The organism is Pseudarthrobacter raffinosi, assembly GCF_023913835.1.
In the GTDB taxonomy this organism is placed as follows: Bacteria; Actinomycetota; Actinomycetes; order Actinomycetales; family Micrococcaceae; genus Arthrobacter; species Arthrobacter raffinosi.
The window spans coordinates 1-47863 of record NZ_JAMXBG010000028.1; the positions used below are offsets into that span (position 1 = coordinate 1).

General features: G+C 60.1%; 45 protein-coding genes and 2 pseudogenes. 28 read left to right on the plus strand and 19 right to left on the minus strand.

Going from position 1 to position 47863, the window contains the following annotated elements; genetic code table 11:
• The 10 genes and pseudogenes from NG697_RS19435 to NG697_RS19480 form a co-directional block, all read left to right on the plus strand.
• On the plus strand, window positions 1-237 hold a 237-nt coding region (locus NG697_RS19435), incomplete at its 5' end, for a transposase (protein WP_252614979.1).
• Between the two features lie 53 nt (window positions 238-290).
• Complete coding sequence (locus NG697_RS19440; protein ID WP_256473096.1) at window positions 291-710, plus strand: IS3 family transposase; 420 nt, start codon at window positions 291-293, stop codon at window positions 708-710.
• A gap of 49 nt (window positions 711-759) precedes the next feature.
• Window positions 760-1677 (plus strand): site-specific integrase, encoded by a 918-nt coding sequence (locus NG697_RS19445; protein ID WP_252614981.1) that lies wholly within the window; start codon window positions 760-762, stop codon window positions 1675-1677.
• A complete protein-coding gene (locus tag NG697_RS19450) occupies window positions 1674-2282 on the plus strand; it encodes a tyrosine-type recombinase/integrase (RefSeq protein WP_252614982.1) in 609 nt (202 codons plus the stop codon). Before NG697_RS19445 ends, NG697_RS19450 begins: the two co-directional genes overlap by 4 nt.
• Window positions 2283-2357: 75 nt before the next feature.
• Window positions 2358-2624, plus strand: coding sequence for a site-specific integrase (locus tag NG697_RS19455; RefSeq protein ID WP_252614983.1), 267 nt, complete (start codon window positions 2358-2360; stop codon window positions 2622-2624).
• The gene (locus NG697_RS19460) at window positions 2621-3622 is read left to right on the plus strand and encodes a site-specific integrase (protein ID WP_252603952.1); all 1002 of its coding nucleotides are present in this window, start codon (window positions 2621-2623) and stop codon (window positions 3620-3622) included. Before NG697_RS19455 ends, NG697_RS19460 begins: the two co-directional genes overlap by 4 nt.
• A 110-nt stretch (window positions 3623-3732) precedes the next feature.
• Window positions 3733-4218 (plus strand): annotated as a pseudogene (locus NG697_RS19465) (IS3 family transposase); the annotation flags it as partial.
• 834 nt (window positions 4219-5052) lie between these two features.
• Window positions 5053-5658, plus strand: coding sequence for a hypothetical protein (locus tag NG697_RS19470; RefSeq protein ID WP_252609211.1), 606 nt, complete (start codon window positions 5053-5055; stop codon window positions 5656-5658).
• A gap of 53 nt (window positions 5659-5711) precedes the next feature.
• The gene (locus tag NG697_RS19475; protein WP_252609212.1) at window positions 5712-6314 is read left to right on the plus strand and encodes a DUF6919 domain-containing protein; all 603 of its coding nucleotides are present in this window, start codon (window positions 5712-5714) and stop codon (window positions 6312-6314) included.
• Between the two features lie 88 nt (window positions 6315-6402).
• Entirely contained in the window at window positions 6403-7323 is a 921-nt protein-coding gene (locus NG697_RS19480) for an AEC family transporter (RefSeq protein ID WP_252609214.1), read from the plus strand.
• 729 nt (window positions 7324-8052) lie between these two features.
• Here NG697_RS19480 and NG697_RS19485 read toward each other — a convergent pair.
• Window positions 8053-8679 carry an MFS transporter gene (locus tag NG697_RS19485; RefSeq protein WP_252609216.1) on the minus strand — a complete coding sequence of 209 codons (627 nt, stop codon included), beginning with the start codon at window positions 8677-8679 and terminating at the stop codon, window positions 8053-8055.
• A gap of 418 nt (window positions 8680-9097) precedes the next feature.
• Here NG697_RS19485 and NG697_RS19490 point away from each other — a divergent pair, with 418 nt between their 5' ends.
• Window positions 9098-9514: a hypothetical protein gene (locus NG697_RS19490; protein WP_252609218.1), complete on the plus strand. Its 417-nt coding sequence runs from the start codon at window positions 9098-9100 to the stop codon at window positions 9512-9514.
• 140 nt (window positions 9515-9654) lie between these two features.
• Here NG697_RS19490 and NG697_RS19495 read toward each other — a convergent pair whose 3' ends face one another.
• Together NG697_RS19495 and NG697_RS19500 are read right to left on the minus strand one after the other, a co-directional pair.
• Window positions 9655-12069 (minus strand): hypothetical protein, encoded by a 2415-nt coding sequence (locus NG697_RS19495; protein WP_252614984.1) that lies wholly within the window; start codon window positions 12067-12069, stop codon window positions 9655-9657.
• 638 nt (window positions 12070-12707) lie between these two features.
• Window positions 12708-13094, minus strand: coding sequence for a hypothetical protein (locus NG697_RS19500; RefSeq protein ID WP_252609222.1), 387 nt, complete (start codon window positions 13092-13094; stop codon window positions 12708-12710).
• A 563-nt stretch (window positions 13095-13657) separates the two neighbouring features.
• Between NG697_RS19500 and NG697_RS19505 the strand changes: the two genes are divergently transcribed.
• From NG697_RS19505 to NG697_RS19520, 4 genes are read left to right on the plus strand one after another with little or no spacing between them, the layout of a single operon-like run.
• Window positions 13658-14386: an enoyl-CoA hydratase/isomerase family protein gene (locus NG697_RS19505; protein ID WP_308293025.1), complete on the plus strand. Its 729-nt coding sequence runs from the start codon at window positions 13658-13660 to the stop codon at window positions 14384-14386.
• Between the two features lie 5 nt (window positions 14387-14391).
• Window positions 14392-15150 carry a 3-oxoacyl-ACP reductase FabG gene (gene fabG / locus NG697_RS19510; protein WP_252609226.1) on the plus strand — a complete coding sequence of 253 codons (759 nt, stop codon included), beginning with the start codon at window positions 14392-14394 and terminating at the stop codon, window positions 15148-15150.
• Window positions 15151-15152: 2 nt separating this feature from the next.
• A complete protein-coding gene (locus tag NG697_RS19515; RefSeq protein WP_252609228.1) occupies window positions 15153-15647 on the plus strand; it encodes an acyl-CoA thioesterase in 495 nt (164 codons plus the stop codon).
• Window positions 15640-16821 carry an acyl-CoA dehydrogenase family protein gene (locus NG697_RS19520; protein ID WP_252609230.1) on the plus strand — a complete coding sequence of 394 codons (1182 nt, stop codon included), beginning with the start codon at window positions 15640-15642 and terminating at the stop codon, window positions 16819-16821. The genes NG697_RS19515 and NG697_RS19520 overlap by 8 nt, the downstream gene beginning before the upstream one ends.
• Window positions 16822-16894: 73 nt before the next feature.
• Here NG697_RS19520 and NG697_RS19525 read toward each other — a convergent pair whose 3' ends face one another.
• The 6 genes from NG697_RS19525 to NG697_RS19550 are packed head-to-tail and all read right to left on the minus strand — an operon-like array spanning window position 16895 to window position 22337.
• Window positions 16895-17776: a 3-hydroxyacyl-CoA dehydrogenase family protein gene (locus tag NG697_RS19525; RefSeq protein ID WP_252614985.1), complete on the minus strand. Its 882-nt coding sequence runs from the start codon at window positions 17774-17776 to the stop codon at window positions 16895-16897.
• Window positions 17769-18548: an enoyl-CoA hydratase/isomerase family protein gene (locus NG697_RS19530; RefSeq protein WP_252609233.1), complete on the minus strand. Its 780-nt coding sequence runs from the start codon at window positions 18546-18548 to the stop codon at window positions 17769-17771. Before NG697_RS19530 ends, NG697_RS19525 begins: the two co-directional genes overlap by 8 nt.
• Window positions 18548-19756 (minus strand): thiolase family protein, encoded by a 1209-nt coding sequence (locus NG697_RS19535; RefSeq protein WP_252609234.1) that lies wholly within the window; start codon window positions 19754-19756, stop codon window positions 18548-18550. Before NG697_RS19535 ends, NG697_RS19530 begins: the two co-directional genes overlap by 1 nt.
• A gap of 59 nt (window positions 19757-19815) precedes the next feature.
• Window positions 19816-20589, minus strand: a complete 774-nt coding sequence (locus NG697_RS19540; protein ID WP_252609235.1) for an SDR family oxidoreductase — start codon at window positions 20587-20589, stop codon at window positions 19816-19818.
• Between the two features lie 30 nt (window positions 20590-20619).
• Window positions 20620-21420: a CoA-transferase subunit beta gene (locus tag NG697_RS19545; RefSeq protein ID WP_252609236.1), complete on the minus strand. Its 801-nt coding sequence runs from the start codon at window positions 21418-21420 to the stop codon at window positions 20620-20622.
• Window positions 21417-22337: a CoA transferase subunit A gene (locus NG697_RS19550; protein WP_252609237.1), complete on the minus strand. Its 921-nt coding sequence runs from the start codon at window positions 22335-22337 to the stop codon at window positions 21417-21419. Before NG697_RS19550 ends, NG697_RS19545 begins: the two co-directional genes overlap by 4 nt.
• Before the next feature lie 38 nt (window positions 22338-22375).
• On the opposite strand from NG697_RS19550, the gene NG697_RS19555 reads away from it, so the two are divergent.
• The 5 genes from NG697_RS19555 to NG697_RS19575 all read left to right on the plus strand — a co-directional run bounded on the left by NG697_RS19555 (window position 22376) and on the right by NG697_RS19575 (window position 28554).
• On the plus strand, window positions 22376-23377 hold the full coding sequence (locus NG697_RS19555; protein ID WP_252609238.1) for a LysR family transcriptional regulator: 1002 nt from the start codon (window positions 22376-22378) through the stop codon (window positions 23375-23377).
• 294 nt (window positions 23378-23671) lie between these two features.
• Window positions 23672-24964 carry a hypothetical protein gene (locus NG697_RS19560; protein WP_252609239.1) on the plus strand — a complete coding sequence of 431 codons (1293 nt, stop codon included), beginning with the start codon at window positions 23672-23674 and terminating at the stop codon, window positions 24962-24964.
• 363 nt (window positions 24965-25327) lie between these two features.
• Window positions 25328-25873 carry a tripartite tricarboxylate transporter TctB family protein gene (locus tag NG697_RS19565; protein WP_252609241.1) on the plus strand — a complete coding sequence of 182 codons (546 nt, stop codon included), beginning with the start codon at window positions 25328-25330 and terminating at the stop codon, window positions 25871-25873.
• Between the two features lie 9 nt (window positions 25874-25882).
• Window positions 25883-27436 carry a tripartite tricarboxylate transporter permease gene (locus NG697_RS19570; RefSeq protein ID WP_252609243.1) on the plus strand — a complete coding sequence of 518 codons (1554 nt, stop codon included), beginning with the start codon at window positions 25883-25885 and terminating at the stop codon, window positions 27434-27436.
• Between the two features lie 104 nt (window positions 27437-27540).
• Entirely contained in the window at window positions 27541-28554 is a 1014-nt protein-coding gene (locus tag NG697_RS19575) for a Bug family tripartite tricarboxylate transporter substrate binding protein (RefSeq protein ID WP_252609245.1), read from the plus strand.
• A gap of 188 nt (window positions 28555-28742) precedes the next feature.
• Here the strand turns inward: NG697_RS19575 and NG697_RS19580 are convergent, their stop codons facing one another.
• Complete coding sequence (locus tag NG697_RS19580; RefSeq protein ID WP_252609247.1) at window positions 28743-29201, minus strand: transposase; 459 nt, start codon at window positions 29199-29201, stop codon at window positions 28743-28745.
• A 159-nt stretch (window positions 29202-29360) separates the two neighbouring features.
• On the opposite strand from NG697_RS19580, the gene NG697_RS19585 reads away from it, so the two are divergent.
• The 5 genes from NG697_RS19585 to NG697_RS19605 all read left to right on the plus strand — a co-directional run bounded on the left by NG697_RS19585 (window position 29361) and on the right by NG697_RS19605 (window position 34700).
• On the plus strand, window positions 29361-30449 hold the full coding sequence (locus tag NG697_RS19585; protein WP_252609249.1) for a tartrate dehydrogenase: 1089 nt from the start codon (window positions 29361-29363) through the stop codon (window positions 30447-30449).
• 265 nt (window positions 30450-30714) lie between these two features.
• Window positions 30715-31692: an NAD(P)H-quinone oxidoreductase gene (locus NG697_RS19590; RefSeq protein WP_252609251.1), complete on the plus strand. Its 978-nt coding sequence runs from the start codon at window positions 30715-30717 to the stop codon at window positions 31690-31692.
• A 188-nt stretch (window positions 31693-31880) separates the two neighbouring features.
• The gene (locus tag NG697_RS19595; protein ID WP_252609253.1) at window positions 31881-32183 is read left to right on the plus strand and encodes a 3-hydroxyacyl-CoA dehydrogenase NAD-binding domain-containing protein; all 303 of its coding nucleotides are present in this window, start codon (window positions 31881-31883) and stop codon (window positions 32181-32183) included.
• A gap of 86 nt (window positions 32184-32269) precedes the next feature.
• The gene (locus NG697_RS19600; RefSeq protein ID WP_252609255.1) at window positions 32270-33325 is read left to right on the plus strand and encodes a hypothetical protein; all 1056 of its coding nucleotides are present in this window, start codon (window positions 32270-32272) and stop codon (window positions 33323-33325) included.
• Window positions 33326-33644: 319 nt separating this feature from the next.
• Window positions 33645-34700, plus strand: a complete 1056-nt coding sequence (locus tag NG697_RS19605) for a PDDEXK nuclease domain-containing protein (protein ID WP_252609257.1) — start codon at window positions 33645-33647, stop codon at window positions 34698-34700.
• Here NG697_RS19605 and NG697_RS21440 read toward each other — a convergent pair.
• The 8 genes from NG697_RS21440 to NG697_RS19640 all read right to left on the minus strand — a co-directional run bounded on the left by NG697_RS21440 (window position 34626) and on the right by NG697_RS19640 (window position 42820).
• Complete coding sequence (locus NG697_RS21440) at window positions 34626-34838, minus strand: transposase (protein WP_374209954.1); 213 nt, start codon at window positions 34836-34838, stop codon at window positions 34626-34628. The genes NG697_RS19605 and NG697_RS21440 overlap by 75 nt on opposite strands.
• Before the next feature lie 30 nt (window positions 34839-34868).
• The gene (locus tag NG697_RS19610; RefSeq protein ID WP_252609259.1) at window positions 34869-35423 is read right to left on the minus strand and encodes a hypothetical protein; all 555 of its coding nucleotides are present in this window, start codon (window positions 35421-35423) and stop codon (window positions 34869-34871) included.
• Window positions 35380-36510, minus strand: coding sequence for a glycoside hydrolase 5 family protein (locus NG697_RS19615; protein ID WP_252564143.1), 1131 nt, complete (start codon window positions 36508-36510; stop codon window positions 35380-35382). The genes NG697_RS19610 and NG697_RS19615 overlap by 44 nt, the downstream gene beginning before the upstream one ends.
• Before the next feature lie 33 nt (window positions 36511-36543).
• Entirely contained in the window at window positions 36544-37512 is a 969-nt protein-coding gene (locus NG697_RS19620) for an ABC transporter permease (protein ID WP_252609261.1), read from the minus strand.
• Complete coding sequence (locus NG697_RS19625) at window positions 37493-39061, minus strand: sugar ABC transporter ATP-binding protein (RefSeq protein WP_252609263.1); 1569 nt, start codon at window positions 39059-39061, stop codon at window positions 37493-37495. The genes NG697_RS19620 and NG697_RS19625 overlap by 20 nt, the downstream gene beginning before the upstream one ends.
• Before the next feature lie 49 nt (window positions 39062-39110).
• Entirely contained in the window at window positions 39111-40277 is a 1167-nt protein-coding gene (locus NG697_RS19630) for a substrate-binding domain-containing protein (protein ID WP_252609265.1), read from the minus strand.
• A 446-nt stretch (window positions 40278-40723) separates the two neighbouring features.
• Window positions 40724-41608, minus strand: a complete 885-nt coding sequence (locus NG697_RS19635; protein WP_252564135.1) for an alpha/beta fold hydrolase — start codon at window positions 41606-41608, stop codon at window positions 40724-40726.
• 48 nt (window positions 41609-41656) lie between these two features.
• Window positions 41657-42820 carry a substrate-binding domain-containing protein gene (locus NG697_RS19640; protein ID WP_252564133.1) on the minus strand — a complete coding sequence of 388 codons (1164 nt, stop codon included), beginning with the start codon at window positions 42818-42820 and terminating at the stop codon, window positions 41657-41659.
• 272 nt (window positions 42821-43092) lie between these two features.
• Here NG697_RS19640 and NG697_RS19645 point away from each other — a divergent pair, with 272 nt between their 5' ends.
• On the plus strand, window positions 43093-44295 hold the full coding sequence (locus tag NG697_RS19645) for an ROK family protein (protein ID WP_252609267.1): 1203 nt from the start codon (window positions 43093-43095) through the stop codon (window positions 44293-44295).
• Window positions 44296-45139: 844 nt separating this feature from the next.
• Window positions 45140-45297: pseudogene (locus NG697_RS19650) on the plus strand (IS110 family transposase); the annotation flags it as partial.
• A 607-nt stretch (window positions 45298-45904) separates the two neighbouring features.
• Here NG697_RS19650 and NG697_RS19655 read toward each other — a convergent pair.
• Entirely contained in the window at window positions 45905-47008 is a 1104-nt protein-coding gene (locus NG697_RS19655; RefSeq protein WP_252564130.1) for an oxidoreductase, read from the minus strand.
• A gap of 225 nt (window positions 47009-47233) precedes the next feature.
• On the opposite strand from NG697_RS19655, the gene NG697_RS19660 reads away from it, so the two are divergent.
• Window positions 47234-47659 carry an ArsR/SmtB family transcription factor gene (locus NG697_RS19660; protein WP_256470924.1) on the plus strand — a complete coding sequence of 142 codons (426 nt, stop codon included), beginning with the start codon at window positions 47234-47236 and terminating at the stop codon, window positions 47657-47659.
• Window positions 47660-47863: the final 204 nt, after the last annotated feature.

Here is a 47863-nt window from a genome sequence, read left to right on the forward strand (position 1 = left end):
GTGATTTCCTCGGGACGTTCGCCGGCTTCGGTTGCGCCGGAGCTGGGGATTTCTGTAACCGCCCTGAAGCGGTGGGTGCGGCTGCATAATGAGGGCCAATCGGGGGGCGGGGGCAAACCGGATGATCCGGTGGATCCGGCGAGATACAGGGCATTGGAAGCCCGGCTGCGTGAAGTCGAGAGTGAAAATGACTTCCTAAAAAAAGTTTCAGCGTTCTTCGCCAGAGAACAACGGTAGAGGATCTCTACCGCCTTGTTCAGGAGAAGAACGCGCAGTTCCCCGTCCAGTGGATGTGCGGGCGGCTGGGTATTTCCAGGGCCTCGTATTACCGGTGGCTGGCCGCGGAAGAGTCCCCGACGGCGGCCCGGCATCGGGAGCTGACAGAACACGTAAAGGTCATGTTCGATTCCTCCGACGGGTGTTTCGGGCACCGTATGGTCCATACGAAACTTGCCGCTGCCGGCATCGGGGTATCGGTGGGAACTGTGGCGGTCATCATGGCGGAGAACGGCTGGGCCGCGAAGCGGATGCGGGCGTTCAAGCGCACGACGATTCCCTCTGATCCGGACAAGATCTTCGCGGACCTCATCGGGCGGGATTTCACCTNTTCGGCTCAGTCGACGATTATGTGCAGTCCGGTTGCGAGGGTGGGGCGGCGGCCTTTTCCGGCCTCGTCACAGCGCTATGAGGCTCTGGTTTACTGCACATAATCGCGACACTTCTTGTATCCAATCAGCTTGGAAAACAAGGAGCGGTCCGATGAAAATTGCTGATGAAATGACGGTGGGCGCACTGCTGTCGGCCTACGATGAGCATCTGCGCCGGGTCCGCGGCGTGTGTCCGGGAACGCGGCGCAACTACGCCAGGCATGTCGGGGAATTCCTGGTCACCGTGTTCACCGATGGTGTGGCGGATCCCAGGCAGATCCACTCCTCGGACGTGGTTTCGTTCGTGGGTGGGGCCCCGGCCCGCTACCGGCCCAGGACGGTGGAGTCGGCGGCGACGTCATTGCGTTCCTTCTTCAGGTTCCTGCGCTCGGAGGGACTCTGTGAGGATCACTTGGAGGATGCTGTTCCGATGGTGCCGCGGCGCGAAACATTCCTGGTCCGGCACTTGGATTCCGCGAAGTTCGAACAGTTGATCGCTTCTCTGGACTCCACTTCGCCGCGTGGGCTGCGGGACCGGGCCATCATCTTGTGCGTGGCCCGGCTGGGGCTGCGGGGCGGTGAGGTCGCGCAACTGCTGCTGGAGGATCTCGATTGGCCCAACGCCACCGTGCGGGTCCGGGCCCGCAAGACCGGTCATGGCGCGTTGCTGCCGCTGACCAACGAGGTCGGCGCTGCACTCGCTCGATACCTGCAGCACGGTCGCCCGGCGACCAGCGTCCGTGAGGTGTTCGTGCTGCAGAAACTGCGCGTCGGTGCCCCGATTAGCAGCAGCATCGTGAGGCGTGCGGTCGAGCATGCCTTGGAGCATGCGGGCATGGACGCACCGACGCGTGGGGCCAATCTGCTGCGTCACTCGCTGGCCACCGGGCTGCTTGAGCACGGGGCTGGGCTGCCACAGATCGCCGACTTGATGGGTCATTCCTCGCTGGCGACCACCAGGATCTATGCAGCAGTCGACGTCGCGGCGTTACGCGAGGTCGGCCTGCCGTGGCCGGAGGCGACGTCATGAGCGGGGATGCGGCCTCAAGCGTGGCCGAATTCGTTGCGCTACGCCGTGGTCTTGGCTACCGCTCGCCCAGCCAGGAGCGCGCATTGCGCTCGTTCGCACGATACCTGGACGCTGCCGGGCATCACGGGCCGATCCCACTGGAGTCGAGCCTGAACTGGGCGACGTCGACTGCCTCGACCGATCCACGCAACCCGGCACGCAGGTTGACGACGGTCCGAGGATTCCTGCGTTACCTGGCCGGCTCCGACGGCACGACCGAGGTCCCCATCCCTGGACTGCTGGGCCCCAACGGCCACCGCAAACCACCACACATCTACTCCGACCGGGAGATCGGCGACCTACTCCAAGCCACCACGGGCCTGGCCCCGACCGACGGATTGAGGCCGCACTGCTATGCCACCTTGTTCGGGCTGATCGCCTGCACCGGTCTACGGATCAGCGAAGCGTTGGCACTGACCTGTCATGACGTGGACCTTGCGGAAGGCATACTCACCGTACGGGCCGGGAAACGCGGCCGGAGCCGACTCGTGCCCCTGCATCCCAGCGCGCTGACGCCACTGGGCAAATATGCCAACGAGCGGGAACAACGCTACGGCCGACCATGAGGGGACCAGGCGTTCTTCCGCACCGACCGCAGTGACCGGGTCAGTTACAACGCCGCCGAACACACATTCGGTGTTTTGCGGCGGCAGCTGGGCTGGACCGTTCTCGGGCGCACCCGGACACCGCGCATCCACGACCTGCGACACCGGATGGTGGTGCGGCGCATCGAGGCCTGGCATGCCCAAGACGTCAACGTCGATGCCAAGATCGCGGTGTTGGCGACCTATATGGGGCACGCGGAAGTGCGGAGCCTCTATTGGTATTTCTCGGCGGCCCCGGAACTGATGGGCATCGTCTCTGAGCGTTTCGAAGCTTTCGCCGGCCCCGCGGCAGGTGTGTCATGAGGGCCCCACAGATCGGATTCCCACAACTCGTGCAGGACTTCTTCCTCCAACGCCTGATCTCCCAGCGCGGCGCCAGTGCCCGCACGGTGGAAAGCTACCGCGACGCGTTCGAACTGCTGTTCGGCTATATCGAGAAGCACACCGGCACCTCACCCTCGGCACTGCAGATGGCGGATCTGGACGCACCCCTGGTGCTGGACTTCCTCGACCATCTTGAGAACGGGCGCCACAATAGTGCCCGGACCCGCAACGCGCGCCTGGCCGCGATCCACTCCTTCATGCGTTACGCAGCAGTGCGCGACCCGGTATCGCTACCGGTCACCAGCCGGGTGCTGGCCATCCCCGCCAAGCGCTTCGACCGGCCTGTGCTCGGATACCTGACACGTGAGCAGATTGCAGCCATCCTGGCTGCACCGGACCGCACCACCTGGAACGGGCACCGAGACGCAGTCATGCTCGCCACCACCTACAACACCGGCGCCCGTGTCTCGGAGATCACAGCATTGCGCGTGCGCGATGTCCTGTTGGAGCGTCAAACCGCGGTGCATCTGCATGGCAAGGGCCGCAAGGAACGCGTCATCCCGCTCTGGAAGAACACCGCGACCGAACTTCGGGCCTGGTTGACCAGAATCGACGGCACTGCCGAGGCGCCGGCGTTTCCCAACCGGGCCGGCGAGCCGATGTCCCGTTCCGGAGTCCGGGACCGACTCGACCGGGCCGTTGCCGTGGCCGAACAACACTGCCCGTCCCTGCAGGGCCGAAACATTTCCCCGCACACGCTGCGGCACTCGACCGCTATGCACCTGCTGCAATCCGGAACGGACCTGGCCACCATTGCCTTGTGGCTCGGGCATTCCAGCCCGGAGACCACACACCAGTACCTCGAAGCCGATCTTGCCGCCAAGGAAGCAGTCCTGGAACACCTGGCCGATCCCGGCCCCGTCCCCACGCGTTTCCGGCCCGACGACCGACTCCTCGGCTTCCTCCAAGGTCTCTGATTATGCGCAGCCACACCATCAGGAATCACCATTGCAGGCGCGAACCTCCGACCGGACTGCACATAATCGTCGACTGAGCCGAATAAGTGTTATGCGCAGCAGCACATAACACCTACCTGCGCACCGGTGAGGGCTGGCTCTACTTGGCCACCGTCATCGATCTGTGCACGCGCATGGTCGTCGGCTGGGCGATGGCTGACCACATGCGCGCCTCCCTGACTACCGGTGCGCTGAAGATGGCCAGGGACCGCGGTTATCTGCAGCCCGGAGCCATTTTCCACAGCGACCGCGGAACGCAATACACGTCCCGGGAAATGAGTGTCTGGTGCACCGGTAACGGCATCCGACAGTCCATGGGAGCCACCGGGGTGTGCTGGGACAATGCAGTGGCCGAATCGGCGTTCTCATCCCTGAAAAACGAGTTCTATCACCACCACAGCTTTACGACCCGCCAGGAGGCCCGGCGCGGAGTGATGAACTACATCGAAGTGTTCTACAACCGATGGCGACCCCATAGCAACAATGACGGCCTGCCGCCGGCCACCGCAATGGCGGCCTTCATGCCCACCGCGCAACCGCTTCCCGCGGCTGCCTGACCAAAAAGAAACTACGCGACTGTCTCACATCCTTGACACACCTCAGTCTGACCTTCCATAGGGTAAGAACCGAACCGACCAGGGCGAGGACAGCTGCCACTATCACAATCATCCTCTCTTCTGCTGTCTGCTCGCCCCATAACAGCAGAGATACCATCGCGATCAGCGCAACGACGCTGAGCACGAAGAGCGTTGAGAAATACCACCTTGCGCGGCGCTCCCTCGGGTCAATCCACGGTTTCATACCTTGCTCGCCTCTTTCTTAGATTGGCTTACGCCCTTGCTGCCGCATTCAATGGCAAACCAGAACGAGATTGGGTCGCCATCAAAGTCGTAACCCCCCTCTCAAGTTAGGACTATATAGTTCTTCGCGGGCATTTAATCTTCGTTCATGGAAACTTTTGCGTTTTCCGTGTTTTGATAGAAAAGGCCAACCATCAACTCGGAAGTCCGCTTCGTGCAGCGAAATATGTGTTGTCCACGGCCGGTATGCGAGGGTTACCACGCTGGACCAGAATGAACAGCGCAAGCTCGGCGGCCAAGCCTTGGATTAGATTTTCAGCGACAAGGCTTCCGGCATCTGTACCCTCAGGCCTCAATTGGCCGAACTGCTGCGCTCCGCTCGTGACGCAGACATCGTCGCGTTGGGCAAACTTCGTGTTTGGCAGGCGGAACCAGGAGCCAAGTCAAATGCCTGGGGGCCTCCCTGATCAGCCTCAGGATCGTGCCATATCCACATAGCCTGCCCGCCCATTGACCCCGGCGCCCACAGGGGATGCAATGGAAGGAGCAACCCGGAATCCTGGGCCGGGCCTTACGCGGGGAGGTGCCGCAGTGCCGGCATTCGCAGAATCCGTCCTGTTTGGAGCATTGCAGCTGAGTTTCTGGGGTGCAGTGCTGGTGTGCGCGGTGGCGGCCACCGTCCTGGCTGTCCGCCGGCATTCGACGCCGGACCTTGCCGTCCGCGCCCCGGACCCCGTGTTTTGGGACGTGTTTATGGGCTCTGCCGTGGCACTTCCGGCGATCCTTATTCCCACACTCGCGTCACCCTGGTTTGGTGTGGTCCTCGCCACGCTGGGCGCAGGGGCGGGCGTGGCCGCCTACCGTGGCAGCCCCCAGATCCTGGCGTGGCAGGAACGCCGCCGGCAGCTGCGGCTGGACCGGCCCGTTCGCACTGCGGCGCAGGCTGAACATGACGCACTCCTGGCCCGGTGGAGCCGCTACGAACTGGACCCTGCAAGCTGCATCGACTACCCCGCCATGACGGACGTCCGGCTGCCCGAAACGTCTGCGCTGATCCGCGCCATGAGGGAGGCAGAGCAGCTGCGGGCGGTGCCGCACCAAGGGTACGCTCCCGCCGTCGTCCGCTTTGGCGTTGCCCTCGCCGCGGCGGAACGGGCAGCCGGGATCCCTGCAGGAATCACCGCCGGCGGACATTAACTGCTGTGTCGCCGCCACTGGAGTCCTGCGGCGGGGCGCCGTAGCATCCGAGGATGGAACCCACAGAAGCGGAAGTCCGTGACCAGTTCGGCAGGCGCCTGGAGGATAAGGGGGCCTGGCGGCAGGCCATCACTCTTGCAGCGGCCGGGGAACTGACGGCGCGCTGGCTGGAGGGCCGTAGCGAATACCAGGCCGCCACCTTTACGGTCCGCTACGACGACGAAACAGAACCGATCGCCACCGAGCTTGCCGCCCTCAACAGGAACGGGCTGTTTACCAAGGAATCCCAGCCTGGTCTGCGGACCGGCAACTCCGCCCAGCGGCAGTACGTGACCGGCTTCTGCAGTGCAGAGGCGGCAGTGGAACTCCTGGCCCTTTCCACCCGAACTGACCTGGTGACGGTGGCCCATGCCCCGGGCGAGGCCAGCAGCGCCGCCATCCCCGTAACGCTCGACGGCGGCGAGGTAGTTACCGTCCTCGGCTCCAGCGAGACTCCGGTGCAGGAAGAACAGATCCAGGACTGGGCGGAGGAAACCAACGAAACGCTGGCGCTCCTGCTCGCCGACTCCTGGTACGTGGAAATCCTCGACCCAGTCTGGGGCCGCAATGACGTGCTGCTGCCCGCCGTCCTCGCCGCGCTGACAGCCGCGCCGTAGCCTACGGTATTTAGAAGTCGGAGTTTCCGGCGTTGAGCGCAGGGGTCGGCCGTGCGGAACTTCCAACACGTAAATAGAAGGGCGCACTGTGGGCGGCGTTGTCTCCGGAATCCTGATCGTCTCCGTCGTCATTGCTGTGGGCTATTTCGCCGCCCGTCTGCGGATCCTGGGGCCGGAAGTCCAGGGTGCGCTGACCCGCACTGCCTACTACGTCACCAACCCGGCACTGCTGTTCACGGTGGTGGCGGGCAGTGACATCCGTGCCGCCCTGGGAACCGATGCCCCGCTCGCGCTGCTTTCGGCAGCGATAGTGGGGCTTCTCTATTGGCTGGCGAGTTTCCTGTTCTTCCGGCGCCCGGCGGCGGAGACCGCCGTCGGCGCCATGGCCAGCAGCTACGCAAACGCAAACAACATCGGCATCCCGGTGTCCCTGTATGCCGTGGGGACGGCGCAGCACGTGGCTCCCGTGCTCCTGGTCCAGCTCCTGGTGATGGCACCGTTCTACCTGACAGTCCTGGGGCTGGTCTCCGGTTCCAAAATCTCGTGGAAGAAAATGCTGCTGCAGCCGTTGGGCAATCCCATGATCGTCGCTTCCGCATTGGGTGTGGCCGTGGCCCTGACCGGCTGGACCGCACCGGACCTGCTGCAGAAGCCGATCGACATGCTGGCCGGCGGGGCCGTGCCCATGGTCCTGCTGGCCTTCGGCCTGTCCCTCGCCGGCCGCGCGCCGCTGCAGAAGGGCGACGGCCGCACCGAAACCCTCGTGGCCACGTTCCTCAAGATTGCCGGGATGCCGCTCGTTGTCTGGATTCTTGGCCGCTTTGTCTTCGGGCTCGAGGGACAGCATCTCCTCGCCAGCGTGATCATGGCTGCGCTCCCCACTGCCCAGAACGTCTTCCTCTTTGCCTCCCCCTACGGCCGCGGCATGACCGTGGCCCGCGACGTCATCCTGTGCACCACTGTGCTCAGCGTAGGCGCTTTGATGGTTGTTGCCTGGCTCGTGGGATAAGCTGCCGACGCGGATCTCCGGCTCTCCCGCCGGACCTCCAAAGGCAAGTCCGCCGCGTCGCGAGAGCGGGCATACCCCACTCCTGCGGACCGCAACCTGAGAGCCGGAAAATGGATCGTGTGAAGTCGATGAATGGGAATTGACGATAGGTCCATTATCGGCTGCCAGTCGCAAATTGGCTGGGGGAGGGCTTTTCGGGCCTTACTCCAGGTGTGGATTGCCAGCCTTGTTGGCGAATTGCCAAACGATCTGGCGAATTTGCCAGCGAGTTAGCGAATCGCCGGTTCCGATGGTCACGCGAGCCGCGAATGGTGCGTGTTGGACCGGGTCTGCGCTTGGCCTCGGCGACGCAGCCCGACCCTGAACTCCACTGGAACGAACTTTTCGCCAATTCTAGTGGCAACGCGAGCCGCTCGAGAGCTGCTTATTCAGGCGCGTTCTTCTGGGTCAGCTGCCCGCACCGTTGGCCAATAAAGGCCACTCGAATTCCCGCTTCGGCCCCGCTCCTCGGCTCGCCAACTGGGGTTGTCAGTCTCGCCAACTAAGCTGGCAAGCCACACCAGGTCAGCCTCTCGCACGCGATTCCTAGCGTAGTGACTCCTCAGGCTGATCCCATCGTGGTAGGGTCACGGCGATAAGCAGGTGGCCTGAGTTAGGCGGTTCTTCGAGCACACAATGCCATCTCTGTCCTGTCTCAACACCGCAGCGGAAACGGGCTGTTCCCTTTGGTTAGGTGACGGAGAGGCGTTTCACGCGTCTGGAATGTGCGGCATCCGCTCCCAAGCTCAAAGCGAGACCGGTGGCTAGGAACACGATCTCGAGGATTGGAAGTGATCGGATGCCTGCAACGTCTAGTACGAATCCGCCCAAAAGGGCACCGCCACCGATCCCCACGTTGAAAGCCGTCGTTTGTAGCGCTGCTGCAAGATTTCGCATCCGGAACGACGCGGTCTGCAGCATGCGGGTCTGCAGTATCGCCGGGAGGCCGCCGAACGCGACGCCCCAGAGGACAAATGCTACGACGACGATCACGGGGTTTGCCGAGACCAGTGCGAGCACGAGAACGGACGCCATCACGGCAAGGACAGCTAGAGCGAAACAGCGCCTCGGAAATCGGCTGGCAGCGAAGCCTGCGACCACGAGGCCCATGGCCCCGGAGCCGCCGAACAGGAAGAGTAGGAAAGCGATCGACGGCGGAGGGAAATCCGCAACCTGGATGAGCCATGGGGCGATGTAGGTGTAGAAGGTGTTCTGCCCTGCGATGATGATGACGATCACGGAGCACACGATGATCACCCCGCGAAGGCTGTGGTCTTTGTGTAGCGGCAGGGGGGACTCCCCGGTCTTGAGCGTCACCTGGTCTATCCCAGGGCTGCGCGAATACCTGACACCGCGTCCGGCTCAATAGCAGCATTGCCGCGCGCCGGCGTGTCTTAGAGGACGGGGGTGATTCCGGCGGCGGGTCGTACGTTCCCCGGCGGCTTTCGCGCCCGCCTTTACAGAGAATTCCAAGGTTCAGGTACCCATAATGAACCGAAGCTTCGGTCAACCGCTATTTGACCGGAGCTTCGCCAATTTAGCGGTTTCTGGTCGCAGCTGTGGGTCATTTGACTGCGGACATTCGGTGGCCGGCAATGCAGGAACCGCATTGGGACCCTATTCTGACGGTGCTTGAGCAGCTGCCAGACGTCAGGTTCGGGTGTACGTCAGCGAACAAACAGCAGACTGGGGGTGGCTTCCTCCTCGGCGCAACTACGGCTAATAGCATCTAAGCATGACAATGCAGACAAAAGACCAGCAAGTGAAGCACGTAGTCGAGGGACTGGCTCTAGGCGTGTTGTCACGCGGCGTGGTTCGTGTTGCTGGCGGGAAGATTGACATGGAACTGGCGTTTAACCGCGCGTGGCGTTCATGGGCACCTTACGGTAGCTTCCCGGCCATTGGTGGAATAAGTGCCGGGAATCAGATCTGGTTGGGCATGGGAAAATCCGAACGGCGGACCGGTGTCCGGGCAGGATGGGCGAACCACTCGGAGCCATATCTCTTGAACGGATTCGAGCAATGGAGCACAGGGGAATGCCTCGAATTCCTGGCCGACGATCGGGCTTCGGCGGAGGACTGGGTCACCTTGGGGGACTTGCTTCTTGACGGACTGAAACCTGGACACGTTCACACGCACGGTAATCGGTAGACCCGCTGGGGGCCGATGCAGTAACGGAGTGTCATATAGCATTCGCGGCCTCCTTGGCCACTACCGGCGCCAACGAAACCAAAGTGCGCGGGCCGAAGATCGGGGTGATTCCCATGGCCCTCCCTTCCTGGCGCCAGCTACTAGAGCTTCTTTTTCCCTCGAGCGCCCCGCAGCCGGACTGTGCTGCGCCGGGCGCTGGGAGGTAGTTTGGTGAACGTCATTTTGAGACCGCGCAGCGGCGCGATTTCTACAGCATGGTCGCGGTCGGTGGTTCGTTCTTGAGGCCTGCCCCGGTAGCGCGTCCCAATTAGCGACCCATCAGGCTGATAGAGCAGCAACATCGCTCTGTCAGAGTGCGTCTGGTACTGCTTGGCATCCATATATTCGGCCAGGTGGTCCGTGCTCGCATCTTTCGGCGCGACCGACATCGTGAGTAACCAGGAACCAAAGGAACTGGCACCATGCGTTGTCAGGCTACGCTCAATGCTGCCACCCCGGGCTGCGCGCCTTACTGCCTTCAGATTCTTCCCGATACTTCCTTGCGCGCTTTCGCTCAGCCCCACCAGATCGGCGCCAAACCGTAGCCAACCAGGAGGGTGGGTTGCCTCGCTAGCGGATAGGTACTGCTCAACCCATGGCTGCTCCTGCCTGGCTGGCTTTACCACCTGAGACTTTGAGAGGCCTTCTTGCCAATAGAACCATGCATCGAGTGGATCAGTGAGTGTACCTAGCCGAACACGAGGCTGCTCTTCGAAGCGGCGCAGCTCGGAAGCCTTGATAGGCGACTCAACTGGTATGTGTTTAGCGATCTCATGAGGTTCGGGATCGAAGTACATGCCTCCTGTGAGGAACCACATGAACATGTCCAACTCGTCGACGCCATTGACCATAGTTGCCAGCCTGCGGCCTCTGCGACGCCGCAGGTACTCGAGGAACTGGGCAGAGTGATCGACGGTTTGGCTTATCACGATCAAGTCATGCATGCTGACGATCCACGGGACTTCGTCGGACTCGATGATGCCTTTGTCCGCCAGCACGTTCATGGACAAGGATAGGGGCCCCATATCGTCTAGCATTACGACGATTGAGTGGATCTCAGACGCAGACGACAAGTCGATCCATTCACCTTCGACGCTCCAAACGCCTCCGTTGGTGCTTATGAGACGGGTCAATCGGTTGGCCTGCTCGTTGCCCTCTTTGAGAGTCTTCTGCAGATCCTTGGCTAACCGCTGTGCGTTGCCACCCCGGGATTTCTCGGTAATAGACGCGGCTTTCACCTCAACGCATAGAGCGACCCCGTCGACCAGGAACAATATGTCAGATTCGAACTTGTCGGTCACTACAGCAGTACGGTCGGAGTCCCTGCCCAGGCTGGGTGTGTCGTTGGTATCAACCGGGCCAATGTACTTCTGTCCTTCCCAATGCGGCTTAGCGCCTTGTAGGAGCTTGCCAATTAAGTTAGCGGATTTCGACTCGGAGTAAACGGCACGCCGTTTGTCATACTTCGGCCACATCTTCGCAGCATTATTCTTCTTCTCGGCCGCGGCTGCGATCAGCCCCCTTTCGAGATTCCGGCGCAACTCGTCTTCGCTCAAGAAACCGTTGAGAAGGAGGTATTTGTCCTGGTCAGCGATACATCCCCCCGGCGTGGGAAGCTCACCATCAACGAACCGCATGACCGGGTTGACGTCATTCTCCGCCGCCCGCGAGGTGCTGAAGAAGTCCAAGACTGCACGCGCAGTCGATTCCGCGACTCCGGAACGCTCGGCGACATCAGCGGGTGAAACAGCGCCGAACAATCGGCACTCGTTCATCATGAGATTAATGTCGTGCCTGAAGGACTCCGCATCGGCGGGTGGACCGGCTTTGCTGGCTTCCCCAAGTCGGTCCCGAGCCCCGAACAAGCGTTCGTTCATCAGAGCTGTTGACGCCTCGCGGACAGCACGGATGTCGTCGAGGGTGAATCCGAGCACGCTATTTATGACGGACGAAACTGCTGGGTGGCCCAGAAGCTCTGTATTTACTTCCTTGGCGATGGATTCATACTGACGTCCGCGGACGGACAGTTCGTACCCCATGAATTCACCAGCGAGAGCACCGAGCGGCTGGTTCGCTCGCTGGCCGCGAAAGAGGGCCAGAGTCCGCGCGGCGGTCACGATGTTGGCTGCCAGGCCTAGCGCTTCTGCAGGATTTGGTTGACCCGAGTTTTTCCCCGTTAACGGCTGCCGCGGAAGCCCCATGCCCAGTAGCGTTAGTGCCACGACATCCTGGGCAGCCTGAGAGCTCTCTATCTGACTTTCGCTCTCCCGGAGGTCAGTGAAATCCCACGGGCCGGCGGCGAGACGGATGAACGCAAGCGCGTCGAATGAGTCATAGCCCCGCAAACACTTCTCTAGTGAGGTGCGGGCAGCTGATATCGCCTCTCGCATAAATACATGGGGGTCCTCATCGGCCGTCATGTTCTCTGCCATGTGCTGGTAGTAGGCAACAGCTTTGTTGAGGTTGTTAGCCACGTTGCTGCCCACAAAATCTAGGCGTTGGGGTGCGGGGTTCATGCCGCAAGTATTGCAGCGGCCTATGACAAAGGGGGTTGCTGATACTGCTTGCTGGGGCTGGATTTGATACTGTTAGATGAAGGCCAATTTGTCCTGTCAAACTGACAACACGACATAATCTCCATTATCGGCCCTTAAACGACGGGAGTGGCTCCGAAAAAGAGCTGTCCGTTGTGGCTTGCCAGCCTTGTTGGCGAATTGCCAAACGATCTGGCGAATCTTGCCAGCGAGTTGGCGGAGCGCTGGTGAGATCGCCCGAAAACTTGCACATAGTCAGCTCTGGATCGGGTCGTCGCTTGGCATCGGCGCCGGAGACCAAGCCCGAGCGACCCTGAAGCCGAGCCTTTCGCCAACTCCGATGGCAACGCGAGCTGGCGGCGCTCTGTTTGTACGGGCGCATACTTCGGTCCGCTCGCCTGCACCGTTGCCAGCAAGGGACAGCGCGATTTCCCCGCTAGGCCAAGCTCCTCAGCTCGCCAACTGACTGGCAATTTCGCCATCTATCCTGACAAGCCACATCCGTTCTCATTACAGACGCCAGTTTTCGTATGCAGCATGTCTATTTCCGAATCCTGGCGGATTCTCGATCAAGTTGTCAGCGCGCCTAGGTTTTCTGAGTCTGCCCTGCGGTGGGCTACTCAGTTCATCGCCCAGTAGGCTTCGATGGCACTCGGGACGTCGGCCACTGGACATGCGACATTCGGCGATTGTTTCAGCTGCGGTGATATTGCAGTGCCGGCCATAGCCACAACCCTGGGCTCCATCCAAGCCTTATCTATGGTCCCTGGCTTCTGAGTCGGGTAGCGTTCAGCGTCTTCTAGCTCCTCGATGATTTTATCGAGATCTTCGGCGAGGAGATTGTCCTTACGCGCGAAGGTAAGAACCTCGATCAGGCAAGCAAGCAGGGAGTCGCCTAAATACACCCTTCGGAAGTCCCGCATTAGGATCGTCCCACCGGCCGGGAAACCGCCCGTTGGTGGCATGTTCCCATCCGGCCCAAGCGAGTGGTTCAGGGCGATACCCAACCCTCCAAGCCGGGTCCGCCGGTTCGGGTGCTACTACCAATGCCACAACCAGCGTGCGGCTGACACGAAGGCGCGCGCCGCAGCGAGCACTTCGGCGGCGACTTGTTCCTGGTCTCCTTCTCGAAGCAGCCGAGCAGGCGAGCGATCACCCAGTTGCGGGTTCATGCCTTGAACCACGCTTGGACGGTGTCCGCACCGCGGACGTGTACAATGCGCCATGGCCGGTCATTTGAACCGGAACGGCCGCGGCAGTGTTGTCGTTTCCTAGGCCCCACTACCTCGCACCAGGCGCCTGCGGGGACCATTGCGGGACCATCCGTAGTCGACGGCTGCCGATGCATACCACGCGCCGCTGAGCAATTGACCTGATGTGGAGGCATCTTCACGGACACTGTGCTCCTGAACAAGCCACGACTGCGGACCGGTTGAATTAGTAAGCATCGACTATGAATAACGTAAGCAATAAGTATTAGAAAAATTCAATCCTATCTGTCAAAGTTGCTCTGAACGGGAGGCTGGTTTTGGCATATCTTGCAGTCAGTAGGGAAGGGCACAGGCTTGAGGTGACCTTGACGGATCCTCGACGCCGAAACGCCATGGGCGCGCAGATGCGCGACGAACTCATAGCGGAGCTTACGAAGGCCAACGATGACGCGGACATCCGCGTCATCGTCATCAGGGGAGCGGGCGGTGCTTTTTGTTCCGGTGGCGATCTCGGGGCAATGCCGCCCAAGGATAGGGATGAGGCATCCTTCCGCCTGGGGCAGGTCGAGGTCCTCATCAGACTGCTGGCGGAATCCCCCAAAGCGGTCATTGCGGTGCTGAATGGCCCTGCTGTAGGTCTCGGGGCGAGTCTTGCTGCTGCCTGTGACTACATCTTCATGACCACCGACGCTGTGCTCATCTTTCCGTTCACCCGTCTGGGACTGATCCCGGACGGCGGGATCCTGCACACCTTAGGGCTCAGGGTCGGTTATGCCAAAGCAAAGCAGATTCTCTTGGAAGCGCGCAGCATCGGCGCAGGGGAAGCGCTCAGAACCGGCCTGGCTGATGTTGTGCTCCCCGTGGAGGAGATAGACGCTGCTGTGACTGAAAAGGCGGACCTTCTTGCCAGCCGGGCGCCTTTGGCCGTTGCGGCAATCAAAGCCGTGGGCAGAGAAGGCCCGCCGGACATGGAACAGGTATTCGCAGCCGAACAGCGCGAGCAGCAAAACCTTTACTTCTCCAGTGATTTTACCGAGGGAAAGGCCGCTTTTCAGCAGCGCCGTGCTGCGGTGTTCACCCGCAGTTAGAACGAATGAAGGAAGAACTTATGCCGCTTTTGGAAAACAAGACCAGTGTGATCAGCGGTGGGGCCGGGGGCATCGGGCTGGCGACGGCGAGGGCGTTGGCTCAGGCAGGGAGCAACATTGTCATCGGTGACAAAGATCAAGGCCGCCTGAAACTGGCGCTTGCTGAGCTTGACCTCGGGGCGACCTGTATCGCTGTGGAGTGTGACGTCACCTCTTCCTCGGACGTGAATCGCATGGTGAATGCCGCCGTCGAAAATTTCGGTTCGATTGACGTCATGGTGAACAACGCCGGATTCACCCGGGATGGAACCATGCGGAAGATGCGAGAAGAGGATTTTGACTCGGTTATTGGCGTACACCTCAAAGGATCGTGGCTGGGAACCAGGGCCGCCGCGGACGTGATGCGCAGGGAGGGAACAGCGGGCTCCATCATCAACGTTTCGTCGATTTCGGGAAAGGTCGGCATGCCCGGCCAGACAAACTACAGTGCAGCCAAGGCAGGCATCATCGGGTTGACTAAAGCAGCAGCGAAAGAGCTGGGTTTCTCTGGAATCCGGGTGAATGCTGTTCAACCAGGCATCGTCCGCACCGAGCTCGTAGAAAACCTGAAGCCGGAGATCCTCAGCGCCAAGTTGAGTGAGATTCCTTTGGGGCGGTTCGCCGAACCTGAGGAAGTAGCACAGGTCATTCTCTTCCTCGCCAGCAACATGTCGAGCTATATGAGCGGCAGCGTCCTGGAAATAACGGGCGGAAGGCACCTCTGATCATGACGACACCGCTGCACCAAAAGTCTGCCCATCCGGAGGATACAAATCAGCCGCACAAGGCTTTTCGCTGCGAAATAGCTGTTCGATGGTCAGATCAGGACGCCAACGGCCACGTCAATAACGCCCGTGTTGTGACCCTGATGGAGGAGGCGCGGCTCCTGTGGCTGAACCAGCATGCGGTCGCTGCAGGCGTGGGGAGTTTTACCGATCCCAAATTTGTGGTGGCTCTCACAGTGAATTATCTGAAGCCCATATCCTACGGTCCGGCGCTGGTGCTTCTGCTTACTACCGGCCGGATAGGGAACAGGTCATTCACTGTTTCCTATGAGGGGCTGCAGGACTCAAATACCGTATTCCGCGCTAGTACCGTGCTCGTTCCCATCGACACCGGCTCCGGCAGGCCGCGGGCCCTGACGGACGAGGAAATCGCTTACCTCGGCGCATATGCCCCACAAGACTTAGAAACAAACGACATTGGAGTGAAAGATGACTGACTCAACCGATTTCTACCTCCTCGAGGAGGCGCTGAATGACGAGCAGCGTGAGGTGCAGCTACGCGTCCGGGATTTCGCCAGGACTGAAGTTCTTCCGATCATCAACGACTACTGGGACCGAGCGGAATTCCCTTTCGAGCTAGTGCCGAAGATGGCCGGACTGGGAATCGTAGGCACAACGATCGAAGGTTACGGCTGCCCAGGAATGAGCCGGCTGGCTTCCGCCATGGTCTCCCTGGAAATGTCGCGTGTGGATGGCAGTGTCAATACCTTTTTGAGCGTCCAGTCAGGGCTGACGATGGGTTCCATAGCTCTCCTGGGAGGTGAAGAACAGAAAGGCCGATGGCTGCCGGGCATGGCAGCGCTGGACAAGATAGGGGCATTCGCGCTGACCGAACCTGACCACGGCTCGGATTCCGTAGCGCTGGAAACAACTGCCCGCCGCGACGGGGCCCATTGGGTGCTCAACGGGAGTAAGCGTTGGATTGGCAACGCAAGCTTTGCCGACGTCGTCGTTATCTGGGCACGAGACGAGGCCGACCAGAAGGTCAAGGGCTTCGTCATGGAGAAGAATGCGGACGGGAGTTATCCCGAGGGCTATACGGCGGAACTCATTACCGGAAAGATCGGCAAAAGGGCTATTTGGCAGCCGGATATCACAATCAGCAACCTTCGTATTCCTGCTGAAAACCGGCTTGTTGAGTCGTCAGGTTTCAGGGATGTCGGGCGCGTTCTGATGGCAACCAGGGGCAACGCCTCGTGGGAATCGCTGGGACACGCCATGGCGGCGTATGAGGCGGCACTGGCCTATGCCAAGAACCGGGTCCAATTTGGGAAGTCGATTGCTAGTTTCCAGCTTGTACAGAACAAGCTGGCCAACATGCTGGCCGAACTGACGGCGATGCAGCTGATTTGTTTTCGGATAACCGAGCTCCAGGAAAAGGGAAAGCTCACCGGAGCCATGTCTTCCCTGGCGAAGATGCACACCTCCCAGAAGGGTCGATGGATCTGCGCTGAAGCCCGGGATATTCTGGGCGGCAACGGCCTCCTCCTGGAGTATCAGGTTGCCCGCCACATGACCGATATGGAAGTTGTCCACACCTACGAAGGAACCGACTCGATTCAGTCCCTCATCATCGGGCGTGAGATCACCGGTATTTCCGCCTTCGCCTAAGCGTTGCTAAGACAGGCTGGTCCTGTGCCGGCAGTCGGCACAGGACCAGCCTGTTGTAGGGAGCGGCGGTCTCTCAGCTCCAGCTGTAGAAACCCTTCCCGGATTTCCGCCCCAGCTCTCCACGCTCCACCATGTCCCGCAGGAGCTGCGGCGGGGAAAATCTTTCACCGAGGGTGGAGCTCAAGTATTCGGCTATCCCCAAGCGCACGTCGAGGCCGACGATATCCGTCAGCTTCAGGGGCCCGACAGGAAACTTGTAGCCCAGTACCATGGCCGCGTCAATGTCCTCGGCTGAGGCAACGCCCTGTTCGACCATGCGGATGGCCTCGAGGGCAATGGCAACGCCGAGCCGCGAGGAGGCAAAGCCCGGTGCGTCATTGACGACGACGGGGGTCTTCCCGAGCGCCTCCACCCAGCTGCGGGCAGCCCCGGCCAGTTCTGCGCAGGTGCTCTTGGCGAGCACTACTTCCACCAGCAGGGAGGCCGGTACCGGATTGAAGAAATGCAGACCGAGGAAGCGCTCCGGTCGCCGCAGGTTATCCGACAGCCCGCTTACGGACAGGGACGAGGTATTCGTTGCCAGCCAAGCATCTGCGTCCAGCCGGTCCTCAACCGCTGTCAGGGCTGCGACTTTGAGATCCCAGTCCTCTGGAACGGCTTCCACCACCAGCCCGCACGGTGTAAAGGCCGAGTAGTCGGTGGATACCGAGAACCGAGCCGAGAGTGTCTCCAGGGGTTCGGTGGAGGTGCCGCGCTCTGCGCTCTTTTTCAGGACGTCGGCAACCCTGCCGCGGGCCGCTTCTGCCGCGTCGCCGTCACGCTCGACGACGACGACGGTCGCCCCTGAGGCAAGGAAGGCATGGGCGATTCCTGCTCCCATCCTGCCGCCGCCGAGCACCCCTACAGCAGCAGGAATCTGAGCCGGGTTTTCCGGGTGGGCAGTGAAATTATTCATGGGTCTTCTTCCTATCCGCGTTCTTCTTGCTTAAGAATTCCTGCATCCGATCGAATTTCGCCTCGGATTCAAAGAGGATTCCCTGCGCCAGCTGGTCGATGACCGGATGAGCCCCGGCGGGTGAGTGGAACACCGATTTGGTGATGCGAACAGCGAGTGGATCCTGCCGGCAGATCTGGTCAGCTAGCGCGTCGGCGGCCTGAAGCAACTCTTCCGCGGGATAAATTCCGGTGATCAGATGGAGTTCCAATGCTTCCTCAGCTCCGAGGATGCGTCCTGCAAGCAGGATTTCCTTCGCCACCGGTTCACCCACGAGCTCACGCAGACGCCACGATGCGCCGGCTGCAGCGAGGATACCGAGTCCGGTTTCGGGGTTGCCGATCTTCAACCGCGGAGTGCCGATCCGGAAATCAGCGGCGTAGGCCAACTCCGCCCCGCCGCCCAGCGCATAACCGTCCAAGGCTGCGATAACGGGGAGGGGTAGTTTCGCAATCCGCGTGAAGACTCCGGAATTGATTCCCGCCAGCGCCTCGTTCCGGCGCCGCTCCCGCAGTTCGGCAATGTCAGCACCGGAAGCGAAAACCCCACCTGAGGGCGTTTGTGTGCCGGAAAGGATGAGTACCTTCGGTGTGTCCTCCAAGCTGGCGCAGATATTGTCCAATTCCCGTGCCATGACGTGGTTAATGGCATTGCGGGCCTCCGGGCGGTTCAGCCGCACATGCAGCCGGTCTTCGCGTTCCTCGACGAGCAGGGTCGTGTAGTTATCCGCCATCAGACGCCCTCAAGCAGCAGCGCCGTACCCTGACCGACGCCCACGCACATGGTGGCCAGGCCGATCCGGCGGCCGTTGCCGGCCAGCTCGCGTTCCATGCGGCCCAGTAGGGTGATCACTATGCGTGATCCAGAGGATCCCAGAGGATGGCCAAGGGCGATAGCGCCGCCGTCATTATTGACAATCTCCGGGTCCAGGCCCAATCTGCGGATACAGGCGAGCGACTGTGTCGCGAACGCTTCATTGAGCTCGACGCTGCCGATGTCCCCAATGCCCAATCCGTTGCGCGCAAGGATCTTCTGCGTGGCGGGCACCGGGCCGATGCCCATAATTTCCGGCGGGACTCCGGCGGACCCGCCGTCGATAATCCGGGCGCGGGGGGTTAAGCCGAACTTACGGATGGCGGCCTCGGAGGCGACGATGACCGCGGACGCTCCGTCATTCAGGCTGGACGCGTTGCCGGCCGTGACAATTCCACCCTGCTTTACCACGGGACGCAGTCCGGCCAGCACCTCCAGGGTGGTCCCGGGCCGCGGGCCTTCATCAGTGTCTACCAGGACTGATTTCTTGCCCTGCTGTGTGGGGACGGCAACGATTTCGGCCTTGAAGCGGCCATCCTCGATGGCGGCGAGGGCCCTCTCATGGGAGCGCACCGCGAACGCATCGGCGTCCTCGCGCGAGATGGTATCGACGGCAGCGACTTCCTCCGCAGTTTCCGGCATGGAGAAGGCCGTTTTCTCCTGAGCCTTAAATATCGGGTTTACGAAGCGCCAACCGATGGAGGTGTCGAAGATTTCGCCGGGCCGGGCGAAGGCCTTGGCCGGTTTCTCCTGAACCCAAGGAGCACGGCTCATTGATTCAACGCCGCCGGCCACCACAATGTCTGCAGCGCCAGCCTTGATCATATGGGAAGCCATGATGATGGCGGAAAGCCCTGAGGCGCAAAGCCGGTTTACGGTGATCCCGGGCACGGTTTCCGGTAGTCCGGCCAGCAATGTCGCCATGCGCGCAACATTGCGGTTTTCCTCACCGGCGCCGTTGGCGTTGCCGAAGATCACCTCGTCGATCGTCCCAGGGTCGACGCCGGCCCTGGCCACCGCTTCCCTGATAGTGAGCGCTGCCAAATCGTCAGGTCGGACTCCTGACAGTGCTCCACCATAGCGTCCAACCGGGGTGCGCGCCCCGCCAATCAGAAAAGCCTCAGCCAAAATATCTCCTCAATTAATGCCCCAAGATGTTGGGACGACGTGCGGATTAGCTTCCCGCTTCAGTCGGCAGCGAGCTGGCGCCCGCCGTCGATTATTAGGTTTGTTCCCGTGATGTAACCGGCGAAGTCGCTGAGCAGATATGCGCAGGCATTGGCTATTTCGTCTTTGGCCGCCATCCGGCCCAGCGGGATCCCGGCTATATGCTTTTCCATCTCCTCCGGCGTCCCGAAAAGTGCTTCCACGCCGCCGGTACCTTCGGTGAGGCCGGGGGTGAGCGTGTTGAGCCGGATTCCATGACGTGCCCACGCAGCGGCGAGTGACTTCGTCATGGTCAGGACGCCGCTTTTGGCGCTGGCGGAGTGGATTGTGCTTGAACTGCCCGTTAGGGCCGCCGTAGTTCCGATGTTGACCACGGATAGCGGCGCTCCGGATTCAATGGCACTGCGGCCGACGGCCTGAGTGACGTTCCAGGTGCCGTTTAAGACGATATCGACGACGGCGCGCCATCCGTTCGTGCTCAAATCCAGGGGATCGACCCGGAAATTCCCGGCGGCGTTATTCACCAGCAGGCTGATCGGACCAAGCGTCCGGTAGATCTCCGCGATGGTGTCACTGACTCCGCCCGCGTCGCGTACATCAACGCTGTAGCCCGCTGCTGATGATCCGCTGTGGGATAGTTCGCTCACCGCCGCGGCCAACCGGTCCGGATCCCGGCCAATGATGGCGACATTTGCCCCCAAGTCCGAGAGCCGGTGCGCGATGGACAGTCCAATGCCGTTGCTGCCGCCGGTGACTAGAGCCGTCCGGCCTTGGAAAGTATTTGGGTGCAGCATGGAAGCCCGCCTTTACCTGGTTTGATGGGACTAGCGGAGGTAAACCCTGGAAGGGTCTATTTCCTCTCGGAGCAGACGCAGCTCCTCCGGTGTGGGCGCAGCAGTTACAGTAATGCTCTCCATTAGCCGCAGCGGCCAGCCGGTAGCGGCGCGCACCTGTTCAACAGTGACCCCTTCGTGGACCGATGCCAGGCACAACTCGCCTGTTTCGTCGGCCTTGAGTACGCCGAGGTCGGTGATCACCGTGGTGACGCCCAAACCACGCGTGGGGACCTTTGGGGCCGCTTTGCGCGCCGCAGCGAGGGACGGGCTGGTGCAGAAATCCAATTTATCGACAAAGGATTCCGGGTTATGCCTGCGCAACACCACGAATACTTCGTGGGAATTGGCCATCACCTCCACGGCTCCGCCGGATCCGGGCAACCGGACTTTTGGAGCGTGCCACGGTCCGATTACGGTGGTGTTCAGGCTGCCGTAGCGGTCAATTTGCGCCGCTCCCAGGAACCCGACGTCAATCCAGCCTCCTTGGAGTACGTAGCCGAAGAGCACCGGCATAGTGAGGATTGCCTCGGCCCCGGTGGCCAGGGAAGCATCCGCGATTGTCTCCGGAAGCCGGGGTGGGTGGGCTCCGCATACTCCCGATTCGTAGATCTGCTCGATATCCGGTGAGCTGGACTTCTGGGCCAAGGCGACGGCGAGAGTTGGCAGCCCGATCCCGGCAAATACCCTGCGCTTTCCTTGGAGCAGACGGCAACTGACCGCCGCCAGCAGTTCGCTTGCCGTATAGGAATTGCGTGCCTCCTCCATGCGCTCCGCCTGTTTCGTGATCATAAGACGCTCCCATAGTTAACTGGTGTGGAGAGGAGCGCGACAGGTGTCAGACGCTCGAAGTAGTTGTTTCCTAGCTTGTTCAGGTAACCGGCGTGGTTTCCGACGTCGTGGATCCATTCCTGTATCCACTGCTCAAGTTTTTGAGGATCCTTGCTGATGTCAGACCAGGCCCGGTAAAAGTCGTTGTCGCGGTCGTAATATCCCTGGGCGAATGACGGGTGGGCACCGTAACCGCATTCGACAACGGCATCGACGGCGAAACCCGGAATGATGGTGCGGTTTGGATCCGAGCGGATAACGCCGTCATCGACGATCTCCTCGACAAGAACAATCGTTTTCCTGGATGCGAAGGCCACTTCCTGCTGTGGGCCCAAGATGCCCCAGCTTTGGACATTGCCGCTGGCGTCTGCCCGCTGGGCGTGAACGATAGCGACGTCGGGGTTGAGTGCAGGCACCACATAGGTTTCAACTTCGCTGTCGAAAGGAGAGGTAACCCTTTTTAAGTTTGGGTTGACGCCCGGAAGGTCGCTGCCGGCATAAGACCGGATCGGCATGAACGGAACCCCGGAAGCGCCGGCCTGATAGCGGGCCAGCAAGCCGTAATGGCTGTATTCCTCGATCTCGATTGGCGAGACGCTGCCGTTTTCAACGGCGCGTCGAATCGCATATAAGGATCCGACTGAGCTGTTGCCAGTGAAGGCGAAGATGAGCTTGCTTACGCACCCGGCGCCCACCAACTGGTCGGCGACGATGTCGGGAGTCATGCGTACAAGCGTGAGGTCACGGATTCCCTGCCGGATTATTTCATGACCGGCGGCAAATGGAATCAGGTGGGTGAAGCCCTCCAAGGCCACAACATCACCGTCAGAGACGAGTTCCGAGACTGCGTCCTGCAGGCTGAACTGTTTATTGGTCATTGGGAGCCCTTCATGCCGCAAACTTTGGTGACTCAAGCTTGCATGCCAGGATCCATATACGTCCAATACTCAAAGTATACTCTTCTTATGCATTTTACTTATCAACCGTTGAGGAGCTAGCCATGGAAATCAGGCATTTGGTCGGTTTCATTGCTACTGCCGAGGAATTGCACTTTGGGCGGGCTGCCGCCCGCCTTCACATGGCCCAGCCGGCACTGAGCCAGCAGATCCGCCAACTGGAGAAGGAGCTCGGTGTGGAGCTGTTTCACCGGAACACCCGCTCCGTAGCCTTGAGCGAGGCTGGCCATGCCTTGCTGGGGCCGGCGCGACAAGTCATCGTGGCGGTTGACATGGCCAAACGGGCCGCCGTTCTTGGAGCTTCAGAAATTGTGGGCCGGGTGGTGATTGGTTTCGCAGGGGCCAGCAGCCGCAACGTTCTGCCGCTGTTGGCTCGGGCGGTCCGTGCCGAACAGCCAGGTATCGAATTGGTTCTGCAGGGACAGACCTATGCGGGTACGGCACTGGCGGAAATTGTGGCGGGACAGGTGGACATCGGGTTTTGCCGCCTCCCCGTGATGAATCCTGCAATAGCAACGAGGATCTTCAACTACGAGAAGCTGGTTGCAGCCTTGCCGTCGGACCATCCGCTTGCGGCGCAGGAAACGCTAAACATGTCGGACCTGGCAGCGGAACCGTTCGTCACATTTCCGGGCAATCGTGGGTCAAGCGTGCGTGATGCTTTGGTCCATGAGGCGCTGAATGCGGGCTTCACGCCCCGGATAATGCAGGAGGCCCCGGACTCCTACACGATCCTCAGCCTCGTGGCCGCTGGAGTGGGTGTCACCATCACTGTTTCTTCGGTTCAGCACATTGATACGCCCGGGCTGGTTTACCGTCAGCTGAGCGGAAACATCCCGGATCTCGCCGCCGTCCTGGCATGGCGCAGGGACAACTCATCGCCAGCGGTTCAGGCCGTTCTGGATATTGCGGAACGGGTCTTGCCCACGCCGGAGAAAGCGGCAAGACCAAACGATTCATAACCACGTTCTCTGGGTCACGCACTGCAGGGCCGGAACACGTATACGGTCGTGTTTATCGGACCGTTTGTGAGGCCAAAATTCCAGGCTCGGGGCGACGTCACTCGCTCTGTCGAGGGGTTCTAAAGCCGGCGCCGTCACTCTGCGCCCGGTTACCGTCCGCCTTGCGAAGTCCACTATGGTTAGCAACAGCCAGCCTGGGCAGCGTAGAAGAATCCACTGATTCCGCTGTCCGAGATCCCCGCGGCAGCTCACTTTTAAAGCGCGGGAGGTGCATTCCTGGGAGGAGGGAGAATCATGTTTAGCCGCCGGCGAATTTTTGGTCTACTGCTGAATCTCCTGCTGGTGGCCGTCAGCGTATCGCTGTTCGTGCCCCAAGCCAGCCAGGTTGCAGGAGCGTTAATGATCTGTGGTGCCACTGTAGGCATCACCATGGTGTCGGCGCCGGTCCGTTTGGTATCAGGCATCTTGATTGGTGTAGGCGGAGCCGCGTATTCTGTGGCGCTGGCCCTTGGCCACTCTTTCGATCCGACGGAATTGCTGGCGGTGAATCAAACATTGATTGGCATGATTGCCGCAGTTTCATTCCTGCAGCTCATCACGCGGACGGAAGGCCTCGCGCAGCCCCGCCTTTCCGGCCGCGCTGCTGTCTGGCGAACCACCGGCGTCGTGCACCTGCTTGGCTCGGTAATCAACATCACCGTTGTCGGCTCGGCCGCCGATCACCTGCGCCGTCGCAAACCCTTGCAAATGACAGATGCGTTACTGGTCTCGCGCGCATTTTCCACGGGTTCATTCTGGTCACCGTTTTGGGCGGCATCCGCGGCTGCTCTTATCTACGCACCGGAAGCGGAAATCCAAATTATTATGGTGTGCGGCGCAGCCTTGGCGGGGGTGGCCATTGCGTTCACTTCGGAGTCTGCCGCGCGGCGCCTGGGTGAGCGGCTCGTGGGATACCAGGGCTATGCGCTGAGCCGGCAGTTGCTTGAAGTCCCCGCGGCCATGGTGGTTCTGATCGTGCTGCTGCATTTGCTGGCGCCGGAAATTCCCGTGGCAAAACTTGTGCTGGTGTGTTCCCTCGCTGTCACTGCCGTAGTTCTAGTGGTCCGTGGATACCGGCGCGGGTACCGACAATTCAGAGAACACGCAGCGCACCACATCCCCAAGCATCACGGTGAACTTACCCTGTTCGCTTCCGCGGGGTTATTGGCAGTGGGCTGTGAAGCACTGCTGTCTGTGACCTCCGTGCGCATGCCTGTCGAGGTGTTTGGCGCGTTTGAAGCCTGGCTTTGCATTGTGGTGATGGTAGCGCTCGCGCTGGTAGGAGTGCATCCGGTTGTCTCGATGGCCGCGCTGGCTGCACTTGTTGCCCAGTTGGATCCCGATCCAACTCTGTTTGCCTTGGCAACAATGATCGGGTGGGGCTGCTCCATACCGGTGGGACCCCTGTCCGGGTTGCTGCTGCATCTTGGCGGCAGATATGGCCTGGACGCTTTGGCAATAGTGCGTGGAAACCTTCCGTACCTTGTCTTCGTCACCGGCATGGCCTACCCAACACTGCTCCTATGCGAAGTCCTTGTCCGAAGCTGACACGCCGTAACTACCCCACTGGTTATAAAAAATTCCTCCGACTCTTGTACGAATTGAGTATTGGACTTTATGGGTAGGGGGCTGGCAATCTTAGTGACAACAAGAACCCTGGTGATCCATATCACGTGGCTCACCAACCGCACCTTGGCAAGTCCGCTTTTGCCTGCTGGGCAGTAGCCGCGGTCTTCACACCAAGGGACGGGGTTGTAGTCGTCAAGCTCGAAGGAACAAGAGATGTCAAAGACGCCATGCACTGCCCTCGGTTGGCTGTGCAGCCCGCTGGTCGATGACCGTCGTTGGGTACCCCGCTCGGCGGACCGGAGGCAGCCGCTGATCAGTGCGGTGCTTGAAGGGCGGTGCTAGGTGACGTCCCGAAACAGTCATGTAGGCGGCTCAGGAGACCAGGATCCACTTGCCGTTAATCTGCCGTCCGAAGAGGCCGCTGCACTGTGGGAACAGGACAAGCCGCCGGCGGCCGGACCGATGGCGAACGTGTCCAGCGCGGTGCTGGTGGGCGCCATTGGGCTAAGTTGCATGGCGGGAGCCCTCGCGCTGGGTCTGGGGACGCCGTCGGAGCCCGGCAGCGGTATGTGGCCGTTCATTCTCTCCGTCGTTTTGATCTCCCTCTCGGTGGCTCTGGCACTATTGGCGCGGCGCATTACCGACGTCGAGAAATTTTCCGGCGCCAGTTGGGCGGTTCTTGCGGGTACGGCAGGTCTTGTGGCCTTCGTGTTTCTGCTTCCCGTGATTGGTTTCGAGATTCCGTCTCTAGTGCTGACTTTCGCCTGGCTTCGGTTTCTCAGCAAGGAGACGTGGCGAATGTCTTCGTTGCTCAGCGTGAGCATCGTCGCTGCTTTCTACGCGATCTTCGTCCTCCTACTTGGCGTTCCATTGCCGCATTTGTTTTAAGGAACTGATATGGACTTTCTCGATCCGATGATTAATGGATTCGGCGTCGTCTTGCAGCCGGTAAACCTGCTCTACTGTTTTATAGGGGTAGCCATTGGGATGCTGATCGGCGTGCTCCCCGGGCTCGGACCTACCGCCACGATTGCCATCCTGCTGCCGTTGAGTTACGGCATGGAACCGGTGACGGCCATCATCATGCTGGCAGGAATCTACTACGGTGCCCAGTACGGGGGGACCATTACTTCGGTATTGCTCCGGCTGCCGGGGGAGGCCTCATCTGTGGTGACGGTTTTCGACGGTTATGCCCTCGCCAAACAGGGACGAGCGGGCACTGCGCTCGGTATTGCAGCCATCGGATCTTTTATCGGTGGCACCTTGGCAATTTTCGGCCTAGCGCTATTTGCTCCGATCGTAGCTAGGTACGCTTTAGATTTCGGTCCGCCTGAATACGCCGCAATGACAGTTCTTGGTGTGCTCCTGGTCGCAACCGTCGGCAATGGCCACAAGCTGAAATCCGTCATTGCAGCCACAGTCGGACTGTTACTGGCGACTGTAGGCCGCGACATCTTCACAGGCGCTCCACGGTTCACCTTCGGCAACTTGGCACTCATGGAAGGCATCGGCTTTATTGCCATCGCGATGGGGGTCTTCGGCCTCGGCGAGATTATCTATAACATCGAACAGCGACACCAGAGGGTCTCAGTCCCCGCCAAAGTGGCCAACGTCTGGCCGTCTGGTAAGGATCTCAAGCAGGCATCCGGCGCCATGGGACGCGGCTCGGTTCTTGGCTTCGCACTGGGAGTCCTGCCGGGCGGCGGGGCTACGTTATCGTCCATGGTCTCTTACTCCATTGAGAAGCGGCGTGCAAAGAACCCCGAAAGGTTTGGCCGCGGAGCCATCGAAGGCGTTGCCGGACCGGAGACTGCAAACAATGCGGCAGCAACGTCGTCGTTCATCCCACTTCTCACCCTGGGTATCCCAGCGAACGCCACCATGGCCATCATGCTTGGCGCTCTCCTGATCCAAGGGATCACCCCCGGTCCGCAGCTCGTCTCCGAACACCCAGACCTGTTCTGGGGAGTAATCAACTCGATGTTCATCGGGAACATCCTGTTGCTGATAATGAGCATCCCCCTCGTTGGAATTTTCGTTAAAATCCTCCGGGTGCGTGAAGGCATACTCGCGCCTATTACCGCGCTGATCACGTTACTGGGTGTCTACACGATCAGTAACAGCATCTTCGACATGGTGCTGGTAATCGTCTTCGGCGTCCTCGGTTATCTGATGAAGAAATTCGGCTTTGACGCCGGGCCGCTGGTGCTGGCATTTGTTCTCGGCGGGTTGCTCGAAAGTTCAGTTCGCCAGTCGATGAGGATTTTCGACGGCGACGCTACCGGGTTTCTCACACGCCCAATCTCGGCTACATTGATCGTGATGTTTTTCATCGTGGCACTTTTGCCGGCTATCCAGAAATTGTGGAAGCGCCGTCGCCTCCAGCTTTCTAAAAAAACAGAACCTGCGACTGATGAAAAAACGAAAGTGGAGTCAACCAAGATTGACTGACTTCACCAGATGCCGGGAAAGTGCGGCATAGATGTTAGGGCGGTCGAAAAAACTTTTATTACTCATAAGACAGTTCTTCAAACGGAAAATATAAGGGGAATGCATTGAAAAGAAAGACTATAGCTCCGGCGCTCGTCATGGCTCTCGCTTTGGCGGGGTGCTCCGGGTCCAACCTGGGCGGTTCCCAGGCAGACTCGGCTGCTTCCGGGTCCAGCGGCTGTGAAGGCGATGATTTTCCTTCAAAGACGATAGAAATCGTTGTCCCATATGCTGCAGGTGGTGGAACGGACACCGTTGCAAGGGCGCTGGCAGATGCCGCTAAGGAATATCTCCCGAACAAACCATCGGTCATTGTGACCAATAAACCGGGCGCTTCTTCTACGCTTGGTATTGCCGCAGTTGCCAACGCAAAACCGGATGGCTACACCTTGGCCGCGGTCACGAGTACGGGTCTGGCCATACAGCCTCACCTGCCGGAGACGCCATACGAAGTGGACGACCTGCAGCCCGTGGTGCAGGCAGTATCGTCACCGCAGGTCCTTCTTGTAAAGAACGATGCGCCCTGGCAGACCATCGATGAGTGGCTGAAGTACATGAAAGAGAACCCGGGGTTCAAATACGCTAGCGCTAATACTCTTGGTACCGCCAGCGTTGCGATGACGGCGCTGTCATCCGCTGCCGGTATCGAGACGAAGAACGTCCCTTTTGAAGGCGCAGCCCCATCTGTAACTGCGCTGCTCGGCGGGCATGTTCAGGGCGCGGCAGTACAGTCCTTTGAAGCGATGGCACAAATGAAGGCCGGTACAGTGCGCGCCCTCGTTAACGTCGGCAGCAGCCCGATCAAGGGGTACGAGGATGTACCGCTCGCTTCGGAGGTTTGGCCAGACGTGGAATATGACGTATTTACAGGATTGGCGGCGCCGGCAGGGGTCTGCGAAGAAAACCTCAAGATTCTGGACAAGGCATTTTCTCAGGCTCTGGAAAATCCCAAGGTGATCGAGCAGTTCGCGAACATCGGTGTAGAGCCCGCGTATGCCGGGCCAGAGGACTTTCGTGAAATTATCAAGACTTCCCATGACAAGATCGGCGCAATAGTCGAGGATACTAAGACGCCGTAACTACATTCAGCAGCCCAGTCGGAACCGATCGAGAATGTTCGATTGACTTCGCCCCAGGGATTGATTGAACTTTTGAAGTATCTGGTGTCGCGGCGGCCCGTGTATGCGGCCCGCCGCGACTCTGTATTTTCCGCCCGATGACACTATTTGAAGGCGTCGCATCAACTGCCGTAACAGGCCCTTCCTATTTAGGCATGGATGGTCTGTTTCATCCGGTACGGTCGGTGGCCGTCGGCGGCGGGTAGACATCTGATTCTGTAGCTGGGGAAATTGCGGAAACCGCGTGCGATTCGGCGGGTGGTTTCGATAATGCCGTTGTTCGTTTTCGTGGGTCCGTTGAACGATCCGTTGGTGTCGAAGTAGGCCAAGATCGCCGTCTTCCATTGTTTGACCGTGCGGGCGAGGCGGGCGACTTCGGGGATCGGGCAGGGCGGGAATGACGCGATGACCTCGTTGACGAGTTCTCGGCCCCGTTCCGGTCTGACTGTTAGATGTTGCTGAGCTTCTGGTAGCACTGCCAGGCAAGGGTAACTTCTAGCCGGGGTCCCGGCCGCGAGTTTCACGACGTGAAACGCGTACAGGACCGTGATGGTTTCGGGCAGTCGGGAGATCTGTTCAAAGAACTTCAGATAATCTACGTTGCTCAAATTTACCTTCAGTTTGGGGGCTTTCCAGCCAAGGCATTATTGCTCTCAGAGAAAGAGGTGTCCTACAGTTCTTCATCCATACACTGGTGTGAGAGAAGCGCAACGCACCACTCGGTGCCAACAGGCCTTGCACCTTTGCCCCAACAAGAAAGTCCCACCATGACAGAGACCCACAAAATTGCCGTAATAGCCGGTGACGGAATCGGGCAGGAAGTTGTCCCCGAGGGGGTCAGGGCACTCAAAGCCGCGGCAGAAGCCTTTGACTTCAAGCTGCAGACCACAGTCTTTGACTATGCCAACGGCGATTACTACCTCAAGCACGGAAAGATGCTTCCCGAGAACTGGTTCGATCAGCTCGGCGGCTTTGATGCCATCTTCTTCGGCGCCGTTGGCTCCCCGGAAACCGTCCCGGACCATATCTCCTTGTGGGGAAGCCTCCTGCAGTTCAGACGCCACTTCGACCAGTACGTCAACCTGCGCCCCGTGAAGCTACTGGCCGGCGTCAAGAGCCCTCTGGCGGACCGGGTTCCCGGGGAAATTGATTTCTACGTCGTCCGGGAAAACACCGAGGGTGAGTACTCCAGCATTGGCGGCAGGATGTTCGAAGGGACCGACCGGGAGACCGTCCTCCAGGAGACAGTCATGACCAGGATCGGGGTGGACCGCATCCTCAAATACGCGTTCGACCTCGCCGCCAGCCGTCCCAAGAAGCACCTGACGTCGGCAACCAAGAGCAACGGCATCGCGATCACCATGCCGTACTGGGACGAGAGGGTCGACGTGATGGCGCAAAACTTCAGCGACGTCAGGACCGATAGCTACCACATCGACATCCTCACAGCGAACTTTGTACTGCATCCCGAGCGGTTCGACGTGGTCGTGGCTAGCAACCTCTTCGGAGATATACTCTCCGATCTGGGACCGGCGTGCACGGGAACTATCGGCATCGCACCCAGCGGCAATATCAACCCAGAGCGCCGGTTCCCGAGCCTCTTCGAACCTGTCCACGGATCAGCCCCCGACATCGCTGGAAAGGGCATCGCGAACCCCATCGGCCAGATCTGGAGCGCATCAATGATGCTGCAGCATCTTGGCGAGGGCGCCGCGGCTGCCGCGGTGGTGCGCGCCTTCGAGAACGTCCTTGCAAGGGGGGACCTCTCGCTCACGCCTGACCTGGGCGGCAGCGGCACCACCGCACTGCTCGGGAAGACCATCGCCGACGAAATCCGTGCCGTCGCCGCCGGATGACCGCGTAGAGGACCAAGGCGGTGAGTCTTTGGACCTGCTCGGCCAGGTTGGCGACCTCGACCAGCCATGGAGCCCGAAGACATCGCCAACAGCGTGCTTCATTTTCTCGACGATCGATCCGGTTTTGTCACTGGCCAAACACTGTACGTGTGCGGGGGAAGACGGGGGCAGTGCAGGAATCTGATTTCCCGGTCCCACGCTCGAAATCCAAGAACAACGCTCTCCGGGCCGAAACCCGGGCTGCAGGCACTTACTGGAGGTCCAAATGAGAGCAGTGCGCGCAAGTAAGCCGGGAGGTCCGGAAGTACTTGAAATTTACGAGATCCCCATTCCTGTTCCTGCCCCCGGCGAGGTGCTCATCGACGTGGCTGCCGTCGGGCTCAACCGCGCAGACACACTGCAGCGCGAAGGCAACTACAAGCTTCCTGCCGGGGCCAGTGATGTCCTCGGCCTGGAAGTATCTGGCACCATCTCGGCTCTCGGGGATGGAGTCTCACATTTTTCCGCGGGCGATGAAGTTGTCGCACTCCTCATCGGCGGTGGCTATGCGGAGCACGTCGCCGTTCCTGCAGGCCAGGTTCTGAAGGCTCCGGGCGGCATTGACCTGGTGAGTGCTGCAGCCCTGCCAGAAACAATGGCCACCGTATATTCCAACCTTTTTATGTCGGCGCGGCTCGCTTGTGGCGAGACAGTACTGATCCATGGCGGAGCAGGCGGCATAGGAACCACTGCCATCCAGCTGGCGAAGGCCTTCGGAGCCAACGTAGCCGTCACGGCAGGATTGCAGGAAAAGCTGGATGCGGCTGCGGGCCTGGGCGCTGACATCCTGATCAACTACAACGACCAGGACTTTGTCGCCGAAATCAAAATAGCTACGGCCGGGCGGGGCGCCGACGTCATCCTCGACGTGGTCGGTGCAAAGTACCTGTCCCGCAATATCGACGCCCTGAACTTTTCCGGCCGACTTGTCGTCATCGGCCTGCAAGGCGGAGCGAAAACCGAATTCGACATCCGCTCCCTGATGGCCAAGCGCGCCAGTGTGATCGGCACGCTGCTGCGATCGAGACCCGTCGAAGAGAAAACGGCCATCATGGCCGCTCTGGCCGAGCACGTCTGGCCGCTCGTGGCTGCAGGTACGGTCGAGGTGCCCGTAAGCAAGACCTTTCCCCTCGCGGAGGTGGCTGCCGCCCACAGCTACTTCGACTCGGGCACCCATATCGGCAAAGTACTACTTACGGTCTAGCCGTAGAGACGGCCATGGGATCACGTGTAGCGTCCAAACGTTGCGACCCGGCCGGACCGAGGTGAACACTGACGCCGCCTCCATGATCACCGGGCACACACGCTTGCCATAGACGGGAGGCTACACCATCCGTTAAAACGATCCGGTCCATCCGATCTGCCCGAACCATCTTTCCTAGGAGGATCTTCATGACAAGCATAGACACCATTAGAACCGCCCGCCGTTGTCGGCTCGGGCTACATGGCCAGGGAATCGCCCAAGTCCTGGCGATGCATGGCTACAAAGTCGCGCTGGGCGACGTCGACGGTGAGACAGCCGAGCGGGCGCATGTCCGTCTCGTCGAACAGGCTCGGGGGTTCGAGGCCCGCGGGCTGTTTCCGGAAGGGGCCTCCGAGGTCATCGGGGGAAACCTCGCCGCTGCCGGCAGCATAGAAGAAACCGTGGCCACGGCGGACTACATCGTCGAAGCCGTTCCCGAAGAACCCACATAGAAGGCCGGTATCCTCCGCAGGATCTCGGCCGCCGCACCGCCCACTGCGCCGGATCCCTCCAGAAAGAGAAGGCACTGCGGAAGCTCATGCCTGAGCCCATCCGCGCAGACGAAGCCTACGAACGCGGCGCGGTCACCAACTACACCCGCGACGAGAACGCACCCCGCGTCCAGGCAGCCGATCAGATCCTCCGCCGGATCGAAGCAGAGCAGATGCTGCGCCGCCGACTGCCCGAACCCGCGGCCACGGCCACGGCCCCGGACGGCCTGCCGGCATGGATGGCCCCAGCCGACGTCATCACCCACCAGGACACCCCGGCCCTATGGCGCAAGGAACTCGAAGGACGCCGCGAAGTCATGTCCCAGGAGGTCAACCGGCTCGGATCCCAGCTGGCCGCAGAACCGCCGGCATGGGCCAAAGCACTCGGGCCCGTACCGTCGGACACGCAAAAGCAGCAGCAGTGGCGGGACCTGGCTGTGGAAGTCAAGTCCTTCCGCGACACCTACCGGATCCCGGAAACGGAAACGACAGTCCTGCCCGCCGAGTACACCGAAAAGGGAACCGGTGCCGAGCTGGCCGCCCGCGTGACAGCCATGCACAAATACTCCGCACAGACCGCGAAGGAGCCGCTGTCGCCCGACGACGCCAAGCTCATGGCCGAGGCCGCCGAGGTCCAGGCAACGGTGGCCACCGAGCTAACTCCGGCAGAGCGTGTCGTGGACGTACTGCGCGAGGAACGCTCCCAGGACGTCACCCTGACGCCGGAGCAGGAACGGGATGAACACGTTGCCGCTACGGCCCGCAAGGTCCGGGAGAACCTGAAAGCACGCCAGAGTGAACAGGCGCCGGAGCAGGCTCCGGAAGCCGTTAACGAGGCGTTGAAGGACATTGCCTCACGCAGGGAGGCAGAGCGCTCCACCGGCGAAGCTGCTGGCGAGGAAGCCAACAAGTCATGGCAGGACCGGTTGGCCGCGGCACGACAGAAGCAGCCTGCGGCCAGCCATGACTTTGCCGAGAAACTGGCCCAGATCCGTAAGGCCCAGGAAGACCAAGTCGCGGAGGAAACACAGCGGAAGGCTGCACGCCGCGGACCCAGCGCCGGACCCGAACAAGGCCGCCGCGGCCCCACGCTAGGACGCTGACCTGTTCGCCGAATTGATCAGAGCCAAAAAGAAGTGCGCGACGCAGACACAGCGACGAACATTCGACCCTTGGCCTGATGAACAGCGTGCCATGGTCCAACTTCGAACAACAGGCCCGGAAGTCAACAGCGGACAAAAGCCCACAGAACAGAAGACACCCACGACTGGCGCCTGCGCCAAGCCCGGCTCCTGCCCAGCAGGCCGTCTGCGATCAGCAGCAGGCTGACCGGTCGCGCCGACCGTCCTGGGGTGGCGCTGCGTAACGGAGGACCGCCAGTATTGCCGTTTCGGGCGGCCCTTGATCGATAGGATCAAACGCATGACTGACGCACGTGACCTCGCCCTCCCCACCGGCTACACCGACCTCCTTGGCGAGCTCAAGAACCGCGTCCGCGCCGCCCGCACACAGGCGCTACGGACCGTCAACACCCAACTCATAGCGCTGTACTGGTCCATCGGAAACGACGTAAGTGCACAGCAGGACATCCAGGGCTGGGGGAGTGGTGTCATCAAAAGACTGGCCGAGGACCTTCGTGCGGAGTTCCCCGAGATGAAGGGATTCTCCCCCCGAAACCTCCAGTACATGACCACCTTCGCCAAAGCCTGGACGGGGACCTCAATTGCGCAACAGGCTGTTGCGCAATTGCCGTGGGGCCACATCACTGTGCTACTGGACAAGGTCAAGAGCCAGAAGGACCGGAACTGGTACGCATCGGCGGCGGTCGAGTACGGGTGGTCCCGCAACGTCCTGATGAACATGATCATGAACAAGACCTTGGAACGCACAGGAGCAGCACCCTCGAATTTCGCGCAACAGCTTGTTGCGCAAGACTCCGAGCTTGCTCAACAGGTGGCGAAGGATCCCTACAACTTCGAATTCCTCGGCCTCTCCGGTGAAGTGGCGGAACGCGACCTCGAAAATGCCCTCACCAGCAGGATCACCGAAACCCTCCGAGAACTGGGCCCAGGATTTGCCTTCGTCGGCCGCCAGGTCCACTTCGATGTTGACGGGGACGATTTTTACGTAGACATGCTGTTTTTTCACATCGAGCAGCTCCGGTACGTCGTCATCGAACTTAAGACCGGCAAGTTCCAGCCCGAATTCGCCGGGAAACTCAACTTCTACGTCGCCCTCGTGGACGACGTGCTCCGACGCGACCACCACAACGAAACCATCGGCATCCTCATCTGCGGCACTAAAAATGACCGCAGCGTCCGCTACAGCCTCGGGCGCTCCACGTCACCCATGGCCATTGCCGCCTACACGTTCGACAAACTTCCCCCGGCCGAACAGAAAGCACTACCCAACGAGGGACACATTGTCGCCGCCCTCGAATGGGCCGAACCGGACTCCGAGTTGATACAAAGCGACTAGAAAGGCTTCGCCGGTCGGCATTTGCTCCATGCCAATCCCCAGTTCCGGCGCAACCGAAGCCGGCGAACGTCCCGAGGAGATCACCAGCGCAACGGCATCGGCTTTGAACTCATCGGAATAGGTTGGTCGAGCAGACATGGGCACAATCCTTTCAAACTGTGTCTCACATCAGTAGTACACCTCAGACTTTGGTTCGACGGTTTCGAAAGTACTCAGGTCACCGCCGGTGTTGGCCAGAAACGTGGCGCCCGGCACGGGCCCGAATCCGGGCATGCTCAGCAGGATCTCCGCATCGATGCTGTTGATCTGCTCGGCCAGACGAACGACCAGGGCCGAGCCTGTGCTCTGGGTTGGCAGGACTGTGTGCTGGGCGTTCGCGGCGTCGACGGCTTTTACTGCCATGGCGACGCTGTTCCGGCAGCCACGTTTCCTCAGCCATCCCGTGAGCCGGGTCAGTCCGATCCGGCGGATGCCCTCCGGGGTTTGGTAGCCGCCCAGGAGGATCAGGGGCGCCTTCTTGGAGTAGTCGAACGCCCGCTCGAGTGCCGGGAAATATTCCAGCAGTGTGGCCCGGAGGCGGTTTATGGACCGGACCCGGTCACAGATCAGGTCGGTGCGGCGGGCGGTGAGCAGGCGCAGGTTACTTTGATTTCTTGCATCTCTTGTATCGCTTTCTGTATCAGCGTTCGCCGACGGCTGCTTGAGCCTTCTCGTTTGCCTCACGGATCTGGTCTGTCATGTCTGTGTAGAACTCGTCGTTGGGGTCCTTGACGCCCCAGCCGCGGCCGAGATTTTCGATGTAGCCGCACCAGTGCCATCCGATGATCCACGGTTCGGCGGCGACTCGAGCCAAGCCGTTGGCGTAGTCTGCACCGCGTTCGGCCTGGGTCTCCATATCGCTCGTGCGGTGCGGGTTCATCTCCGTGGGGACCCAGTTGCCGATGTCTGCGATCACGACCGGCTTGCCCGTGAGCTCGTGCCAACCACGGAGGTCTTCAATCATCGTGGAGTACTCTTCGTCGGACTTTCCGGTGAAGTACTGGACGGAAAGAACATCGATGAAAGGGACCATTGCGCGCAGGGCTGCTTCTGGGATGCCTTTATTGCCGTTGTACCGGTCCCCGAGGATCAGGTGGTTGGGGTCGTAGCGCCGGATGGCCTCGGTGATTGTTTTGTAGTACTGCGTGGCCACGTCGAACAGTTTATGATCGTGTTCTTCTTGCGTCAGGCCCTCGAATCCGGGCCAGAATCTGCCGGCAGCGTGGGGCAGCCAAGCGGGAATGTCAACGAGAAAGTAACCGATGAGGTTCGTGCTGTTCTTGTGATCGGACACCATACGGCGGGCTATCCAGTCGGCATACTTCTGGAAGTCTTCGCCAAAGACGTCCCTGAACGCCGGGTGGCCGTTCCAGTCTTCAATCTCTTGCGCACGGATCTGCACAACGTACGGGAATCCGGAGTCAAGTAGATGCTGGTCCGGCCACGGGGAGGAGTGGCCCAGATCGACCGGGTCGCCGAACCAGTCCAGCGCTTCCCCCCATCCGCCGCTGATGTACTGGGAGGTCCAACCGATGGTATTGAAGTTCAGTTCTTGCAGATCCCGGACAACTCCCTTGGTCCAGGCTTCGCGTGTGCCGTACTTGCGCTCGAAGATTTCTACGTTGTGCGGGTAGCGAAGGTCAGAGTCGTCCAGGTGGTTGAGCGCGAGAGAGATGAACGGCTTGCCCTGGGGGTCGATGAAGCTCCAGGCTCCGGTCTCGTTCTGACCTACCTGAAAGAACGAACGGGGTGCCGATGTATTTGATGACATTGCTGGTGATTTCCCTTCGATTTCTTGGCGCTGTTACTTCTTGCTGAGCGAAACGGCAGCGATGATGATGAGTCCCTTGATGATCTGCTGGACCGAGGAATCCACGCCCATGAGTACAAGGCCGTTGTTCATCATGCCGATGATCAGGGAGCCTGCGAGGGCGCCGATAATGGTGCCGCGCCCACCGAAGAGGCTCACGCCGCCAAGGATCACTGCCGCGATGACGTCAAGTTCGAGCCCGACGCCGACGTCGGGACGTGCCGCGTGGGCTATTCCGGTGAAAAGGAGGGAGGACAGTCCGACGAGCCCGCCGGTGATGACAAAGGAAAGGATGATTGTGCGCTGGGTGTTTACGCCCGTGAAGCGGGCTGCCTGGGGGTTGCCTCCGGTGGCGAAGACCCGCAGGCCGAAGACGCTTTTATGGAGGATTATGACCCCGAGGGCAACGATTACCACCGTCCAGACGACGGCTATTGGAATTCCAAGGATGTTGCTGTCACCGAAGATGCTGAAGAACGGACGATTAGCGATGAGCACAGGTCGCGTATCTGTGATGATCAAGGCGATTCCGCGTGCAACACCAAGCATGCCCAACGTTACGAGGAAGCTGGGCACCCCTAATTTGACGGTAAGTAAGCCGTTGATGAATCCAAATATCACTCCCACCGCAATGGCGGCCAGCGCTCCCAGGAGCCAGAAGTTGGAGATGTACTGCAGGGCTAGGCCGGAAACCATTCCACACAGGGCGAAAACGCTGCCTACTGAGAGGTCGATCTGTGCGTTGACGATGACAAAGGTCACACCGACGGCGATGATCGACACGATGGCTGTCTGTCGGCCGACGTTGGCGAAGTTCTGGGCGCTGAAGAACACCGGAGAGGCGATCGAGAAGAACGCCACCAACGCCACCAGTGCGATGTAGACAAAATATTCGCGGATGAAATTTCCCGCTGATCTGCCGCTCCACAGCGGCCGCACAAATCTAGTATTGGTCGCGCTCATGGCTCTCTAGAACCCTCTCGTTGAGTCTTGAATAGATATATTGATCAGTCGTATCGCTTGTTACTTTTTCCGGCTCGCTCATCGAGGTGGACGTCATGAAGTAGATTTCGTCGCAAAGTTCCTGAAGCTCGACGAAGTCCGACGAGGCAACAACAATTGCGGCCCCCTCTTCTGCGAAGCGATGAATCACCCGGTAGATTTCCTGCCTCGCCGCCACGTCGACGCCCTGTGTCGGCTCGTCCAGGAGAAGCACCTGCATCCCTGGTTGCATCCATTTGGCGAAGACGACCTTCTGCTGGTTTCCGCCGGACAGGGACTGTACAGGGCTGTCGATGGAGCTCGTCTTCACCTGGAGCGTGTCCACCAGTCCGTGAATCAGTGTGCGCGCGGCCTTGTTGTCGACCAGCCCGCCTTTACGCAAGGCCTTGTAGTGGGCGAGCGTTAGGTTACGTTGGATCGAGTGCTGCAGGATTATGCCGGACCGGTGCCGGTCCTCGGGCACCAGTGCGACCCCTGCATGCAATGCTTCCCACGGGTGCTTAAAACGCACGAAACGACCATCGAGCGTGATCTCTCCTGCTGTGCCCCGGCGCACACCTCCGATCGTTTCCAGCAGCTCTGTCCGCCCCGTTCCGATCAGACCGGCGATGCCGACAATCTGACCGGCAGAAGCCGTGAAGCTGATGTTGGAGAACCGGTCGCCCGCCAGACTTGAAACCTGCAGTTTCGGCCCGGACGACGAAGTGGTCGTCAGCTCCGGGTGCGTGTAGCGGTCGAAATCCTCCTTCGCCGGGCCGGGCTCATCCGGCTCGGTCCCAGTGATTTCGCGGACCAGAGATTGCATCTCCATGTCGGCTACGTCCGCCGTAAGTACTTTCCGCCCGTCTCGGATGATCGTCACGCGATCGGCGAGTTCGAACACTTCGGTCAGGCGGTGAGTAACGTAGATAATGCCCACGCCGGATTTTTGAATGTCCCGGATGCTCTTGAAAAGCAGCAGTTGGTCCGCTTTAGTCAGGGTGGATGTGGGCTCGTCGAGCACGAGCACGCGGGCGTCACGGTGTATGGCTTTGGCGATCTCAACGAGTTGCCGCGATGCCACCGAGAGGTTTTCGACCAGTTCTTCCGGGGGCAGATGAAGGCCGAGGCTGTCGGTGAGTTCCTTCGCGATGCTGTTCATTTTCTTCTTCTGAACGAGTCCGAGCGCGTTACGGATTTCGTTGCCGAGGAAAATGTTCTGAGCCACCGAGAGGCACGGAACGAGGCTCAATTCCTGAAAGACGGTCGCGATGTCAGAGTGGGAGCGTTCCCGCCCGTCGACCTCAACCGTTCCTTCGTCTTGGGGCTGCACCCCGTCAAGGATCTTGATGAGTGTCGACTTACCGGCTCCATTGGGGCCGAGAAGGGCATGGACTTCACCCGCCCGCAACTCAAAGTCGACGTCCTTGAGAGCGTATATTCCGTTGAATGCTTTACTTACTCCCTGGGCTACGAGAACGGTTTCACCTGCGGGGTGTTCGACTGGAATCGCTTCGGCGTGAGCATTCATGCCCTTATCCTTCCTGTAGTCCGCGTACGGTTTCTGGTCATTTGAATTGCTAGCCGCAGATGCCTGAAGACTTGCAGGCGTCGAGGACTTCCTGTGGCGGCTTCGTGTGGAAGATCGACTCATAGCTCTTAAGCAGGTTGCCGGGAGTCACAGCCACAGGGGGAAGGGCAACCCAGGCAGGGACCTTGTTCCCGATGAGTGCGTTGGCCGCGGCCAGCGCTTCCGCTACTCCCTGGTCATACGGCTGTTGGGCACCGATCGCTTTGATGTATCCGCCGCTGGCCATTTCCACCGCAACCTCTGTTCCCAGGTCGATGGTGGTGATAGGGATGTTCACGCCCGCGTTCCGGAGGGAAGCAACGGATTGCATTGCCGGGGAGTCCCAGATGACGAACAGGCCCTTGACGTCCGGGTTGGCGGTCATGAAGTTGGCAGCAACGGGCCCGACCGCGTTGGTGTCTGTGAAACTGACGGTCTTTACCTTGACGTCGGGGCGGTTTTGTTTGAACCACTCCGTGACACGCAGGGTGCGTTGGTTCGTAGTGTAAAAGTCCACACCGTAATCCACGATCCCGGCGGCGCCGTTTTGCGGAATGTACTTGGAGAGCCCCGCAGCCGCAATTTCGCCGTTGCCCTGATTATCCGGAGCAACCACAGCCTGGTAGTCGGCAGGATATGTCAGGCCGGACGCCGGCATGTGGATGAAGATCAGTTTGATGCCGGCAGCCGCAACCTTTTTATACGTCGCGGCTGTGGCCACATCGTCCGTGGGGATGCTGATGATGGCATCAGGCTTCTTCGTGATGAGGTTTTCAAGGTCAGATATCTGCTGCTGGACTTTGAACTTCGCATCGGTCACGCCGACGACCTGCACGCCGAGGCCGGTGAGTGTTTTCTGAATGCCTTCGATGGTCAAACGGGACCAGTCGATGTCCATGGTGTTCATCGAGATGCCCACAGAGAACTTTCCGTCAGCGACCTTCTTTTTGTCCGCGTCGCTGAGTTGGAGTTTGTCGACGAGGGCTGGTTCCTCACCGTTCTTTCCCTTGCCGACGATGCCGGCCGGGGCGATCGATGCGGCATCTACCACGACAGCTTTCCCGTCGGAAGCGCTTGATGTGCCGTCGGAGGCGTCGGACGAGCATCCTGAAAGGAGGAGCGCGAAGGCGGTGAGCAGACCTGCGCCTGCGGCAATTCTCTTCTTACTGCGTGTCATGATCCGTGTTTTCCTTCTCTTGTGGGCAGGCCTGGTGCGGGATGCGCATTACCCGGTGAAATCCGGTGTGGGTTGGGTAAAAAGATTCTTGAGGTCATTCCTACTGATTTCGGCTGCCTCTCGAGGATGGCCGTCATAGTAATCAAGTTCCACCATGAGTCAGCTGTCGTAGTCTGCTTTCCGAATGGCCCCGACAATGCCCGGGAAACGGCCATGTCGCCGTTGGTGCGATAATCACATCCCTGACGCTGGTGACGCCGCCTGGGGCGGCTACGCCGCCGCCCAGGCAATAGCCGGATAGCCGACTTTCGTCGCAACCTCCACGGAGAGAGGACACGGACTGGGCCGCGTCACTGCCAATGGCCCGGAATGGGGTCAGGCCGTGGTTCGAGGTGTTGCGGGCGCAGAGCCGCCGATTGCTGCTCCGTTCTGTGCCCGAGCGGAAGTTATTCGCGACCGAAGAAGTCCAGGTAGGCTGCCGCCAGGGCCTCAGGGTCTTCTTCTGCAAGCTGGTGCCCCCACGGCAGGATGACTCCGCGAACGTCTTCAGCGACTTCTCGCATCTGCCGCTCGTTGTCTGCGCCGATAAAGTACTCGCTTCCGACGGCCAGCACGGGCATTTTAAGTTTTGTCTTTGCTGACTCGCGGTTCTGATCAGCATCATCGAGTGTTGCGCGGTAAATCGCGAGCATGCTCCTCAATCCACCAGGCGACGAGTAGCAGCGCACGTACTCGTCCAGAGCGTCAGGGGTGATGGCCTGCGGGTTGTGTGTTTCATGTTTGATGAAGTAATTGAAGTACTCCCGTTCCTTACCTGTGATCAACAGTTCCGGGAAGTCAGGGACGCTGTAGAAGTTGATGTGCCAGAGCCAGACATAGGTGCTGACGTTTTCACGGGTGAGGAAGGAGTAATCTTCGAGCCCGAATCCGGGGAGGATCATCTCCTGGTATACGAGCTTCTTGACCCGCTCAGGGTACTGAGCTGCGACCTGGTAGGCGGTCGAAGCCCCCCAGTCTTCTCCGACGAGGTTGAAGGTCTCGTATCCGAGGTGTGTGGCCAGCTGTGCGATGTCCTCTGCCATATTCTTCATGTCGAACCCGTCCTGCGGGTGCTCCGAATCGCCGAGGCCCCGAAGGTCTGGGGCGATGACCGTGTAGTACGGGGTCAGCAGCGGGATGACGCGGCGCCAGTGGTAGGAGGTCTTCGGCACCCCGTGCAGCAGAAACAGCGGTTCACCTTCACCGGCGATTGTGTAATGCAGCCGCACACCGTTGACGAATGCTCTACCGTGCTTAGCGGGTACTCCGTTGTGGTCCTGAATGATTTCCACGATTACTACTCCTTTGTTGTGCTTGTGGTCAGTACAGTGGGGCAGCGATTATTTGCTGCCGTTAGTGGCTTGGCTGGCTTTGACGAGCTCAGCAGGAGGGTCCTGGTGGTAGACCTGTTTCCAGGCATCCAGGACGTTGTTCTGGAGCACCGGAACCGAAGGAAAGGCAACCCAGTTAGGGACGCTGCCGCCCAGAAGAACCTTGATGGCCATATCTGCTTCAGCAAGCCCCTGGTCGTAGGGCACCTGAGCGCCTAGGGCTTTGATATTTCCGCCTGTTGCCAGATCCATGGCAACGTCGGATGCAATATTGACTGCGGTGATCGGGACGTTTTTGCCCTGGGCGCGCAACGCCTGGTCAATGCCCACGGCGGGGACTTCCCATTCCGTGAACATTCCCTGCACATCAGGGTTGGCGGTGAGGAAGTTTCCGGCGTCCTTCCCGGAGTTCGCGGGATCGAGGAATTCGGTGGTCTTGATCTTTATATCGGATCGGTTCGCCTTCATCCAATCAACGAATCCCTTCATGCGTTCCTTAGTCACGAAGAAATCGACACCGAAGTCCAGCACGCCGACTGTGCCGCCTTTCGGGATGAACTTGGCGAGGGCCTGAGCGCAGACTGCGCCGTTTCCCTGGTTGTCGGAGGACACCATGCCCTGGTAGTCGTCGGGATACTTAAGTCCCTTGGGGACGTTGTCCATCATGATCAGCTTGATACCCGCGGCGCCAATCTTGCGGTAGGCCTCGGCTGTTGCCGTGTCATCAACGGGGATGCTGATAATGGCGTCAGGCTTCAGCTGGATCATGTTCTCGATGCCGGAAACCTGCTTGGTGACATCAAAGTTGGGGTCAACAACACCGATCACTTCTGCGTTGTATTCCTTGAGCCGGTTCTTGATCGCCCGTACCTGCTCGGTCGACCATTCGATGTTCATGGTCTGCATCACAATGCCCACGCGGAACTTGCGTTCCCTTGCCTTAGCTACTTCGTCGTCAGTCAGTTTGATCTGATCGAGAGTGCCTGACTTGACGCCGTTCGGACCCAGGCCGACTATTCCGCTGGGTATGAGCTCTTTGGCGGTGACGTTGGCCAGCGGGTCTCCCGATCCGGTGGACCCGGCACCACCGGATCCAGTGTCCGAGCTACATCCGGTGAGTAGTGAAGTGATTGACGCCAATGCGACCATAGCGACTGCGGCTGATCTTCTCATGTTCTAGTTCCCTTTCAGGCGGTCTACGTTGACCAGGACCGTTGCCTCTCCCTGTCCCGGGCCGGGGACCCGTGGGACTCCTTAGGCAACTTATGACGAATATCGTCATTAGCTGTGAGCGTATCGGCTTCTTATGTGAGATGCAACACTTTATGTGGTGTGGGAGGCGCCTTTTCTCCATTGCTGTCGATGAAAGTTGCTGTAGTGTCGATCTATCCCAAAGAGTTTGGTGAGTACGCATCGCGGACCGACTGCCGCCTCAAGAAAGGATCATGATGATCGGGCGCAACATCCCCCCTGGCCTGGGCGCCAGCGAATTGTTCCAGCTACTGCGCGACGGTGTACCGCGCACCCGGAGCCAATTGGCGGCTTCCACAGGAGTGGCACGATCGACGATAGCTCTGAGGCTCGACGAGCTTCTCAGTCTCGGCATGGTCTCACCGGTCGGAGAGACTTCTTCCACAGGCGGCCGTCCGTCCGCCCTGGTTGCGATGAACCCAGGAGCACGCGTCGTGATAGCTGCCCAGTTCGGGGCAACCCAGGGTACTGTCGCCCTGATCGACGTTGGATCGACCGTCATCTCCGAGCACAAGGAGACGTTGGATATAGGCGTAGGACCAGTACCAGTACTTATTTGGTTCCTCGATGTGGCCGAGCGGCTACTGTATGAAGCGGGAAGACCAGAAAGCGACCTCGTGGCGATCGGGATCGGCCTCCCCGGGCCGGTTGAACATGAAAGCGGACGTCCGAAAAATCCGCCAATCATGCCCGGCTGGCACAACTTCGATGTACCGGCGTTCGTGCGTTCCCGCTTCGAGGTTCCAGTCCTCGTCGACAACGATGTCAATGTCATGGCGCTGGGAGAAAGAGCCGTCGCCGGCCCGGAAGCCGACTTTATGATCCTCGTAAAGGTCTCGACCGGTATCGGCTCCGGGATCATTAGCGAAGGGCAGTTGCAAAGAGGAGCACGGGGTACGGCCGGCGACCTCGGCCATATCCAACTCGCTGCCCACGACGACGCCCTATGTGCCTGTGGAAACTTCGGCTGCTTAGAGGCAATCGCCGGAGGCAGTGCCATTGCCACAAAACTGCGTGACCAGGGTCTCGATACACACTCCGTTCAAGACATCGTGACCGCAGCCATATCTGGAAATATGCTCGCCATACAAGCCCTTCGTCAAGCGGGGCGGGATATCGGAGAGGTTCTCACCACCTGCGTAACACTTTTCAACCCCTCGCTGATAAGCATTGGCGGCTCACTTGCCAATGCAGGGGAACACCTCATTGCTGGCATCCGGGAGGTCGTGTATGCACGGTCTAAACCCATCGCGACCGAGCACCTCTCGATCAACCGTTCAAAAGCCGGCGAAAAAGCGGGAGTTCTCGGCGCAGGGATCATGGCCATCGACTGCGCGCTGTCGCCTGAGGGGATCAACAGGATGTCAGAACGAAGCGGCGCCAACGCCGCCGTGTAGTGCAAGCCTGGACACCAGTTGATTGAGTCCGTTGGGGGTTTTCGAGGCGGGCGTCCGCAGTGGATCCTGAGGCGGGGGACTTCAGGGTTCTTGCCTTCGATCCAGACGACCGGCACCTCCGTCCGCGTGACTTCGATTGGACGCTTCCCGGCCACGCCGCATGACCACGGTGGGGCGCCCCGGCGCGGTCAGGGATACCGAGCGGCTCTACCTTGAAGCGAAAGGCACTCAGAGCAGGGGTGACTTGGTCATCGTTACGCGCAATGAGGTCTATCACGCCCGTCAGTATCCGGGGCTGTGCAGGATGGGCGTGTGGTCCGGGATGCGGATGACCACGGACGGGTTAGTGGATCCTAACGCGGGAACTTTCAGGATCCTTCCGTTCAATCCAGACGATGGGCAACTCCTCCCGCGTGACTTCGAGTGGACGCTTCCCGGCCACGCCAAGTGATTGACGACAGAGAGCGCCCGCCGTTGTCCGCGGGACGGCCGCCGCACCAAAGCCCCCATCAGAGGGGGAGCAGCACTTGGATGGTTTCTGAGGGGCGCTTCGCTCCGCCGTGGGGACGGAAAATTTGGCCGCGCCACGTCTCTTCCCCGGGATCTCTGGTGCTGCCAGACGCTCTCGGGACACACTTGATGTGTGTGTTTCGGTCGACCCCGATTCTTCTATGGTGCCGGTGAGCCTGTGGGCTAGTTTGGCGGTGGAGGGCACAGCTTTGTTGTCCGCGGGACCGTGGACTGTTGCCTTTGAGCACGAATGTCAGATTTGTTGGTTTACCCGCCCTCCCCGGAACGCATGCACCTTGATTCCTGCCGAAACGACTGGGAAGGGTGATCCGAGATGGAAGTGATCCACCCGCGGTGCGCGGGTATTGATATTCGAAGAAGGATGCGAAGGTCTGCGTCCGTGTCCAGGGCCGGGGGGCAAGGGCAACCGCGTCGACGGTCACGACCTGGGGTGCGATGACGGGACAGATCCTGGACCGCAAGGAACACCTGACCACCTGCCGGAACGCGTACTTCCTCTTTCCGCGCCACCCGCCACGAGGCACTCGCTGACTGGACATCGGCCGAGCTCGTAACCGGCACTTGGACCACACTCCCCGACGCCACCGGTCGTCCTGGAGTGCTGATCCTAGACATAAACAATCAAGCCACAGACGCGGAACTGGCCATCAAGAGTTCCGGCACAGGGACAAGCCTCAGTTATGGCTACCGCAATCCTGAGTCAACTGACGTCCTGAACTTCACCCGGCCCTAAACCGGAGATGCCTCGCATGCGGCAAAGCCCGCGATTCTAGTGCTTGTACCCTCAGGAGACCCGCCCTGCACAGTCACGTCACCTGCGCCGACGACGGCTGCGGGCTTGCCAGCCCGCGTCTGTGTAATTGTCCAGACACCGTCAGGACAAACTGAGCAGCGAGGAAGCTCGGATGTGTGGCGTGGCGCGGCGCGGGAGATGTGTTCACAGTCCAAGCAGTGCTTGCTTTGCCCCAGCTCCCGGATCGGGTCTCCTAGGTACTCGTCATTTAATGGCTCTAGTAGTTGCTGCCCTCGATCTGTTTCGTGCTGAACCGAACGGGCGAGGCAGGGGCACTGTGGAGGGTCAGGAGAGCAGTTCGAGCTCCCAGTCCTTGACGTCGGCCACCGGGGCAAACAGGCTCGCGTCCAGCTCATCGAGTGGCCGGCCGTTTTTGACCCGGTCAGGCCAGTCCCTGTTGCCCAGGGCCGCCTTGCCCAGGGCCACCACGTCGGCGGCGTGGTCAACCAGCATTGACACTGCAGTCTCGGGGTCATCCAGGTGGCCGTTGGCGATCACCGGCAGCCCGGAGTGCTGCTTGGCCAGGGCGGCCAGTGAAGGGCCCTGGTCGCCGAAGGCCGGGGCGTAGGCTTTGTACTCGGTGGTGTGGAGGAAATCGACGCCCGTGGCGGCCAGGGTGGAGAAGATCACTTCCGCTTCCTCGGCCCCGCCGGCCCACCGGTGGTCGTGGTCACTGACCTTGGACTGGGAAATCCGGATGCCGACGGTCATGTCCGGCCCGACGGCATCGCGAACGGCGCGGGCGATTTCCGCGGGGAAACGCACTCGGTTCTGCGCGGAGCCGCCGTACTCGTCGGTGCGAAGATTGAGGTAGTCCGTGAGGAACTGGTCCAGCAGGTAGCCGTTGGCGCCGTGTATTTCCACACCGTCGAACCCGGCCTCCTTGGCGCGCAGCGCAGCGGCTACGAAGCCCTGGCGAACTTCCTCCATCTGCTCACGGGTGATTTCCACGGGCACCCGGTAGGGGCCCTCGCCACGGTAGAAGTCCAATTGCTCCCCCTTGGGGGCGACCGCGGAAGGGCCGATCGTGCTGTCTCTGAAGCGGTTACCTTGCGCCTGCGACCCGGCGTGCATGAGCTGGGCGAATATCGTGGACCCGGCTGCATGGACGGCGTCGACGACCGTGGCCCAGGACCGGGCCTGATCATCCGTGGCAAGGCCAGGCTGGTACAAGTAGCCCTGGCTGTAAGCGCTGTCAGGGTAGATCCCTTCAGAGATTAGCAACGCGAAGCCGCCCCGGGCAAAAGCCTCGTAGTAGGAGACCATCTTCTCGGTCACCAGCCCATCCTCAGTTGCGCTGATACGGGTCATTGGGGCCAGGGCCACACGGCTGGCCAACTGCGTAGAACCGATCTGCAGGGGCGACCAGAGCGGGTTGAGGTTCGTCATGGTAATTTCCTTAGATTCGTGGACGGTGCCGGTCTTAAGCACTTACCCAATCGATTGGTATAGCCGGATGGCCGGTAACGAGTGAATTATGTGGACACTGACTTTGGTTGGGGGACTGAAGCGCTCACAGCTGGAGGCCAAGGTTTCCCAGCCTGAATGACATGCGCTCTATCCTAAGCCAAAAGGCAAGTACGACACCCTTCGTAGTACGAGATTTATCGTACAATGAGTTCAGAGTCAACGGGCAAAACCAGGGAGATCGATATAAAAGTGCGCACCCTTGCCCACCCCAGCCGGGGCGAGTTGCAGCTGGATGCGGTCCTTTCCGCTTTGTCGGATCCAATACGACGCCAGATTGTGAGTCAGTTGGCGGACGTCCCAGGCGAGCAAGCCTGCAGCGCCTTTCAGCTACCGGTCAGCAAATCAACCTCCACGCATCACTTCCGAGTTCTGCGCGAAGCCGGCGTGATCGAACAGCACTATAGGGGCACCGCCATACTCAACTCGCTGCGAGCAGCGGACCTCGAAGCGCAATTTCCAGGGCTGCTTCGGGCGGTCCTACAAGTCGGCATCAAGGAAGCACCATCTTCCGCCACTGCCACTGCCACCGCCGGCGAGTCGCAGGCCCGCCATCCCAACGCGAAGGCATAAAGCCTGCAGCGTCTCCCACGAGCTAGTTTCCGAACGCCGATAACGGACCTTATGTAAAGCTGAATCCGGCGAATCGCATCTGGTGCGAATTCGACGGACTTTGTCCTTTCTCAATTTAGTTGGCCATTTTCGCAACTTACCTGGCCACCTACGGATTTCTGGGGTTTGTCTCAGTTAATCTGGCCACCATGGATGCTGTTAGCC

Excerpts from the sequence above, each read along its gene's own strand:
- NG697_RS19445 (WP_252614981.1), top strand. The coding sequence starts at position 760 with ATGAAAATTGCTGATGAAATGACGGTGGGCGCACTGCTGTCGGCCTAC.
- NG697_RS19450 (WP_252614982.1), top strand. The coding sequence starts at position 1,674 with ATGAGCGGGGATGCGGCCTCAAGCGTGGCCGAATTCGTTGCGCTACGC.
- NG697_RS19460 (WP_252603952.1), top strand. The coding sequence starts at position 2,621 with ATGAGGGCCCCACAGATCGGATTCCCACAACTCGTGCAGGACTTCTTC.
- NG697_RS19475 (WP_252609212.1), top strand. The coding sequence starts at position 5,712 with ATGGAACCCACAGAAGCGGAAGTCCGTGACCAGTTCGGCAGGCGCCTG.
- NG697_RS19490 (WP_252609218.1), top strand. The coding sequence starts at position 9,098 with ATGACAATGCAGACAAAAGACCAGCAAGTGAAGCACGTAGTCGAGGGA.
- NG697_RS19495 (WP_252614984.1), bottom strand. The coding sequence starts at position 12,069 with ATGAACCCCGCACCCCAACGCCTAGATTTTGTGGGCAGCAACGTGGCT.
- fabG (WP_252609226.1), top strand. The coding sequence starts at position 14,392 with ATGAAGGAAGAACTTATGCCGCTTTTGGAAAACAAGACCAGTGTGATC.
- NG697_RS19515 (WP_252609228.1), top strand. The coding sequence starts at position 15,153 with ATGACGACACCGCTGCACCAAAAGTCTGCCCATCCGGAGGATACAAAT.
- NG697_RS19520 (WP_252609230.1), top strand. The coding sequence starts at position 15,640 with ATGACTGACTCAACCGATTTCTACCTCCTCGAGGAGGCGCTGAATGAC.
- NG697_RS19525 (WP_252614985.1), bottom strand. The coding sequence starts at position 17,776 with ATGAATAATTTCACTGCCCACCCGGAAAACCCGGCTCAGATTCCTGCT.
- NG697_RS19530 (WP_252609233.1), bottom strand. The coding sequence starts at position 18,548 with ATGGCGGATAACTACACGACCCTGCTCGTCGAGGAACGCGAAGACCGG.
- NG697_RS19540 (WP_252609235.1), bottom strand. The coding sequence starts at position 20,589 with ATGCTGCACCCAAATACTTTCCAAGGCCGGACGGCTCTAGTCACCGGC.
- NG697_RS19545 (WP_252609236.1), bottom strand. The coding sequence starts at position 21,420 with ATGATCACGAAACAGGCGGAGCGCATGGAGGAGGCACGCAATTCCTAT.
- NG697_RS19550 (WP_252609237.1), bottom strand. The coding sequence starts at position 22,337 with ATGACCAATAAACAGTTCAGCCTGCAGGACGCAGTCTCGGAACTCGTC.
- NG697_RS19560 (WP_252609239.1), top strand. The coding sequence starts at position 23,672 with ATGTTTAGCCGCCGGCGAATTTTTGGTCTACTGCTGAATCTCCTGCTG.
- NG697_RS19570 (WP_252609243.1), top strand. The coding sequence starts at position 25,883 with ATGGACTTTCTCGATCCGATGATTAATGGATTCGGCGTCGTCTTGCAG.
- NG697_RS19585 (WP_252609249.1), top strand. The coding sequence starts at position 29,361 with ATGACAGAGACCCACAAAATTGCCGTAATAGCCGGTGACGGAATCGGG.
- NG697_RS19590 (WP_252609251.1), top strand. The coding sequence starts at position 30,715 with ATGAGAGCAGTGCGCGCAAGTAAGCCGGGAGGTCCGGAAGTACTTGAA.
- NG697_RS19595 (WP_252609253.1), top strand. The coding sequence starts at position 31,881 with ATGACAAGCATAGACACCATTAGAACCGCCCGCCGTTGTCGGCTCGGG.
- NG697_RS19600 (WP_252609255.1), top strand. The coding sequence starts at position 32,270 with ATGCCTGAGCCCATCCGCGCAGACGAAGCCTACGAACGCGGCGCGGTC.
- NG697_RS19605 (WP_252609257.1), top strand. The coding sequence starts at position 33,645 with ATGACTGACGCACGTGACCTCGCCCTCCCCACCGGCTACACCGACCTC.
- NG697_RS21440 (WP_374209954.1), bottom strand. The coding sequence starts at position 34,838 with ATGTCTGCTCGACCAACCTATTCCGATGAGTTCAAAGCCGATGCCGTT.
- NG697_RS19615 (WP_252564143.1), bottom strand. The coding sequence starts at position 36,510 with ATGTCATCAAATACATCGGCACCCCGTTCGTTCTTTCAGGTAGGTCAG.
- NG697_RS19620 (WP_252609261.1), bottom strand. The coding sequence starts at position 37,512 with ATGAGCGCGACCAATACTAGATTTGTGCGGCCGCTGTGGAGCGGCAGA.
- NG697_RS19625 (WP_252609263.1), bottom strand. The coding sequence starts at position 39,061 with ATGAATGCTCACGCCGAAGCGATTCCAGTCGAACACCCCGCAGGTGAA.
- NG697_RS19630 (WP_252609265.1), bottom strand. The coding sequence starts at position 40,277 with ATGACACGCAGTAAGAAGAGAATTGCCGCAGGCGCAGGTCTGCTCACC.
- NG697_RS19640 (WP_252564133.1), bottom strand. The coding sequence starts at position 42,820 with ATGAGAAGATCAGCCGCAGTCGCTATGGTCGCATTGGCGTCAATCACT.
- NG697_RS19645 (WP_252609267.1), top strand. The coding sequence starts at position 43,093 with ATGATGATCGGGCGCAACATCCCCCCTGGCCTGGGCGCCAGCGAATTG.
- NG697_RS19655 (WP_252564130.1), bottom strand. The coding sequence starts at position 47,008 with ATGACGAACCTCAACCCGCTCTGGTCGCCCCTGCAGATCGGTTCTACG.
- NG697_RS19660 (WP_256470924.1), top strand. The coding sequence starts at position 47,234 with ATGAGTTCAGAGTCAACGGGCAAAACCAGGGAGATCGATATAAAAGTG.